The sequence below is a fragment of the Bifidobacterium sp. MSK.17.10 genome (assembly GCF_019129655.1).
Lineage (GTDB): Bacteria > Actinomycetota > Actinomycetes > Actinomycetales > Bifidobacteriaceae > Bifidobacterium > Bifidobacterium adolescentis.
In genome coordinates this window covers 1-57,535 of the sequence record NZ_JAHOJD010000004.1, presented here as the reverse complement: position 1 = coordinate 57,535, position 57,535 = coordinate 1, and the positions used below count along the sequence as shown (strand labels likewise).

The window sequence follows — 57,535 nt, the reverse complement described above, 5'->3', positions numbered from 1 at the left end:
ATTGCCTGTCTGCCGTCGTATTCGGATTGCTGGGACGGCGCATACCAAAACGTGCCTTCCGCATGATTTTCGGGAAGGCACGTTTCGATGATGGATGAAAAATCACGCTTCGCTGGAAGCCGTCGGCTTCTGCTCGTCCTCGGCGTGTTCGAGCTGCAGGTCGATGCTCGGGCAGTCCTTCCACAACCGTTCGAGACGGTAGTATTCGCGGGATTCCTGGTGCATGACGTGGATGACGAAATCACCGTAGTCGAGCAGCACCCACTGGCCTTCGGTCAGGCCTTCGCGGGAGCGCGGCTGGCGTTTGCCGGCCTTGAGGTACAGGTCCTTCTCGATTTCCTCGGCGACGGCGAGCACCTGGCGTTCGTTCGAGGCGCTGGCGATGAGCATCGCGTCGGTGATGGCCAATGGTTCGGTAACGTCGAACGCCACGATGTCGGTGGCCTTCATGCGGTCGGCCGCGGCTGCGGCGATGCGGATGGCGTCGATGGAATCTTGCAATGCAGGCATGTTCAGCGCTCCCATTCGGGCTTCCAGCCCTCTACTATGTGTTGCGTGTTTTCGGAATAGACCATGGAGTCGGACGGGACGTCGTGGCGGACCACGGAGCCGGCTCCGGTGGTGACGCCGTCGCCGACGGTGACGGGGGCGACGAACAGGTTGCCCGCGCCGACGTGCACGTTCGATCCGATGGTGGTGTGGTGCTTGTGCACGCCGTCATAGTTGGCGGTGATGGTGCCGCCGCCGATGTTGGTGTGCTCGCCCAGGTCGGCGTCGCCGACATAGCTCAGGTGCGGCACCTTCGTGCCGTTGCCGATGTGCGCCTTCTTCATTTCCACGAACGCGCCGGCCTTGCTTCCCTCGCCGAGCTCGTTGCCCGGACGCAGATACGTCCACGGGCCGATGTTGGCGGCGCGGCCGATGTGCGTCTCCTGCACGCGGGAGCGTTCCACATGCGCTTCGGCGTCGATGGTGGCGCCGATCAGCGTGGTGTACGGGCCGACTTCGGCGGCTTCGCCGATCACCGTATGGCCTTGGAGGAAGCAGCCGGGCAGGATCACCGCGTCGCGTGCGATCTGCACGTCGTCCTCGATCCACGTGGTGTCCGGGTCGAGGATGGTGACGCCTTCGCGCATCCAATGCTCGCACACGCGCTTGTTGTGCGCCTTGGCGAGCGCGGCGAGCTGCACGCGGTCGTTGACGCCTTCCACGCTTAGCGGGTCGGGGGCGGCGAAAGCGCCGACGGCTCCGTTGGCTTTGGCGGCTTCGAGCGCGTCGGTCAGGTAGAATTCGCCCTGCGCGTTGTTGGATTTGAGGTTGGCGATGGCTTCGGCGAGCAGTTTGGCGTCGAACACGTATACGGAGGTGTTCACTTCGCGTACGGCGAGTTCGCTGCTGTTGGCGTCCTTTTGTTCGACGATGCGCAGCACGTTGCCTTCGCTGTCGCGGATGATGCGGCCGTAGCCGGTCGGATCGTCGAGGATGGTGGTGAGCACGGTCGCGCCGTTGCCGCTTTTCTCGTGGAAGGCGAGCAGCTGGTCGAGCGTGTCGGTGTTGAGCAGCGGCATGTCGGATGCGGCGATCAGCACGGCGCCGTCCAGATCGTCCTTCTGCGTGAGCTGCGCCATCGCGCATTGCACGGCGCGGCCGGTTCCGGGGATGTCGTCCTGTTCGACGATGGTGACGTGCTCGTTGTAGGAGCGTGCGGCTTCGGCGACGCGTTCGGCCTGGTAGTGGACCACCACGGCGAGCGTATCGGGGTCAAGGGCCGCCACGGAGTCCATGACACGGTTCAGGAACGTTTTGCCGGCCAAGGTGTGCAGCACCTTCGGTTTGTTGGAACGCATGCGGGTGCCTTCGCCCGCGGCAAGGATGATTGCGGCGCTCAGTGCCATCTTTCGCCTTCCGTTTTGCTGGTTTTCGCGGGAAACGTCCATTCCAGACGGATTAGTGGAGGACGCTTCGGATTTCAACGCAACCGTGATTGTATAAATAGGGTTCGGACAATGCCGCAGCCGTCGGAAACGCCTTACGACGCCTGCGAAACGGAGCGTGCGACGCATCCGTACGCTTCGACGAGTCCGGGCAGGTCGGCTTTGGCGTTCGCCGGACTGGTGGATGGCAGCTGCGTCATCGGCATGCCGTCCAATCCATGCGCCCGAAGCAGCGGAACGCAGAGCTTACGGTACAGTTGCGCGGCTTTCGCGCCAGTGGTGAAGACATGGGCGATTTTCGATCGCATGATTATCGGGGAAAGATCATTGGGCACCGCATTACGGATACTGGCATCGCTCGCTCCATCGATGTCGTACGACTCAATCACATCCCATAACGCCATATGGTGACGCAAAGCGAAATCCCTACGCAACCCCACAATCTGGTCCGGGTCCCGGCACTCGCGCAGACAACCATCATCATGGAAAACAGCCGCCATGACCGGCCAGAAACGATTGCGCGGATGACCATAATAAAACCGCATCTCACGCGACTTCGGACTTGGCACGGAACCCAACACCAACACGCGCGATCCGGCATCCCAAACCGGACCGAATCCATGTTCCACACGCATGGGCCACTCTCCTACCACCGCATCGAATACCGCGATGCGCCTTATTGTATTGCGCAATGTTGCGGCACGACAAACGGACGTGTATGTTGATTGCGGATACGACATGAGCAGCATATTCAAAGGAGAAAACATGCTCGAACCGACCACCGTCTATACGCCATCGCCAAACCGATACGACAGCATGACCTACAACCATGCCGGCGAAAGCGGCCTCAAACTGCCGGCCATATCCCTCGGCTTCTGGCACAACTTCGGCGACACCACCCCATACGACACCATGCGCCGCATCGTGTTCACCGCATTCGACAACGGCATCACCCACTTCGACCTGGCCAACAACTACGGCCCCGAACCCGGATCGGCCGAAAAAAACTGCGGACGACTCCTGCACGAATACTTCCACCACCACCGCGACGAACTCATCATCAGCACCAAAGCCGGCTACGAAATGTGGACCGGCCCCTACGGCGACCTCGGCAGCCGCAAATACCTGCTCGCCTCACTCGACCAAAGCCTCAAACGCCTCAACCTCGACTACGTGGACATCTTCTACCACCACCACATGGATCCATCCACACCACTCGAAGAGACCATGGGCGCGCTCGCCACGGCCGTGAACAGCGGCAAGGCGCTGTATGTGGGCCTGTCCAATTATGATGGCCCCACACTCGAGAAGGCCACCGCCATTTTGGATGAGATGCATGTGCCGTTCATCATCAACCAGAACCGTTACAACATCTTCGACCGCACCGTGGAACGCAATGGGCTCAAGGAGACCGCGCACCGTCTTGGCAAAGGCCTTATCACTTTCTCCCCGCTCGCCCAGGGACTGTTGACCAACCGGTATCTGAACGGCGTTCCGGCGGACAGCAGAATCGCACATGACGGACGATTCCTGCAGCAGAGCGCGTTGACGCCGGAACGGCTTCAGCAGATTCGCGACCTGAACGATCTGGCCGCCGAGCGTGGACAGACGCTCGCCGAAATGTCACTGGCTTGGCTGCTGCACGACGGCATGGTGGCTTCGGTGCTGGTCGGAGCGTCCCGTCCACAGCAGCTGATCGACAATATCGGTGCGCTTAGGAACACTTCGTTCAGCGACGAGGAGCTCCGCCGCATCGACGGGATCTCGCTGTAGACGGGCCGCCCTCGCGCGGCAGCCGCGCACGAGGAAATCGGGCTCCGGACGGAACCGCAACAAATGAGCCTGGCGTGTACGACATCGATCGTACGCGCCAGGCTCATGGCTTATGCGGTCGTGGATCGCAGGCTCACTCCTGCGGGTAGGAGTCGTCGAAGAAGCGGCGCTCCAGATGCACGATGGTGCGGAACACTTCGGCTTCCGGACCATCGATGGAGCAGTATTCGTTGACCAGGGAGATGAGGTCGCCGACCCACTTGCGGAAGTGCGCGCCTTCATGCAGGTCGACCCAGCCCTTGTGCACCGGCACCTGCTGGATGACGTCGGCATCGACGGTGCGCTTGGCCCATGCGAGGTACAGCCATTCCATGCAGCAGATCGCGGTGATCAGTTCCGGCCAGCTCTTGTCGGACAGGCTGTCGAGGTATGCGCCGTACTCCTTGTTGGCCGGGGTCGGTTCGGTCGCGTCGTATTCCTCCTGGCCGACGTGATAGGCCTCGAGGAAGTGCTCGAAGTAGGTGGCCTCGTTGTCGGCGAACCACTGCGATTGCGCCGCGAGCATGTCCTTGGTCTCCTGACGTGGAGCGAGTTTGATGAGACGTGCCATCATGCCGTTGTTATAGAACTTGAAGTCCTGAATCAGATACGCCTTGAGGATGGATTCCGGCAAGGTGTCGTCAAGCAGCTCGCTGACGAAACGCGAGTTGATGGCGTCGTACCAGTCCTCGGTGTTGAGCATGTACATGAGGTCGGCGACGGAGCCGGCTTCCGCGCCCAGCCAAGCGTAGTCTCCGCTGGCGGGTTTCGTTGCTTCTGGAACGTGGTTGGTCATGATTTTCTCTTTTCTTGGATACGCCGGCGGACGGCCGGCATGTTTTCTATGTTTGTTGTTGGATTGTGAGTTGCGTGGTTCAGGCCACGACGTCGGCCTTGCCGGATTCGAAGCGGTCGAGCACGCCGGTTTTGGCGAGCGCCTTTTGTACGAACCACATGAGCGCTCCGCCGAATACGGCTCCGGAGATGACGCAGCAGACGGTGAACACGACGCCTTGCAGTGTCGACCAGCCGGCGGTGACGACCCATTCGTACAGGCCATTGGATAGGCCGGTCAACGCGCCGGCCAGGGTCACGGTGAGCAGGTTCCACTTGCGGTATACGAAGACCGCGAAGCCGATTTCGGCGCCGAGTCCTTGGGCCATGCCGATCAGCAGTGCGTGCGCCACGCCGAATGGATTGCCCAGCAGCGTTTCGATGACCGCGGCGATGGTTTCGCCGAAGAAGGCCGCGCCGGGCTTGCGGATGATGATGGCCACGAGCGGGCCGGCGAACAGCCACATGAAATGGAAGAGTCCGCCCAGTCCCGGGGTGAGGCTGTCGAACAGGGCGGTCGGGACGGCGTAGATGAAGTCCCAGGCCCAGAAGATCACGCCGGATGCGACGGCAACGATCGCGGCCACGACGATGTCGACCACACGCCATTTGACGTTGGGTTTGCGAACTGCGGAAGACTGGTTTTCTTCAGTCATAAAGGTATGTGCCTTTCTCTTATGCAAAGGCACGGGAAGTAGAGAGACGTCCGTGCGCCGGCATTATCCGGTATACGTTCATACGGTTGAAGCGGTCGCTTCCTCTCAGCCATAATGGCCCCCGTGTCCGCAAGCGATATTACATGGTTCGGCGCGTTTCCAGGCTGGTATTCCACATGTCGGCCAAAAGTCTCGTGAAATGGAAAAATGGGTTCCGTGTTTTTCCGAAAGTCCTGAGCCTTCGGAAAAACACGGAACCCATCGATATGCGGGAAAGCCGCTGTCGGGATTGTATTTGTCCACTGTTGCTTTGATGTGGACGTTCTGTCCTTCGCGCACGAAGGCGGGAATGCCGACCGAACCGTCGTGGAAATCGCTCCAGACGATTCCTTCGAATCTGAAACTAAGGGAATCATAATTCAATTGACATGCCACGAATACCGTCTGCGTCGGATCAGAGTCCATGCCTGTTGCGGCGTCCATCGTTCTCGGCTATGCGGGCGTCGGCGAGGCAAGCATCGAACTTATCCTCAAGACGGTCGAAGAGATTCTGATAGCTGTTGATACTCATAAACATGTAGGATGTCCTGTTCCGTTTGATGATGACGGGCGCACGGTCGCTTTGGGCAGCACCGCGGCGGTGCGTCCGTTGCTGAGCTCGCTGAGTGAACTACGTACCAACTCCATCTCCCTGATGGTATTTGACGGGCCACGACAGGACACCGGGCAGGTACGCGCTTCCGTGGATGCCATGTTCCAAAGTGATGGCGACTGACTTGCCGTGGCCGGACATGTTTCCGCGGATCAGTTTCCGAATGCACGCCTTGCCGCGGAACATGCCGAACATGTCCTCGCAGGAAGCGTATACCGGTCGCTCAATCGCCATTCATGCAAACCGGCGATTCCGCCTAAAGCACCATGCGCAAGCGGAATACATCAGGCTTCCCTTTTCGCCTTTCCCAGCCTCCTTGACAGTCTGGTAGCAGGCCGTTCCACGGCAAGATAGAACGCCTCCGCCACCAGAAGGCACAATGCAAACAAAACCATCGGGCGCAATAGACCCTGTACGGGAATGTACGGCACAATCCAGTCGCGGACGGGAAGATGGGTCAGATACAGGCTGAATGAAATGCGCCCCAGCCAACGGACAGGTGGCGTGGAAAGCAGGTCGGATACCACGTTGCAGGTAAGTGCGAACACCACCAATATCAGGCATCCGCACACGGCCAAAGGTTGGGCGACAATACCAGGCAGCAAACCGAAACCGCTTTGGCAAACCAAGACGATGCCACACAGGGCGAGCGGTACGGCAACGACGTCGCGCATCGTCTCGCGCCCGTTGTCCGTAAGCCGTTTCGCCAACGCGACGCCAAGCGCGAACATGGCCATGTGACGCAACGGCGGCCACTGCGTCCACTCCGACAACAGCACGCATACGAGCGCAATGGGTGCCACGAATCGCATGTCGGTGGCGATGATGACGTATACGGGCAGGGCGAGGCTGAAAAGCAATTCCCAGCACATGCTCCATGATGGCAGGTCGACCATTGCCAATGTGGAACCGTCCACTCTGGTGCCGGCGGTGGTCATTGAAAGCATGTCGAGTTGGGTGAGCAGATTGTGTAGCCAGACTGATGGCGAGGATGTGCTGAACGCGTTTGCGTATTCTTCCGCTTTCCACCCCATGTGCATGGCGATTGTGGAGACGATACAGCAGATCCCGATTGCCGTGCAGGTGGGGATGGCGAGTCTGGCGATGCGACGCAGCTGGTAGCGAGGCCAGTTGTATGTGTCGATTCCGACGCGTAGCGGAACGATGGAAAGTACAAGTCCGCTGAGAATGAAGAATAGGGTGACGAATTGGGCGCCTGGCAATAGTTGGCGGAGGGTGCCTCCCGTGTAATGGTATGCGACCACTGCCAGGGCCGCGAGTCCTCTGAGCCCGTCCAAAGCGTATATGCGTGTGTCGGAGTCCTTCTCTTTTTCGTTCACGGGTGTACCCTATCACGTGCGCTGGCTGTCATACATCCGCCTACGTGCGTTTGGCGTGCGTTGTTCGGCGTGCGTTCGACAACAGTGCCATCGTCGAACACGACGCCACATAACTTCCATTCATCTCTCTTCCCCGCCCGACTGTAGTGTCGGATCATATGGAGATCCGCGAATACGACATGATGACGGACGAGGCGCGCGGCATCCGCACGGCGGTGTTCGTCGTGGAGAAGGATTATCGTCCGGAATTCGACGAATGGGATGAGCCGGGCCGAGCCACGCATCTGCTGGCTTTTGGAAACGGCCGCGCCGTGGCGACATGCCGTCTCTACCCTGATCTCGACCATGCCGATCAACCCGGACGTTGGGTGATTGGTCGTTTGGCCGTGGTCGCCGACGAACGTGGCCATGGTATCGGCAAGACGGTGCTGGCCGAGGCGGAACGTCTCATCCGGAAGGCCGGTGGACATGTTGCCGCCGTACACTCCGAAGATAAGAATTTCGCGATGTATGAACATCTTGGCTACCGCATCACCAGCGAGCTTTTCGACAACGGTACGCATGGTTGGCTGGTCAAGGCATTGAACTGAATCCGGAGGAAGCGGCCATCACCTGCGAAAGCGTCCGACACGCGGTATCAGGTGATGGCCGCATATGGCATAATAGACACTTGGCGGAAAACCTCGGGTTTTATCGCCGTTCCCCCATGGTGTAATGGCAGCACACGGGTCTTTGGAACCCTTTGTCTTGGTTCGAGTCCAGGTGGGGGAGCAAAAGGACTATGTCTAGGGGGCTATTCCGACCCCCTAGACATGACCGGTCCGAGTCCACCTATTCGTACTGGCACCCTCTCGGATACGGCTCGTCCGAATCCATCGCCTACGACCGAAATCTTGCCGTGCGGACGGCCTTTTCTTCGTGATTTGCTTGATCCCACGGTGCAAGGCGGCAATAGGTTGTGTTGAGCCAATGGATTAGCGATTATTCACAGATTGTGCATTGATTGCGCCTACCGTATGATTCGCAGTGTTGCAGATGACGGGGATTAGCCTACCGTTTCGGACAATCTCCGTGCGAACAGCGGAAGGCGCAAGACGCGCAAATGCTCGATTTCCTCGCTCATGGTACGCGGCGGATGGCGTTTGGAGCTGACCAGTCTGCGCATGGCGTCCATCGCTTCTTCTGGATGTGCATCGAACACGGAGGTAAGGAAAACATCCGGCGATTGAGCGTGCAGTCCGTACCTGGAAAGTTCGTCTGCGGGGAAATCCTTGAGGTTGAATGTAACGATGGTTTCCGCACCGGCCCGACGGGCGGCCGCGACCACATGCCCGTCGTTGGGGTCCGACAAATTCACGTCCGGTTCAAACCGCTCCCAATCCTCCGCCATGGCCATCGGAAAGGCCCTGCAGATCGCGTCAAGAAAACCGCGGGCCCGGACGTCGGGCACATGCCGCACTTCCATGATGGCCAAGCGTGCCTCGTCCATGACCCTCGCAGACCATGCTGGCTCGCACAGACCAGCCTCGGCCAAGCTAAGCAGTGGGTCGATGATCCACGTAGGTACGAACAGGTTGGCGTCAAGCAGCGCAATCATAAGGGCACTCTACTTATCGAACCGGGACAGGTAATCCGAATAGTCGATGTCGTACGCGCCGTCCTCATCGGCGATGGAACGCATCTCATCCAACGCCTTGGATGTGGCCTCGTCGCGCCTGCGCTTGTAGTCGGTCACATCCGAAAGCCTCAGGAAACGGTAACTGCGCTCCCCCATGCGGGTGTACGGAATCATGCCCGCGTCCAGCATGCGTGTGAGCGTGCGTTGGGAGACCCCAAGAATACGCGCCGCCTCGCCAGTCGTGATACGCTCGTCATCCGCCACCGCCCGTTCCGGCTCCGCAAGCAGAAACTCCCTAACGCGCCTGTAGTCGTCCGGCGTCAACGGGATACGCGTGCCGTCCACCCCTTGCAGGAACGCTCCGGGAACTCCGCCAGCAGAGCGCCGTGCCTTAGACCTCGTCCTATGGACTTTGCCACCCATCATCATGGTCATCGCAACCACCTCCATCCGTTTTCATCATGCGGCAAATGGACACAATGGACAATATGTGGATCGGGATAATCTAGACTGCTTTCAGGTTCACCGCGGCCACCTTGACCGATACTTCTCCTTCTTCGGCGAATCCTCGTCGCCGTCGGCAATCGCGGTTTCGAAGGTCTTGCCGTTTCAGTAGCTCCAGTTGTTCCAATGCAGGCTCGCTCGGTCCGCGTTGTAGCCGAACGGAATCATGACGAACCGTTTTCGCGAGCGGCGAGAACGGCATTGCGAAGATCCCTCGACCCTGCCACCCCATGGATCGTCCCTCGCTTGGCATGCGCAGGTATCGAAGACTCGCCAGATCCGTGCAGCATCATTGCCTTGCGATTCCGGCGAAACGTCAAATCGGCCATGAGCGGCCAAAACCTCTTGACGCAAAAAACAACGCCGCCTTATAATCAGCCCATACTGCCGATAGATCGAATCGTCTGCAACCGAATCGAGAGGAGGCGAAATCATGTATGACGAGATTCCGAGTCTGCTGTATGTCGCCGGAGCTTTAATCGCCGTGCTTTCATGGACTCTTTTCGCATTCTCGAAAACCATCCGTCCAGAAGGTCGAAGAGCCTTCATCCTGTGCCTCTCCGTTATCTGGATATTGTTCTTTGCGAGTTCGACACTGGCACTCGTGCCATATCCGCTTTTCGAGGCGTACTCAGGATTCATGGATCCCGATGTCCTCGATTTCTATGACCAGCCGGTCATACGGCTATTGCCGGCGGTGACCTGCGGAGTGAACCTGTGCGTGTCGGCAGGCTGTTCCATGGTTCTTGTAGGCAAGCGTTCGAAGCGATAGGCCTTCGCTCCGGATGCCGACGGAAGGTCAATCCCCACTGGTGCAGAAAAAGGCCGAGTCCGTCCACGTCGAGACCGACAGAAATCCATTGGTCTTTCCATTCAAAACGACGCAAAGTCTGCCGTTCGCGTTGAGACCGGCAGACGAGCCGCACTTCTTCTGCTTGAAACGACGCAAACCGGGCTGCCAGCGTTGAAATCAACAGAAAACCGTTGACTTTTCTGCTCGAAACGACGATAAAGCTACCATTTGCATCGAAACCAGCAGAACAATCGCAATTCATCCGCCCATTCCGACGCAAACATGAACTTTTCCGTCGGAATGGGCAGAACAATCGCACTTCATCTACCCAAAACTACGCTGCGGCAGGCTGCGCAACAGAATATATGACCGTTTTTTATTCTTTCTTTAAGATGAACCGATGAGTCTACAATAGAAATGGCGATTGCGGCATGACGTACGCATACTTTCCTGCCTATAGTGAAGGCACAACAGAAAAACAACAGAAGATACAGAGACAAGAAAACAACGAAGCGACGAGCCGCGCGACGCAGAAGAAGACAAGAGCAAGAAGACAGGCGGCCGTCCGAAAGGAAACACCATGAAGAACGACACCTTCAACCAGATCATCAACGCCAACCTCGCCTCCATCGACCCGGGCTTCGGCCAGTTCGCACTCGCCAAGGCCTCCTCCGACCTGATGAAGAAGGTCCTCAACAAGTAAGGCTTTCCGATTCCAACGAATCACATGGCGGGCTGCCGCGGTTCCCAGCGGACCACGGCAGCCCGTTTTTCGTATGAGGGTTCCAGTCCGGATTGCCACCGGGCCCGACGCCCGCATCCGGGAATCCTACGGCCATTGAGTTTTCCGGTCGAACGGCCCCCTCAGCCTCCGGCCGGTGCGGCATGGGTTTGCCCAACGCGCCGACCGCATACACCGACGTATGCCGACGATGGCGGGTTCCAGTCCGTCATTCCGGCCGCTTCAGCGGCGTGGCGGCGGCCGCGTCTACCGCAGTGGTCGTGGGCGGCCGCCTGGGCTATCGGGCATATGAGGACCACAGGACGGCCATGGCGCGCGGAACGTGCGTGTCGGCGGCCGCCGATCTGGACAGGGCCGCCAAAGAGTGTAGGAATCCGCTCGGCGCGGACGCGACAAAGTCGGCAAGACCCTCGAGCATCATACAGATCGACCGGAACCTGCTCGAGACCAAGCTCGACCGCCTGGTCGCCGAGAAGGTCACCGAACCATTGAACGCGATGCCCGGCGCTTCAGGCCGACGAGATCGCCAACGCCGCCAGATACGAGCGCGCCGGGGAGCGGAAGGTGTACCGCGCCGGCCACTACGACCGGAGCCTGACCGCCAAGGCCGGCAGGCTCGGCCTGAAGGTGCCCAAGCTCAAGGGCGAGGTCTTCGAATCCGCGGTCATCGAGCGCCACAGACGGCGCGAGGAAAGCGTCGACCCGCCGCTATCTCGACAGGTCCCGGCTCGATGACAAACTCGCGGAAGCGAACTGATCATCGTGCCATGGACGGCCATGGTCCAAAGTGCACATCTTTTCGGGCACTACCGAGAAGGTCCCAGCTTTACAGGGGGTATTAATGACCTTTATCTCACGGGCGGCGCGCTATGTGCTCAGAAAACGAGTGCGCACCGCGGTGCTGTTCATTGTGCTGACCATCATAACGGCGAGTATGCTGTCCGCAACCGCGGTTTCTCAGGCAGCTCAACATGAGGCCGGACAGATTGAAAAACAGGCGGTCAGCGGATTCGTGCTGGCCAGTAACCTGCAAGGCAGCATGCTGACGCCTCGCGGAGGCGGAATGGTTCGTCCCGCTGATGTGCAACGAATCTCGAAGCTGTCCGGGGTTGGCTCGTGCATGGTCAGGCAGAACGCCACCGCCGATCTCGTGGGAGCCAGCGTGGTGAAGGTCCCCGGCGGCGATGATTACGATGCGGAGAAAGAACAGCAGTTCGGCAATACGGCCAACGTCATAGGCACAAACGATTCGTCAAAACTCAATGTGTTCACGTCCCACACGCTCGGCATGGTCGAAGGACGTCATCTAAAGGCGTCCGATAAGCATATGTCGATGGTCCATGAGGATCTCGCCAAAACCAATGGGCTTAAAGTCGGCGATACCCTCACGCTCAAGGCCAATCCATATGATGCCGACAATGAGTCGCATTCGACGGCAACTGTCAAAACCACCATCGTCGGAATATTCAAAGGGGACAGCGACAGAAAGGTATCCAGCCGCGCGGAACTCACCTCCAACACTGTGTACACCGATTTGGACACTACAAGTACTCTGTACCAGTACAAGGCCGGCAAGGAAATATACCAGGATGCCACTTTCGTTCTGGACAGGGGTGTCGACGTGGAGAAAACCATGGAAGCGGCGAAGAAGCTTCCGGTGGATTGGAACAACTACCAGATCACGCGCAATGACCAATATACGTCGAGCATGCTGAATGCCGCCCGAAGTGTGCGCTCCATGATGCGCGGCGCTTTGATCGGCGTGACCATCTCGGCAGTGATAGTCCTCAGCCTCATGCTCTTGCTGTGGATGAACGACCGACGTCAGGAGATGGGCGTATTGGTGTCCCTCGGCATCGGCAAGCCATCCCTGATCGCCCAATATCTAACCGAGATGATTCTGATCGGCCTGCCGTCCCTGGTCCTCGGATGGCTGTGCGCACGGGGAGCGGCCCAATGGCTTGGCACCTCGGCCCTCCGTTCCGTGAACGCCTCCGCGGCGAAGGAACTGAGCAGCATGGGACAGGTCGGCGGCGATCTTGAGTCCAATATGTCGGTTCGTACCTTGGATTCGCTCACGGTATCGATCGACACAACCGCCGTACTGTATGTATCGCTCGGCCTGCTGGCGGTGATGCTGGTATGCGTCGCCATATCGTGCATACCGATGCTGCGCAAGTCGCCACGAAGCCTGTCGGAGCTCCGATGACGGGCATGAACGTGTGGAAGCGTGCCACGCTGGCAATCGTACGTAAACCGGTACGCAGCGGAATCATCGGACTGTTGATGCTGATGGTTTTCACCAGTCTCGTGGCTCAGGTCGGAGCGTCAACGGCGCTTCAGAAAATGTCCGACGATATCGGCGGAAGCCTGGGAATAGGTTTTACCGTCGACACCGGCGAGAATCCCGTCAGCCCAAAGGAAGCGAGCCGGTTCTCACGCATCCCCGGCGTAGGGAAAACCGTTTACGAACGTAAGACCCTGGCGCAGGTGGATGGCGCGCATCCGGTTGTCCCCGAACATGGTCCTCGACTGGATTCCGGCCTATCCACGCAGGTCAGCGTGCTGGGCACCACTGACTCCTCGTTGTCCGAAGAGTTCCAAAGCGGCCTGTACCGGTTGGAACAAGGACACCACATTTCAGGTAATGGCCGGAACGTACTGATTCACCGGGATTTCGCACGTGAGAATGGACTATCGGTGGGATCGACCTTCCGACTCAGTCAGGAAGGCCGCGATTCCACCGTTCGCGTGGCCGGAATCTTCTCTGGCAATGTACAGGCACAGAGCCCTATGCCATCGGACGCATCGGAGAATCTCATCTATTCGGGCGCTCAAGTGGTTTCCGCGCTGACTGGAGAGGAACGGGTCGGCACGATCCGGTGCCTCTCGGATAATCCGCGGGATCTTTCCGCAGCAATGGCCCAAGCAAAAAAAATCGCCGGAAGCGAGTATGGCGTCACCGATGACTCGGCGCAGCTTTCCGGCGTGCTGCAGTCGGTGGAAACGGTACGCGATCTGGTCCGCATGGTGCTGTTGTCCGTCTGCCTGGCCGATGTGCTGGTATTGGGCATGGCGCTTGTCTTCTGGATTCGCTCACGCATCCATGAGATAGGCACCCTTCTGGCCCTCGGCATCGGCAAGATGCAGATTATCGCCCAGTTCGCGATCGAAACCGGTCTCATGGCTGTGGTCGCCGCCCTGTGCTCGCTGGGAACGGGCTCCCTATTGTCCGGTTACGTGTCCTCGCTCCTGCTGCACGATTCGGGAGTCGCACCTCTTGAATCATTGCAGGTGGAGGCTCTGCCGCCAGAACAGACGCTGCTCATCCTGCTGCTCGGATGCGCGGTCATCGCAATCGCGCTTGCCGTGTCGTGCGCCGCAGTGCTGGCCAAATCCCCGGAATCCATTCTTTCCTCTATGCGTTAGGAGATACTAATCATGACTATCTGTCTGCAATTGGACCATGTCAATTACTCATATGGCGCGGCGAAGATTCGCGTTCTTTCGGACGTGAACGCAGATTTCGAATCCGGAAAGATGTATGCGATAACCGGTCCATCGGGAGCGGGAAAGAGCACTTTGCTGTCTCTGTTGGCCGGTCTGGATGCCCCCTCTGATGGAGTGGTTCGTTTTGAGGGCGAGGATATAGCTACGACGGGTTATTCAAAGCACCGTCGCGAGCACGTGTCCTTGGTGTTCCAGGACCATAATCTGATCGACTATCTCACCCCCGAAGAGAATCTGCGCCTGGTCAATCCCAAGGCCGATATGAAGATCCTCGAGGATCTGGGGCTGAGCCGTGAGGAATCGAAGCGCAACATCATGCACTTGTCGGGTGGCCAACGTCAGCGGGTGGCGGTCGGCCGCGCCCTAGTGGCGCCCGGCCGCGCGATTCTGGCGGATGAACCGACTGGCAGCCTGGATCCGGAAATGACTGATGAGGTGATTGATCTTTTGCGGCATGCCGCTCATCAACTCGGTAAATGTGTCATTGTGGTGACGCATTCCAAACGTGTCGCCGATTCCGCCGATGCCGTTTACACCCTCAGACATAAGAAGCTAGCCAAGGCATAGCACTCTCGCACAGACCACGTCTTCCGTCGTGGCCGGCAAGAACCGCGCCAATGCCCCTTCCGCCATCGTCCTCGGCTGCGAAACGGGTGTCGGGATTGCGTCGTGGATCGGTGACGTTTTTGGGACTCGTCGCCGATCCACGACGCCCATGCCGACCCCCGTCCTGATTCGCACTCGCCCCGATCGGACCACACGCCCGTCCGGCATCGACAGAAGTAAGAACGGCCGGGACATGCCCCGGAAAGAAACGAACCCGCCTCATCGAAAAGGAACCAAAAATGACCGCACGACACATCGACGCCACGGACAAGACGGACGGAAGCCATGTCGTCAAGATCCTATGGAACGAAAACGACGGCGAACGGGAACTGACCGTCCGCATGCCGGCAGCCGGAACGGACGCCACGGACCGCGTGGACGTGGACCTCCTGCCCGTCCCGGGAGAGGATCCCGCCACGACGATGGACGATGCCGTCGCGGCGTTGGAGGGATTCCTCGGCAACAACAAGTACATCCACATCGATGGGGACGACGTCAGAAGCGTCTGCGCCGGCGCCCTGACCACGGTCATCCGCGTGGAAAGCGGGTCGTCGACGGGCATCGTGGAGGCGCTCGACGGACGGTTCCATGATTCGAGCGTCGCGTCCGACGAGGTCACGGGAGCGATAATCGCCATCGAAGGTCCGAAGAGCCTCCAACTGTCCGACGCCACGGCGATCGTCGGCGGCGTGCAGAAGCGCCTCACCGACAAGGTCGAGATCATATGGGGCCTGAATTTCACCGACGAGGACGTCCTGCGCGCCACCGTACTGCTCGCAATACAACAGAAATAAAGAACACGACGGGTTTGCATGCAGGAAAATCAAACATCATCGGAATGCCTGTTGCACTTACAAGTACGAGTCCCATGCTAACCGCTGGTTTCCATGTCACCGGGGCGTCTTTTATCCGTTTATCCGCGTCAACACGACCCGCACGGTCAGGCAATTCGGGTCGGACTCCCCTGTGGTTTCGCTGAAGAAAACCGGGGGTGCTACCCAATCAGCTGTTGTGGGATTTGCGCCAGATGAGATACGAGTAAACATACATGGCTGCGACCGAGCCAATCGCAAGCACCATAATCACTGCCAGAATCCAGGTTTCAGGCAATATACCTCCTAAAAATCCCAGCACAATCAGGCTAACGCCCACCACCATGAAACAGGCTCCGCCGAAACGGTGGGTGCGGCGCCAGTTGTCGGGGTCGTCGAGCGCCCATGGCGTTTTGATGCCGAGCGTGTAGTTTTGCCGCACACGAGGTAGATAATTACCCATGCCGATGAAGAACGCGCCGATCGCCCCGGACACGATGACGTTGACCGCGCCCTTGCCAGGAAGGAGGTTCCAGACGGTGAGTTCCCCAAGCCAGCTGATGGCGCACATGAATACCGTGAACGAGATCACGAATCCTTGGTAGAATCCGCCGAACTTGGCATATGCGGCACCTTTCGGATCAATGCGCGGCGCCACATAGAACAGTGCGAGAAACGTCAATGGAAGCGCACCCAGAACGGATGCCATCCAACGTGGCCCCCATCCGTTCACACCGCCGTCAGCACCCCAATGCATGGGAATGCGCTCAGGTAGCCCCGGCATGGCGGCAAGATGCGCCACGACGTTCAGCACGCAAAGCAGCATGAGGACGACCCATACACGGGCCGGAATACCGGTCGAGGCTTTGGTTGTCTCGGGTTTTTCCTGCTTTTGCATTGTCAGACCTTTCATTGCCTGTCTTCCGGATCGTCCGCGAAGCCCATGAACCATCCGACCAAGTCCTGCATAACTGTGGTATTGAGGCTGTACACGATGTTCTGCCCATGTCGTTCGTCCGTTACGAGACCAGCGTTCCTAAGAGTCGCCAGATGGTGACTGAGCGATGGCTTGCTGATGTCGAAATGCTCCGCGAGCTCCCCCGCGGTCATATCCCCCGCACGCAGCAGCTCGAGGATACGACGCCGCGTGGGGTCGGCGAGCGCCTTGAATCCTTCTCCTGCCATCATCGCTCTCTTTCCAGTATCGGATTGCGATATTCATCCTACCAGATATTTAGACGTTTGTCTAAATATCTAAAATACGGAAGTCTGAAAACGTCATGGAAACCGGAATCTCGTTTTTTCGGAGCAACGCTGATGTCAAGGAACGGCGCCTTCCAGCAGACTCGGCAATAATCCCACGCCATAGGCGGCAACATGGGCGGAACCGCGCAAGACAAGGAGGTCCCGAATGGAATACATTCGAATTACCAGGGACAACATCGATGCAGAGCACGTCTGCTGCGCCATGTCCGGCAAACAGGCCCTTGCGAAAAAGGAGTGGCTCAAACGTCGATTCGACGAAGGATTGATCTTCTACCGCAGCGTAGAACGCGGAAAATGCTTCATCGAATATGTCCCCGCGGAGAACGCGTGGGTTCCTATCCAAGCGGATGGGTATCTTTACATCGACTGTCTATGGGTCGCCGACTCCATGAAAGGGCACGGATATTCCAACGACCTGTTACGGGGGTGCGTGAGGGATGCGAAGGAGCAGGGGCGGAAGGGGTTGTGTATTTTGTCTGCCGAAGGACGCAAGCGCGAATTCCTCTCCGACGCGAAATACCTTGCGCACAAGGGTTTCATGGTTGCGGACACGTCATCATGCGGAATCATGCTCATGTACCTGCCGTTCGGTTCGGACACGGAGCCTCCGCAATTCAAAGAATGCGCCAAATATCCCACGGCGGATGGTGATGGATTCGTTCTCTACTACACGGACCAGTGTCCGTTCACCCACTACTGGGTGCCACGCGTGGAAGCGGTGGCGGAAGAGCACAACATTCCATTAAAAACCATTCACATCATCAGCCGTGAGCAGGCCCAGAATATGCCAGCTCCGGTCACGACCTACGCGCTGTTCAAGGACGGCGAGTTCCTGACTCAAGGCATCCAGTCCGACAAGAAGTTCCTGAAGCTCGCAGGCGTACAGGTCTGATGCCGGCCTGACGTTTTTTTAAGATGCGGGGGCATCATGACGTTCCGCACGCATTACCATTCGAACAAGTCGGATCGGCCTGTACGGCATGGCGGAAACACTCCCATCCGCGCAACCGTCAGCGTGCAATGCAGCGAAAAGCATAAAGAAAACGGGTTCCGAATGAACCGGAACCCATATAACGTAAAACCTCGAAATATCTGAAGTGTCAGAAGTATCCGAGTTTCCTAGAAAATCAGGCGAACAGGAAGCCCTGGCCGTGATGTTCCGGATACGTGTCGAACAGTTCGGCGACGGAACCGTCTTCGAACACGGCGCGGATGGCACTTGCCAGCAACGGCGCGATCGACAGAACAGTCAGACCGTCCCAACGCTTTTCTTCCGGAATCGGCACGGTATCGGTGAGCACGACCTCGCGTGCCCCGCAGTTCTTCAGTCGGTCCACGGCCGGGCCGGACAGCACGCCATGCGTGGCGACGACGGTCACCGACTTGGCTCCGGCATCCTTAAGCACGTTGCATGCGCCGGCGATGGTGCCCGCGGTGTCAATCAGGTCGTCGACAAGCACGCAGTCCTTGCCTGCGACGTCGCCGACCACACGGTTGGCGACCGCCTGGTTCGGGCGGGTGATGTCGCGGGTCTTGTGCACGAAGGCGAGCGGACCGCCGCCGAGGCGCTGCGCCCACTGTTCGGCAACACGGATACGACCGGCGTCCGGGGAGACGACGGCGACGTTGTCAAGTTGGTTGGAGAAACGGTCACGGATGTAATCGACCAGCACCGGCATGGCGATGAGATGATCGACCGGGCCGTCAAAGAAGCCTTGCGACTGCGCCGCATGCAGATCGACGCTCATGATGCGGTCGGCGCCTGCGGTCTTGAGCAGGTCAAACACCAGACGGCAGGAGATGGGCTCGCGGCCGCGGTGCTTCTTATCCTGGCGGGAATAGCCCAGCAGCGGGCAGACCGCGGTGATGGAACGCGCGGAAGCACGCTTCAACGCATCAATCATGATGAGCTGTTCCATGATGGCCTGGTTGACCGGATTGGAATGGCTCTGCAGTACGAACACGTCCGCGCCACGCACGGACTCGGTGTAGCGCACGTACATTTCGCCGTTCGCAAAATCGTATGCTGTGGTTTCCAGAACATCAATGCCGAGCTGTTCGGCGACTTCCGCCGCCAGCTTCGGGTGTGCTCTGCCTGTGACAAGGATAAGGTTCTTATCCGGCTTTCCTTCAAGGATTGCGCTCACCGTGTCTCCAAACGTCTGTTCTAGCGAAGTGGATGTGACCCATACTAACCGGCCGCGCAGACCTCACCGACCCCGTGTGTTCGGGGGGGCCATGCGGACGGCCCCATCCATCTTCTATCGGTATAGGCCGTGTTTGCCGATGTATTGCACCACGCCGTCGGGTACGAGATACCAGACGGGTTCGCCATGTTCGGCGCGGCGACGCACATCCGTGGAAGAAATCGCCAATGCGGGAATCTCCAGCGTATCCACCTTGCCTTCAGGTAATTTCACGCCGTCCGGCGAGGAATAACCGGGACGTGTCACGGCCACGAAATGCGCCAGCTCCCACATCTTGTTGGCGTCCTTCCATTGCATGATCTCCGCCACGGCGTCGGCACCGGTGATGAAGAACAGTTCCGCATCGGGATACTGGGCGCGGATGTCACGCAGGGTGTCGATGGTGTAGGTGACGCCGGGACGGTCGATGTCCACGCGCGACACGGTGAATTTCGGGTTCGACGCGGTGGCGATGACCGTCATAAGGTACCGGTCCTCCGCATTGGTGACCTTCTTGTCCAACTTGAACACCGGCCGTCCGGTCGGCACGAAGATCACCTCGTCGAGGTCGTACACCCAGGACACTTCGGAGGCTGCGACCAAATGGCCGTTATGGATCGGATCGAAAGTGCCGCCCATGATGCCGATGCGCAACCGGTTGTGCCAGTTGCCTCGTGCGGACCTGCGTCCGGTGGTCACGGCTGATTGCGGCCGATCTACGGATAGTTCCGACATGCGTCGTTCCGGCTCGACCACGTAGCTGACGGTCAGTTCGGGATCGGCCTCCGCAGATTCCGGCCGCATGCGTTTTGGTCCGGTCATGCGGACGCTCCGCTCTTTTGCGCGCCATCGGCCTGTTTCTCGGCCTGCTGCTCTTTGTCCGCGTCGGCGGTTTCCTGCTCGATGCTGTCCGCGGTCGGTGAGGCGTTGTCGGGATCGATCTTGTCCATATCCTCATCCCACTCGTCCTGCACCACACGTCGAATCTCGGCGAATGTCGGCAGCGGGAAATCCGGCTGGTATATACTGCGGATTCCGGCAACGCGCTCGGTGACACGAATCAGCGTGTCGGTCATGCCGACGATGTCATGGTCTCGTTCCATCGCGCTGAACTTGGCGATGTGCTGTTCCATGACCCGCATCTGCTCGTCGATATCGTCAAGCTGGGCGGCATCGGGAGTGATGACGTCCGAAGCGTCGGTTTCGGGCCAGCCGATCAACACCGCGTCGGCGTATTCGAGCGAGGCGCGTTCGTCCGCGGACGCGATACCGTCTTCGACCTGCACAAGGAACACATACCGCACGATGCTCAATCGTTCGGATGCCAATCGCAATCTGAGCATTGGGTCGGTCAAGTCCGCGTTCCATGGGTTCTTGTTGTCCTGCATGGTGTGCTGCATATTGTCCTGCATGACTTCGTCGCTCATTCTCTCACCTGTCCTGTTCCGTAGCCAATCCATTTGGTCGTGGTCATCTCGCGCAGCCCCATCGGACCGCGCGCATGCATCTTCTGTGTGGAGATGCCAAGTTCCGCGCCGAATCCGAACACGCCGCCATCGGTGAAACGTGTGGAGGCGTTGACCATCACCACCGCCGAGTCGATGCGGGCGGTGAATTCCTCGATGGCCGAATAGTCTTCGGCGATGATGGATTCGGTGTGCCCGGTGGAGTGACGGTTGATATGCGCGATGGCCTCGTCAAGCGAGTCGACCACCTTGATGCCGATTTTGAGTGCCAGATATTCGGTGTCCCAATCCTCGTCGGTGGCATGCACGAGTTGCGCATTTGCGATTCCGGCATGTTCGATGATGCCATACGCGCGTTCGTCGGCATGCATTTCGACTCCCGCTGCGGCGAGCGCTGCCGCGGCTTTCGGCAGGAAGCTTTCGGCGATGTCTTTGTGGACGAGGAGTTTTTCGGTGGCGTTGCATACGCCGACGCGTTGGGTTTTGGCGTTGATGAGGATGGGGATGGCTTTGTCGGGGTTGCCGGTGCGGTCGACGTAGATGTGCACGTTGCCGGCTCCGGTTTCGATGACGGGGACTTTGGAGTTGCGTACCACGGCTTGGATGAGTCCTGCTCCCCCGCGTGGGATGAGCACGTCGATGTGGCCGCGTGCTTCCATCATGGCGGTGGCGCCGTCGCGTCCGTATTGGTCTACGGTGGCGATCATGTTGTGGTCGTATCCGTGTTTGGTGAGTACGTCGGCGATGACGGCGAGTGTTGCCGCGTTGGTGTGTTCGGCCGCGTGTCCGCCGCGCAGCAGGACGGCGTTGCCGGATTTGATGCATAGGGAGGCAACGTCAACGGTGACGTTGGGACGTGCTTCGTAGATCATGCCGAGCACGCCGATGGGGACGCGTACCTGCTGCAGTCGTAGGCCGTTTTCCAGATGGTATCCGCGTACGATTTCGCCGATGGGGTCTGGTAGGGATGCCACGTGGCGTACGCCTTGCGCGGCGGCGGTGATGCGCTGCTGGTCGAATCTGAGTCGGTCGAGTTTGCCGGCGTCCATGCCGTCGGTTTCGGCTTGGTTCATATCGAGCGCGTTGGCTGCGGCGATGTCGTCCGCATGCTGGTCGAGTGCGTCGGCGATGGCGTTGAGCAGTTGGTTTTTGGCTTCGGTGTTTGCCTGGGCAAGTTGCGATTGCACGGTGCGGGCTGCGTCGCCCATGGCGCATACTGCTTCGAACACGTCGGTGTTCATGGCGGTGCCTTGGTTCTGTGGATTCGTCATAGTCTCTTAGAATAGCGCGAAATCACGCCTCGCTGGGCAATGACGGCCATTTTCGGGTCGTTGGTTGCGCGGCGGGACGCGATTTCGTCAGTCGAGGCTGGTGATCAGTGGATTTGGTCGAGTCCCGGGTAAAGCGGGAAGTCTTCGGCAAGCTTGTCGACGCGCGCCTTGAGCGCGTCGACGTCGGCGTCCTGTCCTGCGGCGAGAGCGGTGCCGATGATGTCGGCGACTTCCTCGTATTCCTTGGGTCCGAAGCCGCGGGTGGCGAGTGCGCTGGTGCCGATGCGCAGGCCGGAGGCCACGGATGCGGGGCGTGGGTCGAACGGGACGGTGTTGCGGTTGATGGTGATGCCGCATTGTGCGAGCAGGTCTTCGCCTTGTTTGCCGTCCATTTCGCTGTTGCGTAGGTCGACCATGACCAGGTGCACGTCGGTACCGCCGGTCAGGACGCTGATGCCGTTGTTTTTGACGTCGTCGGCCATGAGGCGTTCGGCAAGGATCTTGGCGCCGTCGAGGGTGCGTTGCATGCGGTCTTTGAATTCCGGGGTGGCGGCGACTTTGAAGGCGACGGCCTTGCCGGCGATGACGTGCATGAGCGGGCCGCCTTGCTGGCCGGGGAATACGGCGGAGTTGAGTTTCTTGGCGTATTCCTGCTTGGCGAGGATGAAGCCGGAGCGTGGGCCGCCGAGGGTTTTGTGCGCGGTGGAGGATACGACGTCGGCGTATGGGACGGGGCTTGGATGCAGTCCGGCGGCTACGAGGCCGGCGAAGTGGGCCATGTCCACCCAGAATTTGGCGCCGACCTCGTCGGCGATCTCCTTCATGGCTTTGAAGTCTTCGATGCGCGGGTAGGCGCTCCATCCGCCGATGATCATGGCGGGATGGGTCTCGAGCGCACGCTGGCGGATGATTTCCGGGTCGATGCGGAAGGTTTCGGGATTCACGCCGTAGGCTTCGGCGTGGTAGAAGCGGCCGGAGAAGTTGATTTTCATGCCATGGGTGAGGTGGCCGCCGTGGTCGAGGGCGAGGCCGAGAACCGTGTCGCCGGGTTTGACGAGCGCCTGGTAGACGGCTGCGTTGGCCTGTGCGCCGGAGTGCGGCTGTACGTTGGCGTATTCGGCGCCGAATAGGCTTTTGGCGCGTTCGCGGGCGATGGTTTCGATTTTGTCCACCTGCTCGCAGCCGCCGTAGTAGCGGCGTCCCGGATAGCCTTCGGCGTATTTGTTGGTCAGTACGGAGCCTTGTGCCTGTAGGACGGCGCGTGGCACGAAATTCTCGGATGCGATCATTTCGAGTCCGTTTTGCTGCCTGGATAGTTCGGCGTCGAGGATTTCGGCGATTTCCGGATCTGCTTCGGCGATGGGCGCGTTGAACATGTCGTTCGGTGTTTGCGCAAGAGGTGATGCAGTCATGAAGCCCTCCTTGACTTCGGAATGATCATCCGCTGTACCGCGGGTTACAGAGCAGTGTACGTGTGAAAACGATCGGAGGAAAACCGGGTTTCGAAACATGTGGGAAATATGGCACCGCCTGCGCGCGAAGACATGGACGGCACGATCGCGGGCCACGTGGAAAAGCAGGACCTTCCGTCGGCAATCGTATGGGGTCGGCGTCCCATTCCACGGACGCGAGGCGACGTTCTTCCCACCTGTGCCGGTACACTGAGAAGCACGTTTGACGTAATCTGTCCGTTCTATTGCTAAGGAAATCAAGTGACCACGTTCCACAGCACACGCAGCACCACCGATTCGCTTACCTCCAAGCAGGCCATCCGCAAGGGCATCGCCGATGATGGCGGCCTGTTCGTGACCGACTCCTTGGGTGAGACCCATGTGGATATCGCTTCCTTGGCCGGCAAGTCCTACCAGCAGATCGCGTTCGATGTGCTGTCCGTGCTGCTGCCGGACTACACCGAGGCCGAGCTCAAGGAGTGCATCGACGAAGCGTACGGCCCGCAGTGGTCCGACGAGAAGATCACTCCGGTCAAGCCGCTCGGCGATGACTATGTGATGGAACTGTTCAACGGTCCGACTTCCGCGTTCAAGGATGTGGCGCTGCAGATTCTGCCGCGTTTCATGGCGCGCACCACTCCGGCGGATGGCGACGCGGATGAGAAGATCATGATCGTCACCGCCACGTCCGGCGACACCGGCAAGGCCGCGTTGGCTGGTTTCGCGGACGCCGCGGGCACCGGCATCACCGTGTTCTATCCGGAAGGCAAGGTCAGCCAGGTGCAGGAGCTGCAGATGACCACGCAGTCCGGCTCCAATGTGAACGTGTGCGCGGTCAAGGGCAATTTCGATGACGCGCAGTCCGCCGTCAAGCGCATCTTCGGCGACAAGGAGCTTGCCGAACGTCTCGCCGATGATTCGCATGTGGTGCTTTCCTCCGCGAATTCCATCAATGTGGGCCGTCTGGTGCCGCAGGTCGTCTATTACTTCTCCGCGTACGCGCAGCTGCTGGAACGCCAGGTCATCAATGTGGGCGACGAGGTCGAGTTCGTTGTGCCGACGGGTAATTTCGGCGACATCCTCGCCGGCTATTACGCGAAGCTGCTGGGCCTGCCGGTCAAGCATCTTGTGGTGGCGTCCGACAAGAACAACGTGCTGTTCGACTTCCTGACTTCCGGCACGTACAACCGTCAGCGTCCGTTCTTCCAGACCATTTCCCCGTCGATGGATATCCTCATCTCATCGAACCTGGAGCGCATGCTGTATTACATGTCCGACAAGGACACGCGCCTGATCTCCATGCTGATGAACGATCTGAGCCAGTGGGGCGCCTACGAGGTTCCCGAGCCGATGATGAAGAAGATTCGTTCCATCTTCGGCACCGGTTGGGCCGATGAGAACCAGGTGCGCGAGATGATCGCGGACTGCTGGAACAAGAACCATTACGTGATCGACCCGCACACCGCATGCGGCTACTACGTCATGCAGCAGATGCCGCGCGATCCGCTCACGCCGCGCGTGCTGCTGTCCACCGCCAGCCCGTACAAGTTCCCGCGCGTAGTCAACGAATCTCTGGGTCTTGACGCGTCCGGCACCGATTTCGAATGCATGGACGTGCTTGCCAAGGCCACCGGCACCACCGCTCCGGCCGCGCTGCGCGGTCTTGAGACCGCCGACGTGCGTTTCGACCATGTCGTTGACATCGACGGTATGGAAGGTTTTGTCGAGCAGGCCGCCAAAGCTCTGTAAAAACTCTGTAAGCGAAGCATACTTTCACATCGTTAAAGCCATCTCCATCGGCCGTCCGCAATATGTGGACGGCCGTTTTTCGTCAAGGCTGCTACAGTTGCATGCTCGGAGGCGAACGAGCATGACAGCACCAACGATACCCGCATCTGAATCGGTACGACAGAAGCAACCGGCACAACAATCGAACCAGCCCGAACAGCCCCGGCGTAAGCATGATCGTCTCATCACCCGTGATATGGCGTTGGTCATGCTTGCGACGTTCTGTTTCATGTCGAGCAATATGCTTGCCAATCCGATCGTTGCCGGATATGCGGAATCGTTGGGCGCGGACGGCATGCTGATGGGTGCGGTGGCCGGTTCGATGAGTTTCATCTCACTGTTCTGCCGCCCTATCGCAGGCAATCTTTCCGACAAAACCAGCAAGCGCACGCTTGTGGCGGTTGGCACGGTGCTCTATTTCGCCGCCGGACTGCTGTACTATTTCGCAAACTCCCCCATCATGCTCATCATGGCTCGCGTGATCAACGGCGTTGGTTTCGCATGCTGCTCGGTCTGCCTGGCCACGTGGATGTCGCTTTTGCTGCCGATCCGGCATATGGGTGCCGGCATGGGATTGTATGGCACGATGAACGCGCTGGCTATGGCGGTCGGACCGGCATTGGGTATTCGCGCGCAAAAATACATCGGTTATCGTCTGACGTTTTTGAGTTCGCTGGTGCTGGCGGTGATCATGCTGATCGCCACACTGATGGTGAAGAATGGCGGACAACCGGTACGCAAAAAGCAGACTTCCATAACGGAGAATCCCTCCACTGCCGTAGACATTGACGGTTCTGCTAGCGCAACCAAAAAGCATCGTTTTTCGATCCGTTCGATTCTGGAACCGCGTGTGGTGCCGTTGTCGCTGACGTTCATGATGTTTGCGATAGCGTATTTCGCAAATCAGTCCTTCATCGTGAATTATGTTCAGTCTCGTCATCTGCCGGTATCGTCCGACCTGTTTTTCATGTTTTACGCGGTCGCGTTATTGGTGTTGCGACTGGGCTTGCGCGACCTGTTCGACAGCAAGGGCTTCCGTTTCTGGCTGACGGTCTGCTCGTTGGGCATGCTGGCGATGCTCGCATGCATGACGTTCCTGTTCAATGATTGGATGCTGTTGTTGGCTGCGATTTTCACCGCTGTCGGCTACGGTCTGATGAGTTCAGTCACGCAGGCGCAGGCCGTGGTAATCGCAGGCCGCGAGCGCAGTGGTATTGCGAATAGTACGTATTATGCGGGTATTGATTTGGGTATGTCGGTTGGTCCGTTTGTGGGTGGTTTGGTGTATGGGCGTTTGTCTGCTGTGTGGTTTTATCCGGTGTTTATGTTGGCGATGCCTGTTGCTTGGTTGATTTATTTGTTGTGTGTGAAGCGTGTTTCGAGGTAGTTGTTGGCATCGTGTGCGAGGTTTCTGCCGTAAACCATTCCAAGCGCGTGTCGTTCTAACTGTTTTTGCGGTCGGTCGTATTTTCCATATACGGCAATATGACCGACCGACGCCCATCCTGGCTCGTGCAAGGCGTCCATGCCGAAGGGGAGATGTCAAGATCGGCCCTTGCCGCCGTATTCCGTTCCAGCCTTTCCGGCTATTTGACTTGGTGGATTTTGTTGCCTTTGACCATGTAGGCACGTCGGGCCATGTCGATCATGGGCTGGTCGAATCGGCTGTCTGTGTAGAATTCGTCCACTCGAACGTTGTCTCCGTAGAGTTCGCGGAATCGTTTGGGCTTGTTGGTGTTGAAGTTGAGGTAGTTTACGTTCAACGTGTTGCCGTCGATGGTGGACGAGACCAAATGTTGCACGCCAAGCCTGCGGCAGGCCTCGCCCACGGTGATGTCGAACGAGGCGGTGAGGATCACATCGTCTTCGCGTGGCTCATACCAGGGTTTGATGCGCTTCATGTTCTGATCCCAGAAGGCGTTGACCAATTCTTCGAATTCCAATGATTCGGCCAGTTCGCTTAAATATCCGTGGCATAGCTTGCCCACACCGTATTCCATTTGATCGAACGTGGCTCGTCCGAGCTTGTATTTGATGGCATAGCGCAGTACCGGGGCGATGTACCGCAATACCTTCGGATTGTATTTGGCCGAAAACAGGTACAGGTCGAACAGGCTTTCTCCGTCATAGATGGTTCCATCGAAGTCGAATACACGCATGTATGCAGCTCTCACTTCCTCGTATGCGCGCATTCAATACGCGCCATTGCATCTCATGCTAAAGTCCGAAGGCTGATTCCTTTTTACACCAAGGTGAACGGCCGGCGACCGCAATGTGCACAAATTGCACATCTCAATGCACATTCGGTTCATGTCACGTTTGGAAGGAGGAACCACCACAACAACACAGTCGGACCGCTATTCGCCCCATAGGAGCCGTTCGCGCTGCTGATACTCCTCATCGAACAACGGCTGGGCCTTCGTGTCGATGAGCTTGGCGAATTCCAGATCCTCATCTCGTTCCACCCGATGCTCAGCCATATTCCATTGGTCATGGTACGTGTAACGCAATGCCTCGGCATCCGTTTTCAGAACATGCGACCGGTAAAGGTCCCGTTCGAATAGAAGCGTATCAACCAGCCATCCTGGCTCGTCCGGAAACTTGCTGATGCCATTGACGTACTCCGCACGATACGCGTCATGGACAAGGACAGGCAACGCATCGATACGCAAAAGCTCCTTGAACATGATAAGCCGTCCGATTCGACCGTTGCCGTCCGAAAATGGGTGAATCTTCTCAAACGTCCAATGGACACGGGCGATCTGATACGGTTCATCCTCAAGTTTCGTGCACATATCAAACAGCCTGTCCATAAATTCGGGAACATCCTGCGGCAGCGCAGTCCTTGTCGGAGTGACAGGATTGCCAATAAAGTTCGGCCGAGTCTTGTAGCCGCCCACGTTGAAAAGCGAGTCGGAGACCTGTCTGGTGCCCTGCTTGAGAATGGCATGCAGATGACAGACCATATCCCGGTCCACCGGCTCATCAGCATGGTCGAGAATCCAACGGAACGCAGCGAAATGATTACGGGTTTCCAACGCATCGTCAGGATTGACCTGTTCGCTGCCATCCGTGGTATAGGTACCGGTGGCAAATAGCTGCGCGGTCTGTTTGGCAGTAAGGGTGGAACCTTCCATATGATTGGAATTCCATGCGAACTGGATTTGTGTAGTCGTGTAAATGCCGTCACCATATCGAGTATCACGCTCTCGGATAAGACGCTCCACGATACGTTCCGCCATAACCCCATCCTTCCTTCATTCCGCTCGACTATCCTCCCATGGTAATTCATTTAGGCTAGAAACCGTGGTGGATGTCGTATATCCTGCAGGTTGGTTCCATGTCGAACGTGACCGTGTCGAACTGTTCGGGATGGTGCACGAACGTATCGATCAGTTTCCATTGGCGACGGCTGATGCCGATACGATAGTCCGGACGGACCATAAGCACCGGCGCTTTCGGCTGGAGTTCCTCCAAGAGCTGCGCGCGCTGTTCGAAGCATTCATCATCGTCGATCCATACGATCGGCGCGGGTTCATTCTCTTCGCATTCGATGCGTACGCGTCGTTGGATGGTCTGCCATTTGCCTGTCTCACGTCCCCATTTGGTGACAGGATCGTACCAAGTGATGACATCGACCAGCATGGGATCCCAGCCGAGCATCGGGTCGAGAATCTGACTGCAGTATGGCTGCCAGGTGGACAGCCACCACAATTCCACAATGCCGTCAACTGCCAACGCGTACATGGCGTCGGACAGTTCGCTGGACCAGTGGATGCGCCATGAGCCTACGGGCGTGTGGGCTTTTTCGTTGCCGTCCAAGTGGAACGCTTTTTCAGGATTGTACATTTTCGCGTAGGGACTGTCGGGCTTCGCCCAGGTCATAACTTTGTTCACGTCACTCCTGCGCAAAAGCTTGTCATCCGGAAAGGCGTTGAGCACCCCATCGAAATCCGTGAACACCACAGGCTTGGAAAACATTTTCAACTCCGTCATCACTCCCCTTTCAATCATCAACTATCTTCTTATATTGACCTTACGGTTTCCTCACTACGCTTTACCTGACAAATACTGACAGCACCGCCATCGTTTTATTTGCTACACTCGGATTAGTTCGGCACGGACGCCGAACGACCGCAGGCACGAGCATAGGCAACCGCAAACATGGTCCATAGATGCGCAAAACATGATGCGCGAACGCATCTAAAAGCGGTCATCATAACGCAAAGGAGCGAAACATGGCAGTTGAATCATCGCAGATTCCAGAGAAAACCGTCGAACAAATCTTCGACGAACGTTATCCCCTCGACAAATGGAAGGATTCAAACTACTCGATACTCGACAAATTCTCAATGCGCGGCCGCAAAGGCTTCGTCACCGGAGCCGCAGGCGGTCTAGGACGCAACGCCGCAGCCGCACTCGCCCAAGCCGGAGCAGACGTCGCACTAGTCGACCTGCCCAGCCAAGAAGACAAGCTCACCGAACTGGCGAAAGACATGAGCGAACGTTTCGGCACCAACGTCATCGCGCTCACCTGCGACGTCACCGATACGGTACAAGTCGCGGAACTCAAAACGCAATTGGTGGAACAGCTGGGCACCGTCGACTTCGCATTCCTCAACGCCGGAGTCAACGTACCGGGCGACGATCAAGACGCCACCGAAGAAGTATGGACACGCACCATCAACATCAACCTCAACGGCACCTACCGTACCGGCCGCATCGCGCATGAAATCATGCGCGAACACGGTCATGGCGGCTCACTGATCTTCACAGCCTCCCTGTCCGGACACAACGCGAACTACATGATGGGAAGTCCGACGCCGGTGAACGCGTATGGCGCCACCAAAGCGGCCATCATGGAACACTCACGTTACCTTGCCGCAGCGCTCGCCAAGGACGGCATCCGTTCCAACACCATCTCCCCCGGATACGTGTGGTCTGGAATTTTCAATGGCCGTATCGACATGCCTGGCCACGACGCTATGCTCGAAGTCGTGCCAATGCACCGTTTCGGCACGAATGACGAGATTGCCAGCACGGTACTCTTCCTCGCCAGCGACGCCTCCTCGTACGTTACTGGCACTGATATTCGCGTAGATGGCGGCTACAGCGTCTTCTAACCTCTAACAACCATCTAGCACGTTGAGGCCGGCCGTGGCTCACAGCCCTCCGACCGACCTCAACAGGCGCCTATTCGCGCTTTATATCGGCACGAAGTCCGAAGAACCGTAAGAAGCAATCACGTCGGCATCAATTCGCCAGTAGCCCGACAGCATTTGACGTTTCCGTTGTTGTCGGATGCCGATCTGACTGTGCATCGTTTGTATGGTGCGTATGGTGAGAAGAAATTATACGGCAAGGTCTATGAGGGTGTGATTCGTTCGACTTTCGTGATCGATGGTGATGGAGTGATTCGTGTGGCCCGAATCCATCCTCGCTACAGCAATCACGAACGCTTCTTGGGAATCCTTGTACAAGCCGGTTCCCACGGCGGAGCACATCGCGCCGCCAAGGCCGCCGAACTCGTTTACTGCGACGTTTTCGACAGGGATGCCCAGCACGTCGGCAAAGACAAAACATCATCACCTCGATGTGCATTGTCCTCATCTCGCTTATGCATGGCAGATTCGCGGACTTGTACGGAGGCATCTCAGCTATGCCACAAGTCATCGCTCAACCTCTTTCCAACCATGATTGCGGCCAAGAGAACGCCCACTTGGCCGCAATCACAAAACCTACACATCGAGAAAACCCGAAGAATGATACGAGCTGTCATCCGCAACCGGAACATCATCCTGTTCTTATCCTGCAACAACAATCACTGCTATGTTGCCGAAGCCTACGACTACAGACCAAGCAAACGGTTTCCGGAATCACTCCCATCTTGCTGATACGACGCTTCTCACACGCGTACCCCGCCTGTGGATGCTCTCGGAAAGAACACTCTCATTCACAAGAGATGCAGGAATGTAATCACCCGTCCGCTCATCTTTCTTGTTCACCTGTTCCGACAAGCCCAACGCCACCGCTCATCACCAGCAAATAAAATCAAGCCACTTTTCGCAGATTCCACCACATAGGCAGCACTCGCCACATGGTTGAAGGCCTCACCTGCTATATCCAGTTTTGATTTTGCATGACTCCGCCGCTTTTCGTATGACGTGTTCCTGTCGCTATGTCTATGGGTGTAGTCCACGCGCTTCGCCGTAAAATTCCTTCGTATGATGTCGTCATAGAAATCCGACTGCCGGGCACGACGTCCCTTATGGAAGTCCATGTAGTATTCAAACCCACATAGATGGGCAAAACGCCTTTAGTAAACCTGATGGCAACTTCGCTACCGTCATCACATTGAAGAATCAACCGTCCCGAGGAAAGCAACCGGGCATATGCGGGACGGATTTCGTCCCTTACTTTCCGAAGCCACTCCGCCTTCTCTTTGCTGTGGTCAGCCATCATTGCCCTCCGAATAAAAAGAAGGGAACAGATCTTTTCGGATCTGTTCCCTTGACGGGTCTGACGCCCACTGCTTGGGCGGTTCGCCACGCTCTCGCGGGACGTTTCGCTCACCCTTCCGCTTTCCAACGGTTTCGCACGGGTGGTATGCTACGCCTCCCTTACGGTTTCCACGTCTCCGACGTGGCGGAGGTATCCGGCAGTAACCTCTCGCAAGCCTTCCGCCGCCCCGACCGACGGCAAGCCGGTTTGGGGAATGGCACAAAACTTGTCATCCCAATAATAGCCCATGCACAAACAAAACCGTTCCGCTCACATCGAAATATTCGATACCGCGCTTGCTTTGGAACGAGAAAAATAGATCGTCGCGCAACGAGTCAAGCAAGCCGCGCGCACGTAAGGCGGGTATGATGACGCCTGTTCGCGCTTTGTATCGGCACGAAGTCCGAAGAACGGTAAGGAGCAATCATGTCCGACATCAATTCGCCAGCGACCCCAACAGCGCAGGACTCCCCCGCATCCGCACGACTCGAAGCGGGATTAACGGCCCCGAACTTCACACTTCCCAGCGACAACGGCGATAGCATTACGCTCTCCGCATTGCGCGGTCAGAATATCGTCTTGTACTTCTACCCTGCCGCGATGACTCCTGGATGCACTACTGAGGCCTGTGACTTCCGGGACAACCTCGCGCGCCTGCGCTCCCGCGGATTCACTGTGCTCGGCATATCAAAGGATCCGATGGACAAGCTCGTCCGGTTCCGCGAGCGCGATCATTTGACGTTTCCTTTGTTGTCGGATGCCGATCTGACTGTGCATCGTTTGTACGGCGCGTATGGTGAGAAGAAGTTGTATGGCAAGGTCTATGAGGGTGTAATTCGTTCGACTTTTGTGATCGATGGTGATGGGGTGATTCGTATTGCCCGATATAACGTGCGTGCGAAGGGTCATGTTGATTCTTTGCTGCGTGCGCTTGACAAGCTAGATGGTTCAGTTTTCTAGTCTGGAATGCTTTGTTGTTTTGTTTGTGGATTAGCTTTTCTATGTGAAGGATGCAAGCTGACTCATGCGCAGAGCGAGAAGTGCTCAGATTGGAAATGCTCTATCTCGTAGAAGAACCGAAAATCTCGTCGCTCCCCTTGCGGAGGCGGTCATGAATTCTCCAAAAGGCGTAGCGTATTCCGGTAACGGTTTTCGATCAATGACACCATTACCAAGGTCGCGGGAACCGGTGTCACGATGATTATCGTGACACATGAAATTCGATTCGCCAAAAACGTATCCGATCGCGTCGTTTTCGTGGACAAAGGTGCAATCCTGGAGCAAGGTACGCCCCAGGAAGTGATTGACCATCCCCAGACGGCACGAGTCCAGGAATTCCCCAGCAAGATGGCGCTGAAATAACAGTTACCATCTATTCCACAACCTTGTCCGGTACGAAGAGCCGCCCTTTCGATGGACGGCTCTTCACATATAGCGTTTTTTATAAAATTCTTATTTGCTGAAATGCCCGAGAAGTAAAAAAGACGACTCAATCTAAAGATTATCCCCTCTGGCGCAGTAGACTTTTCCTATCAACATTCTACAAAGATGTCCGGGAGATTCGAAATGGTAGACTGCACACCTGATCCAAACCTTTTGGAATCGATGCGGTCCGTCGGATACAGCCTGAACACCGCGGTGGCGGATATCATAGACAACTCAATCGCCGCCCACGCCAAAACCATCAGCATCCGCTACTTCGACCACGGCGAAGATCCGTATGTGGCAATCATTGATGACGGTGACGGCATGGACTATGAGACGGCCGTGAACGCGATGAAACTCGCCGGAACCAACCCGAACGCCAAGCGCAATGCCAACGATCTAGGCCGTTTCGGACTCGGTTTGAAGACCGCATCCCTTTCACAGGCACGTTCCGTCATGCTTTCCACCGTTCAGCACGGACGTCAGAATACGCTCCGATGGGATCTGGACCACGTCGCACGAACACGCGAATGGGATCTCGAGACCTTGGATGAAGAGCAGACCAATCTTGAATTGCCTCGAAAGGTGCGGGATCTCATGCCCAGCACGCATGGCACATGCGTGCTATGGCGTAACCTGGATCGTCTGGGAAACGTCGCGGGCGATTCCCTGCAGGATATAGACCAAGCCATGCTCGAACTGTCCGGGTATCTGGGTCTCGTGTTCCACAGGTTCCTCCACCCATATCCTGAGGATGAAATCGAACGCATCTCGATAACCGTGAACGATGAGCCCGTGCCGGAACGCGATCCTTTTCTCGTGAACAACCTTGCCACGCAGCGGCAACGGATGCAGCGCATCCCCGGCACCGACGCCACGTTGTGCGGATATACGCTCCCCTATCAGAACAAACTGACCATGGAAGACAGAGGTCTTCTTGATCTGAAACAGGAAAAAGGACACACGCTGTTCGATACCCAAGGTTTCTATATCTACCGCGCGTACCGGCTAATCACCTGGGGCAGCTGGTTCCGCCTTCTCACCCGCAAGGAAGCAACGAAACTATCCCGCGTGCAAGTCGATATCCCGAACAACATGGATGACGAGTGGACGCTTGACATCAAAAAGTCGCAGGCCACACCTCCGAAGACCATACGAGACGCGATGAAACGCTACGTGGAGAAATTAGCCGCTCCCAGCCGCCGCACGCAGCAGTTCCGTGGACGCAAGACGTCGAACGATCCGGAAGCCCGCATCTGGGACGTCATCAGTGACAGGGACGGCTCTTTTCGATATGAGATCAACACGGACAATCCATATGTGAAAGGATTCATCGACAACCTTTCCAGGGAGCAGCGCCGCGATTTCAGCGGGATGATAAAAGTATTCGCAGCAGCGTTCCCGTACAACGACGTACAATCACGACTCTCAGTGGACGAGCATGGAGCGGAGAACGGTCTGACCGATGATGAGATACGCGAATGCGCCCAAGACATGTGGATGCTTGCAAACCAGTTAAAGCACATGAGCGCTTCAGCTTTTGTCGAGAAATACAAATCCAAAGAGCCGTTTTCCTTATGCCAGAACGCCGAAGAAATCCTAATGGAGGTATCACATGCGTAATAAATGGGAAAAAGTCAAGGCTAAGGTGAAGCTTGTTCTGATGGTGGATGACGATGATGACCAAGCTCCTTCCGAACAGGATATTGAGGATGCATTAAAAATACTCGTCTCTCGAAAACCTGAACTACTAGAAGATTCCGAGGGATACAACCGCACTTTCCGCGAATTACGTAACGAGTTAGTTCCGAAAATAGACGAAGGTATAACTCTCACTGACCAAAACTCGGCATGGAAACCATGGCTGTCAGATATGCAGTCATCTGATACTTGGGAAACCCCTCGATCAGATTCGTACTATCAGTACCTCGTCATGGATAAGAATTCCAGCTATTCGACTCTCGACTATACCGCCAATGAGATAGTCAAACTGTTGGCAGATCCACGTCGCGATCAACCGGCAGTTTCCAGAAAAGGTTTGATTCTAGGAGACGTGCAGTCCGGAAAGACCCGTACCTATATCGCTCTGATGAACAAGGCCGCTGACTGTGGATACCGTCTCATCATCGTATTGACCAGTGATAATGAGAATCTGAGACAGCAAACACAGGAACGTATCGATACTGATTTCATCGGCTGGCAGGATGGAATACGAGTGGGCATCGGAAAGTACCAGCAGAACATTGCGCACCCCAGCCAGCTCACTAACGAAAATGACTTCGTGGCAGCCTACGATAAGGCATTCCATAGCTTTCCACGCCCAACATGGAACAGCGCCGCCCCCTGCGTGGCGGTGATAAAGAAAAACGCGTCAATTCTCTCCAAGTTCAATAAGTGGTTCGACAGTCCCGAATTCGACAAGGATCTGCCCGTGCTCATCATTGATGATGAAAGCGACTACGCATCTGTCAATTCCGCCAAACTGGATGATTCTCCCACACGAATCAATTCGCTGATTCGCGACCTGTGTCAAATCAGTTCCCGAACTTCTTACGTTGCCGTTACGGCAACGCCTTTTGCGAATATCTTCATCGACGATGCGGATGAAAGTGATCTGTTCCCACAGGATTTCATTCACATACTTAAATCCCCCGACGCGTACATCGGAGCAAAGAAGTTGTTCGGCGACATGGATAGCGTTCCCGAAGATTCGAGTTGCGTGAGAGAGATTGATGAGGGTGAACTAGAAAGTTGGCTACCCGTATCGCACGGAAAGAACTACGACATCGTAGATCCCGAATTGGATGACCAAGTCAAGCATGCCGTCTGCACCTTCATTAATGCGTGCGCTCTCCGTCCCAACGCGGAAGACGAACAGCAATCCATGCTCATCCATATGTCACGATTCACCGATGTCCAGCGTCAGATTGCTGATCGGGTCAGTGGTTATTTAAGGCAGGTTGAGAATGCCGTACGATTCCATGCTGATGGAGATCCGAGAATCGATGACCTGCAAGAGGCCTTTGAAAGCGAGTATTACACGAGCACGGACATTTCCTGGGGAATGATGTTCCTACGGATAAGGCGTCTTGTCCAATCCAGCAGACTTCGTGTCAGACTGGTCAACTCTGATTCCGATGACTGGAGCCTCAGAAACGATGTCCCGCCCGATCTGACTTCCAACGAATGCACCATATTCATCGGAGGAAACCAGCTTTCCCGAGGTATGACGCTCAGTGGTCTGATTTGCAGTGTGTTCTACCGGAGAGTGACAGCTTCCGATACTCTCCTGCAGATGGGCCGGTGGTTTGGATATCGTCCGAATTACGCGAATCTGCAACGTATCTGGTTACTGCCGGAATCCGTACTTGATTACCGCTACTCATGTTCCATCGTGGAAGAACTCAAGGAATCCGCAAGCAGGATGAAGCATCTTGGCATGACGCCCAAACAGTTCGGACTTGCCATCAGAAAGAACCCGAACAAGGGTGTACGCATCACCAATGCCAGCAAGATGCGCAACGCTGTGGAAGGGATCGGCTACCAAGAATTTGACATGGCCGGTGAAATCATCGAGTCAATCAAACTCGACGTTGATATGAAACGTCGAAATCAGAATGATGAAGCATTCATGAAGCTGCTCGGCGTCTGCAACGCACCGCAAGTCATCTCATCTGTATCACCCTTGGTTGAGACACAAGTCTTTCAGAATGTTCCCGCCAAGGCCGTCGTGGATTTCCTTTCCCAATACCGATCGGGCTATAGAGATACATTCTTCGGTCCCACTCTCATGACCTATCGCGATCAGGAAATCGAGATGAACACAAGCATGGCCGAACAGTACGCATGCACCCAGCTGTCAGAAAATCCCGATATGACTTGGAATATTGGTTTCATCAACGGTAACGGAAACGAAGTGGAAGGCGTCAATTTTCATTGGACCCAGGTCAAGCGTAAATGCACATTCAGGGACAATAGACAGTTCCAAATCAATGGCGATAAAATGCGACTTGGCTCCAAGAACGATGCGCTCAAGATTGCAGCCTGTACATATCAGCTTCCCATTGACCAGAAAAATAGTTCGGAGCGTCAATACTATCTGACCAAGTACTTCGGCGATCATCCGAGCCTTCTCTTCTATCGCATATGTGTGAAGAATTTTGATGGACATCAAGGATTGTCCCCACAAGAAGGTCCCGGCATGCTGTGCGGAAGGCAGATGCTTGCCCTCCATCACGGGTTCCAAGCTCGGCCCCAATGCGGATCCCTCCGGAGTGAGCATGAGTTTTTCCGCAGCCTTGCGGACGTATTCCTTCCAGTCAAGCTTGTCATGAACTCTGGAGGAGAATCCAGAACGGATGCGCGGCATCTCCCCTAATACTTGGTCGACCGTAATAACTGGGCGTGGAGTCATCACTCCGGGAGCGCCCTGGCCGCACCCGCTCCTGGTACCGAACAGGATGACCCTATGACGGGCCTGGGGGACGCCGAATTCGTCGGCGCGAACAATGAAATCATGAGGCCGCTCTGGATCTTTCACGACCATAGAATGCAGCTCGTATCCCAACGCCTCCATATCAGCACGGATATGTCCGAACACGCCTTCGCCGTAATTGCGCGCGGACAGCAGTCCTTTCACGTTCTCCATGACAAACGCCGTAGGCCTGAGCACTTCGATGAACCGCAGATAGCACTTGTAGAGCGTCTGCTTGACGTCCTTTTCGAGCCTGTCCTTATCATGGGTACGACGAGCGCGCCCGACGAGCGAATACGCTTGGCATGGCGGACCACCGATCAGCACGAGAGGACCGTCATACCCTTGCAAACGTTTCTTTGCCATCTCGACGAACTCATCATCACCCTCTTTGAGGGTTCCTTGGATTGCCTCGGCTTCGGCTGCAGCCCACTCTTCTGGATGAGAATCCTTCAATCTTTCGAGATTCTCACTGGAAGGAGTTCCGAGATAGTCGATGTAATCTTGGGGCAGCCGTCCATCCGCATCCATAAGACGGCGAGCGAACGCGCGCAACCTCAATGTGGCATGCGCAGTACGCTCCATCTCTATAGACATGATGGAGCGGAACACCGGCTCATCGTTTTCATCACGCAGGGAAGAGAATCCTTCGCTCATACCGCCTGGTCCCGCAAACAGGTCTATGACCGGTATTGGATCCATGGGCATAGTGAAAACTCCTTGAATTGAATGTCAACGGCTGCTCAAACCCAGGATACCAGGTAAATCGAAGTAAACTCGCGAGCATCGCAGGATACATACAAAAAGTCGCCCATACCGTATTTGGCGTACGTCACCACAACGCACACGATTTTCTACCCCGTATGGGGCGCACAATAGCGGATACACCATTCGAAAAAGAACAGAGGGATGTCATGGGCGACAGTAACATCCCCGAAGACTGCGGCTAAAACACAGCTCTACATAGGCGCGCTACCTCGCGCCGAACAGCCGCTTAATCCTCGCAAACAGACCACCTTTCGAGGTCTTTTTCTTTTCAACCTCCTCATTGAGAGATTTGAATCTTTCCTGAGTGACACCTGGCTTGGGCGCTTCTTCCACGTCCCAAGGATCCTCAGCTTCCCATGGATCCATGGCCGCCCAAGGATCGCTTGCAGGCTTCGAAACAGGCATCGCCGTCTCACCCTTGATGAAGGCAAGCACCTGCGGCAGGTCCTGAGGCTGCACCAACACCTCACGGGCCTTGCACCCTTCGGAAGGCCCCACAACGCCACGCGACTCCAGCAAATCCATAAGACGACCAGCCTTGGCGAATCCGACACACAGCTTGCGCTGCAGCATGGATGTCGAACCGAACTGCGAGGTGACGATCAGTTCCGCCGACTGCAGAAGCAAGTCCATATCATCGCCAATGTCTTCCAGCTCAACATCGTCCGGAACGGTACCCCAGCGGATATCGAAATCATCCATATTGCCGTCGATGTTTTTATCCGGTGTAATATCCTTCTTGTTAGATACTCGGCGTGTAGCATGTCGAGTCTGAACAGTCTTCGCCCTCCGACCATCATCCGTTTTTCTTTTTCCGTTGAGGAAATCAAGCACTTCTTTGGAAGTAACCAAGAAGTTATCGTTTATGTGATGAGCAAGATACAGTCCGTGAATACCCGTCAGTCGCGATAGAGCCGTGTACAACTGGCCGAAATCCCAGCAATCCGGATAGATAATCGCCCTATCGAATGTTTGCCCCTGCGACTTATGAATGGTAATTGCCCAAGCCAATTTAAGAGGTATCTGTTCGAATGTTCCCACAACCTCTTTTTCAATGCGTCCATTAATGAGAACAGGCTTCGTGATTTTCCACTCAAAGCTCTGCACAAAAGTAGCCTCTATTCCGTCAAACCGAACTAGGGCACCTGGACCGTCACAGTTTATGACCGTTCCCAATGCGCCGTTCATGAATGTATCTTCGGAGTTGTTGACAAGAGCCATGACTCGCGCGCCAGGTTTCAGCGAAAGCTCCTCATCAGTCGGCATATCCGACTTAAGAACCTCACCGGTCACATGCGCCACGAATGTCATTTCCTCATCTTTTAAAGCATTGAGCCTCTGCATGTTTTCATCCCGCGCCTGCGCATTGGTACTGCAAAGAATGATGGAGTCAGGCAGCGGATTGACGAGAGCATGCTGCTCTATCCAACGCGCACCATTCTTGTCGCCGAATCTGCAAGCATTAAGAGCCGCAACAAAGTGCGCATCCCTTTGCCTGATCGCCTCGCAGAGTTCCACTTCCTCGAAGTTCCAGAACGCCCATTCGCTGCTTTGAAACGCAAACGCCTCTCCAACGTCGTAGCCATATTTTTCTTCCAAAAACCGCCTCTCTTCATTAGTGATGACGGGCGGAAGCTGGCAAAAATCACCAACGACCAATAATTGGCAAAGACCCTTGCCCTTCTGTTTACGTATTTTGCCGGCAATCTTCAACACTGCGGAAAGATAATCGAATAAATCCATACGGCACATGGACACTTCATCAAGAATCAACAGATCACAGTCCGGAAGCGGAGAATCCGTAGGCACAAAAGGATGCGGGTCTTTCTCCAAGGTCCGTCCCGGACGAATGCAAAGGACGCGGTGCACCGTCGAACCACCCACGTTAAGCGCGGCTATACCTGTCGGAGCACATGTAATGACGTTCAAACCCGACGTTTGAGCCCATTCAATAATCCGCTCGACAATATAGGACTTGCCTGTACCAGCGAGACCCGTAAGATAAACGTTCTTGCCTTCTTTGACTAGATCAAAAGCTTTTTTCTGACCATCAGTCAAACCATGGAAATCTCTGCCAACGCTCCTTGCCGTGGACCAAATCCGCTTATATTCTTCTTGCTTCTCGGAAAGTGTTTCAAGCGCATCCGCATTGGTCTTCTCAAGCGCATCCAGAAAGGCCTTCTCCGAAACAATCTCGATGGTGGGATTATCCGCAAGTTTTAATTCCATGGCATGCTCTTGACCTTCGTTCCATAACTGCCGAAAGCCCAAGCTGCGTTACCTCTATCGCCAACGATCACATAATTGATCCTTTTTGAAGGTCCGGTCTTCGTAACACTGCCGCCAGCCTCCTCAATCATTTCAGCGGCGGTCGATTTACCGCCATACATTTCAAAATCTCCAGAAAGCACAAATCTTTTACCACTAAAAACCGGAGTCATGCAGTTCGATACCGGGTTTTTGAGCATCCTGGCGGCCCACAGGAATCTTGCCCCTTTCTCTTCGCCAACAACAGCATCATCGGAAATCCCACCAAGGAGCTTTGCAATCTGATTTACTAGAGTGTCTCCCAAGTAAGCGTACTGCTCCTCATAAAGTTTAAGCAACTGTTTAGCATCCGCCACCGCAAAGCGAGGATTATCGCCAGCGTCGGAGATGAGCTTAATGAATTCTCCCACTTGAGCGGTCTTCTCACTTACCTGCCCGTATTCGTAAGATATCGCATATCACCTCGCCAAGCATCAACCATGCAACAGAAGCTGAAAAGCCACCCTCCTATGGACGACCTCCCCATCATCCTACCAGTTTCACACTAGCGAACACATCCCCAGAAAACCGACATCCGCGAACGCGTGCTGCGCGTCGGCGGGTGGTTTTACATGTTGGGCCTACGAATTCTGGTAAGACTCATGATGCGTTGCAGACGTTGGAGCGTGCTCATTCTGATGTGCATTGCGCTCCGTTGCGGTGGTTGATGAGGCGCAGATGTTGGCGGTGCGTTGGCTGAGGAGCGTGAACGTTTGGAGTTGAAGGCGATTGAAATGCTGAAGGGACCGAAGCGTCTTGTGCAGCCGGAGCCGGTGGATCATGCTTGGTGGGATGATGGTTCCGGCGTATACAGCATCGGCTGAGGGAGCCGGTAGGCTGGGTGTGTAAATCCAGCAGAGAGGAACGTGCCATGGTGACGCGTCGTAATGATGAGCGGACGGTTGCGGGAAGGCATCGCATGATGAGGCGTGCCGACCGTGAGGTAACCGAACCGCAGCAGGTCGAGGCGATTATCGCAACATGCAAGATCGTGAGTCTTGCATACACCGATGCGGAAGGCATCACCATCGTGCCGTTGAATTTCGGATACGTGTTCGACACGGAATCCAATCATCTCACCTTGTATTTCCATGGTTCTGCGACCGGACGTAAGATGGACGCTGTCAAGGCCGCGGGCAACGCGCTTCCTGTAGCATTCGAAATGGCGACTGACTGCGAGGTGGTCGAGGGACGCACGCTGTGCAATTGGGGCGAGGCGTTCAAGTCGATCGTTGGCAATGGTACCGCGTCCATCATCGACAATCTTGACGAAGCGCGCCAGGGGCTCGCACTGCTGATGAAGCAGCAGGCCGGCATGGAACATGTGGAGTTCACCGACCAGCAGGTACACGCCGTCACCGTATGGAAGGTGGAAGCGGACTACCTCACCGCCAAAGTGCGCGAAAAGCCCCAGCCGCATATGCACTGAACCCCGAGGCGGTGGTGCTATCATCCCCGGCAAAAGGGCTAATCTGGTAATGGTAAATCCCAACCGTCAGGTTGTTGTCGATGCGAATGCGTTGTTGGGACGCAATCCCATTAGTGCGTTCGATGGTACCAAACTGGATGGCGTGATTTCCCGCACGATCATTGGCGGCAGACCGTAGATTTCGACATGCCCGGCAATCCGGAGAATTTGATCAGTCACACATGATTGCTCATAGATGGTCGCGCCGCAAACGACGTGTTGAACGACGGCATCGCCATAGCACGAGAATGTCACCATAATCCCGATACAGATGGCCCGCATGTGGTCACCAGTCCGATTGCCGTACCGGAAGCCCACCCAGGTGATCTGCTGGCAATCACTCCGACCACGTTGGCGCCGCGCTTCCCTACGGTGTGATCTCCACCCGCCACGCGCGTGGAGTGCTGGCAGGATCCGAGGATTTCGACGGCAACTACGGCCAGTTCTGCCGAGCGGATGTTGAAACCGAAACGGCATGGTTTCCAGTTCAAACGACACACACCACAAACACAAGCAGTGAGACGGTATCGACGATACGTTTCCCGATGCATCCATTTCTGGGAATCATGGACGTGACCACCGCCAGTAATCAGCGTCCAAGCTCCATTCCACCTGCAGATTATGGTGGCAATATCGATTTACGCAATCTCACCGTTGAATCCACGCTATTTCTGCCAGTACAGATTGAAGGCGCAGGATTATACATCGGCAATCCGCATTTTACCCAAGGCAATGGCGAAGTGTCGCTCACCGCATTGGAAGCGTCGCTCAGAGCTACACTTCGCGTGCAGGTAGTGCCAACAGCCGAAGCCAAACGACTGTTCGGACGCACGGATCTGCCATTTGCGATCAGTCATGGCACACTGATTCCAATGGGTTTCAGCAGTACGCTGGATGACGCATTATCGCAAAGCGTCGAACACGCCATCGATATGATTACCGCCATGTTCGAGATGCCACGTCAACAAGTGTACCTGCTGCTGTCGGCCGCCATCGACTTCGACGCGACGCAAGCCGTTGACATCACCAAAGGCGTTCACGGTCTGATTGATCTGTCGATGTTTCAACAACTGCCCGATTATGAACGGACGATACGCGACATTGGAAACAGCAGATGGACTGCCATGCGGCGCATGCCTTATTGGCCCAGCAGGCTCAGACAAGTCACTGATTGGTCTAGCCAAAGAACTCTATAAGGGAATGAAATAACAGATGGTTTCCTCAACAAACAATCATGCAGCAAGATAGCAACACCACCCAGGCGACGGATCGCACCAAAAGGGACGCTCTCTCCTTTGGCGCGAAGCAAATCGCAATCATGACTGAAGTGGAACTCATCGCCGGTTCCCTACATTGCCTATGTTGACGATCATGTCGTTGGCATGGCTGATCTACCTGTGTTTCCGCCGTATCATCCATCCGACTCGCATATAACCGTCCATACGGGAATCCGCGAACGCAAGTAAATGTCGATTCCGTCAATCGACGACCGCAAGAGGCGTTCATGGAGCGGCGGATTTCCTTATATTCCAACAGAACCCGTACTGTTATGCGACACGCAATAACAGTACGGGTTTTCTGTGTTACTATTATATATAACAGCTAAACAGCTTGCATCTAACTGTTCGGCTGGGAGATATATCACCTACGAAACATACAGAAAAAGAGGCACAGATTGAAGCTAATCATCTCATCCGTGTCCGGAGAACCGATTTACGAACAGATCAAGAACCAAATCAGGTCCGCGATCATGTCGGGTGAGCTTATGGCAGGCGAGGCGCTTCCCTCACTGCGCAAGCTCGCCAAGGAACTGCGCGTCAGCGTGCTCACCGTGACCAGAGCGTATAACGAACTGGCTGACGAGGGGCTCGTGGAGAACGTGCAGGGCAAAGGCACGTTCGTGATGGAACGAGGCAACGAACTCATGAAGGAACGTGCTCGCGAACGCATCATGGACAAGCTCCGTGAAGTTTCCATCGAGGCCAAAGCCGCCGACATCAGCCTGCTTGATCTGCTTGGCATGTTCGAGAAAGCATACAGGGAACAATCATGAACGATTCCTCGCTCCCCAAGGGACACGGCCAACCTTGGCCTTGAGCGTAACCGGATTGACGAAGCATTATGATTCCGGCTTCACATTGGATGACGTGACCTTCGACCTGCCGTCCGGCTACATCATGGGTCTGGTCGGTCCGAACGGCGCCGGCATCACCATGCACGAGCCAGTTAAAGTGACGGATGCGATCGGTTTCGCCGCGATGACCGTGCTGACCCTCGTGCTACTCAACACCATCGTGCAGCCGTTCCTGTACCGGTTCTCCCCTTATCGTGCCATGGCCGCCATTATTCTGAGCATCGGCGTGATCGTGGGCACGGTCATCGGACTGCGCAAGGCATTGCCGGAATTCGAAAAGACCGTCGAACAGCTGGCCAGGCGATCAGCCGGCACCAAGCCATTGCATTAGCGGCATTCTTGATCATCGACGTACTCGCCTTAGCGTTCTCCAGCAAGATATCACTGCATATTTACGGTAGCAAGGACATCTGAACCGAGCCAACCGGTAGACTCTTATGGAGAACGGATTTGGGGTCTTCCGAATCAACGGAAAGCCCCAAATGCATATATCCCGTACGACAACGGTTCCTACAATGCGGCAGGCGCGTCGTGGAAGTCGAACATGACGCCGTCGGCCAGATCGCAGATCTCAGGCCAGTCGGCGTCGGAGGAATCGTCGTGCATGGCCCACACATGCATGCCGACCGACTTGGCCGAGCGCATGCCGACCAGCAGATCCTCGAATACGGTGCAGTCGCTTGGTTTGATGCCGAGACGCGACGCGGCCAGCAGATATACGTCCGGCTCAGTTTTGCCGACGTCGCCAGCATCGTCGACGCTGACCACGTCATCGAAATAGTCGAAAATGCCGACGTGCTTCATGGCCGGTTCGCGCAGCATCGGCGGCAATGACGTGGCCACGGCCAGTTTCGCGCCGCTCGCCTTCAACGATTCCAGATATTCGCGCGCATACGGTTTGGCTTCAACCACCGTGGCGTACATGACACGTGCCATATGGTCCCACTCCTCCATCAACGCTTCGGGAGTGTCCGACAGGCCGAATCGTGCGATTGTGTATTCGGCGATCTGGCGGAATTGCATGGCCGCGACCTTCTGCATGTAGTCGTCCGGCACCTCGATGCCGCGTTTGGCAAGGAAGTCGACGTCCACCTGATCCCACACGCCCATGGAGTCGAGTAGCGTGCCGTCAAGGTCGAAGATGGCGCCTTTGCCTTGGTTCGCCTTGGTTTCCTGTGTCATATCGGCTCCTTTGTTTTGCAATTACCGCTTTTGCGATTTGCGATTACTTTTTACGATTGAATCCGCCGTCAGTCAAGCACCGACGATTTGAGCAGTTCCTCGGCATGTTCCAGAGATGTTTCGCTTTCGCTGCCGGACAGCATGCGGGCGATTTCGTGCACGCGCTCATCCCCGCGCACCTGGCTGATGGTGGTGGCGATGGAACCATCCTTGGTTTCGCCTTTGGCAACCACATACTGTTCGTCCGCCCAGGAGGCGACCTGCGGCAGGTGCGTGACGACCAGAACCTGCGCGGATTGGGCGAGTTTGGCCAAGCGGGCACCCAGCTCCACAGCGGCCTTGCCACCCACGCCGGCGTCGACCTCATCGAAGATGAACGTCATCGGCGGCACGGTTCCGCCGGCCACGACATGCTTTTCAGCGGCCACCAATTCGAGCGCGAGCATCAGACGGCTCAGCTCGCCGCCGGATGCGCTTTTGCCCATCGGCAGTTGCGGGGAGCCGGGGAACGGGGTGAAGAGGAATTCGATGTCGTCCGCTCCGGTGGCGTCCAACTGTTCGCGTTCCGCCACGCGGATCTCAAGTTTCGAAGTGCCCATGGCCAGCGAATCAAGTTCCGCGGTGACTTTGGACGCGAGTTCCTTCGCCGCGGCTCTACGCCGTTTGCTCACAGTCTGCGCGGCTTTTTTCGCAGCCTCAAGCAGTTGGGCGCGTTCGGCTTCCAGCCGTTCGACCTTTTCCGGCGAGGCGTCCAAATCCTCCAAATCGTATACGGCCTTGTCCCTCCACGTGATCACGTCGGACAATTCCGGCCCCCACCGGCGGGTCAGCTCGTCCAACTCGTGGATGCGCCCGTTGATGGCATCCAGATCCTCCACGCTCGCCTCATTGTCCACTTCGCCGGACAGGCTGAACACCACGTCGGACAAATCGGTGCTGATGGAGTCGAGCCGGTCGGCGAGTTCGGAGAACACGCCTTCCACGTGAATGGCGCGCAATGCCTGCGAGGCACGGTCGATCAAATCGGCGGCGCTGGCCGATTCAACGTCATCCGCCACCTGCGAGGCGTCCAACGCACCCAATGCGCGGGTCACGCCTTCGGCGATTTCGGCGGCGTTTTCGATGCGGTCGCGGCGTGCGCGCAATTCGTCCATCTCCCCCGGCTGCGGGTCGACCCGGTTGATGCGTTCGATTGACTCACGCAGGTAATCCGCCTGCTGGCGCATGGACGATTCCTGGCTGCTGAGCCTTTCCAAACGCTCATCCATTGCGCGCAGCGCGTTCCACGTCTTGCCGTAGGCGGCCAACGCCACTTCATCCCCCGCGTAGCGGTCCAGGAATTCACGCTGCCGCGAAACGGTCGCGATACGTAACTGGTCGGCCTGGCCGTGGATCGTCACCAATTCGGCGGCGACGGAGGCGAGTACGGAACGCGGTACGCTACGTCCCGACAGCATGCTGCGGGATCGCCCGGAAGCGGGCACTTTACGCGACAGAAACAGCTCGCCATCCTCCGGTTCGAAGCCGGCTTCCCGTGCCGCGGCCACCGCGGCCGGCGACGAGGCGACTTCGAACACACCCTGCGCCCACGCCTCCTGAGCGCCCACCGAAACGCGGCCTCCATCGGACGGACCGCCGGAAATCAGTCGGATCGCACTGAGCAGCATCGATTTGCCGGCTCCCGTCTCACCGGTGATCGCCGTCATACCACCTGCCGGGGCGATCAGAGCGGAACGAATCGGACCGAGATTGTGAATCTCAAGCTCTTCCAGCATGCCCGGTCACTTCCCGCTTTCCGGTTTGCCGGTTCTAGGGAACGATTGCCCATGATGTATGCCACCGGTTTTGCGCGCCTGCTCGCGCCAGCCGACGACAGGCAAATCAAATTTGGTGACGAGCCGGTTCGTGAACGGCACGCCAGACAAACGAGCCAATCGCAAAGTGCATTTCGATTCACGCACTTCGACACGTGTGCCTTTGGGCAGTGCGCGTTGACGACGGCCGTCGCAGCAGATCCAGCCATCCGACGTGGAATCCTCGAGAATGTCGATGGCGAACGTGGAGCCGGAACCGATGATGAGCGGACGTGCGAACAACGCATGCGCCGCCAACGGCACCAATTGCAAGGCTTTCACATTCGGCCACATGATCGGCCCGCCCGCGGAAAACGCGTAGGCGGTGGAACCGGTCGGCGTGGATACGATCACGCCATCGCAACCGAATGAGCTCATCTCCACGTCGTCGACACGGATGGACAATTCCACCATCTTGCCACGGTCCGCACGTTCCAAAGTGATGTCGTTCAACGCCCAGTCCTCGATGGGTTCCGTCGCGCCCGGCAGCCATACGTCGACGTGGGCGATCATACGTTCGTCGATGGAATAGTCGTGGTCGGCGATCCGACGGATCGCCTCGCTCATCTGGAAGCTTTCAAATTCGGCAAGAAAGCCGACATGCCCTAGGTTCACGCCGAGGATGGGCACTTCAGTGCAATGAACCAGTTCGGCCGCGCGCAGAATGGTACCGTCCCCGCCAAGCACGACCACGATTTCCGTGTTTTTCGGCACTACTGGCGTCTTGCTGCCGAAATCGGGCGCTTCGATATTGTCGATGATCGTCACTTCGAAATCGGCGCGCCGCAGCTGTTCGACGGCTTCTTCGACCACCGTGCCGCTTTCACGCAGACGTGTATGCGTCACTACCACCGCATGCCGGGTACCGTGCATCGCAAGCCCTTTCCGAGAACTCTCGTACATACCACGTCCTCGACGGACGCCGATGCCTACCATTGTAATCGAACAAATGAACGAATGGCGGTAGCGGGTGTCCGGACACGCCGCAGACGTTTCCGTTCGTTCACGAGCCACGTACATCCCACCCGCAAAACCTGTTCGTCGTTTTCCCACGAATCCGCCGAACAGGCCGAATGGTATGTCTCTGCACCGTTCGTCACACTACCGTCTACAATAGCTCAAGGAAACGAAGACCGTTTATACAGACAAGGAGCGAGGAACAGCATGTCCAACCTCGTCTTCGACGAGTCCTCCTCCAATCGCGAGGCCTCACATGGCTATGCCTGGTGGTTCTCCGGGGACACGTTCGAGAAGGCCATGGCGGAGGAGCGCAAGCCGCGCAAGCGCAGCCTAATGCACAGACTCACCACACATCCCGGACGTCTGACCATCCTGTACTTCATGATGTTGGGCGCATTGTCCACGCTGCTCCTGCTCACGCCCACCGCCACGCCGAAAGGCGAGCAAACGACATTCACCACCGCGTTCTTCACCGCGATCTCCGCGATTTCGACGTGTGGCATCTCCATCGTCAATTCGACGACGCATTGGTCCGCTTTCGGCCAGGCCGTGCTCATCTTCTCCGTGCAGATGGGCGGCTTGGGTGTCATGACGTTCGCTTCACTCATCGCCTTGGCCGTGAACCACCATCTCAAGGCCACGCAAAAGCTGCTGACGGCCAACGAGCTGGGCACCACGAAACTCGGCGAGATCAAGGGCGTGCTCACCGTGGTCATCGCCACCGCGTTCACCATCGAAGGCATCACGTTCGTGGCGCTGTTCCCCGGCCTGTACAAAGTCAATCATGGCAATGTGCGGCACACGCTGTGGGAATCGTTGTTCTTCGCGGTCATGGCATACAACAACGCCGGCTTCACCCCTGACGGCGCCGGCCTGCATGTCAACAATTGGGCTGTTGGCCTGCCTATCCTCGTCAGCGCGTTCTGCGGCACGCTCGGCTTTCCCGTCCTGCTTAACCTCATGCGCTCATGGCGCAACCATCGTCCGCCGAAGCGTTGGAGCCTGCATACCAAGCTCACGCTGACCACCACGTTCTGCATCGTGCTCGCCTCGTTCACCTGGTTCCTCCTCATGGAATGGAACAACAAACTGCTGTTCGCCACCGAAGGCGTGGAACCGCGGTTGTGGCATGCGATGGTGGCGGCCGTCATGCCCCGCAGCTCCGGCTTCGACCTGTCATGGATGCCGGGCGTGAGCGATGCGACGAAGGTGTTCCTGTCCATCGTCATGTTCATCGGCGGCGGCAGCACTTCGACCGCAGGCGGCATCCGCGTCACCACATTCGCCGTGATTCTGTTGACCTGCCGCGCCGCGTTCACCGGACGCCATGACGTCAACGCATTCCATCGTCGCATCCATTCGCAAGCCGTCATGACGGCCGTGGCCGTCACCACCTCATGTCTGGCACTCGTCACCATAGTGTCCATGACATTGATGGCCATCACCGGATGCTCGCTGAGCAACGCGCTGTTCGACACCTGCTCGGCGTTCGGTCTGGGAGGCTATTCGGTCGGCGTGGCCAGCGCTTCTAGTCCAGCGGTCCTGTACATTCTCGCCGCGACCATGTTCATCGGCAGGCTCGGTCCGCTCACCATCGCCTACGCGATCTCCAGGCCGCGCAATGTGGAGCCGGTCCGCTACCCCACCGAGCAGATCGTGGTCGGCTGAGCGGATTCGTCGATACGGTTTCTATACCCGCAACTTCCTATACTTGAATCCGGAACAGAACATCGAAAGGTACGCGAACAATCATGGCTAACAACACCAGAAGCGTTCTTGTGGTAGGACTCGGCCGTTTCGGCAGTTCCGTAGCCACCACATTGGATACGATGGGACAGGATGTGCTCGCCGTCGACAAGGACGGCGAACTGGTGAACCGCTGGTCGTCGCAGATCCCCACCGTGCAGGCCGACATGACCGACGTGATGGCGTTGGAGCAGATCAACGCCTCCGATTTCGACACGGCGGTCGTAGCCATCGGCGACAGCGTCGAAGCGTCCGTCATCACCGCCGGCAATCTGCTGGACGCGGGCATCTCCGACATTTGGGCGAAGTCGGTGTCCAAGGAGCATGCGCGCATTCTGCAGCGTATCGGCGCACGGCACATCATCAACGCGGAGACCGATGCCGGCAAACGCGTAGGGCACTTGGTGTCCGGCAACTATCTGGACTACATCGAGCTTGAAGGCGCGTACAGCGTGGTGAAGATCCACACTCCCCCGCATGTCGTCGGTTACTCCATCGAGGATGCGCGCGTACATGAACGGTTCGGCATCACCGTGGTCGGTGTCAAATCGCCGGGCAAGGAATTCGAATACGGTTCGAAAGAGCTGATTATGCACCGTAACGACGAGCTCATCATCATGGGCAAGCAGGATCAGATCGACAAGTTTTTGAGGGGCTAGGCCCACGGAACATGCAAAAGGCCGGCGGTCCATATGGGATTTTTCATATGGGCCGCCGGCCTTTCATTTTTACGCTATCGATTGGCGGAGAACGGTTTACGCCACTGCATACAGCAGATACTCGATGTTGCCGTGCGTGCCTTCGATCGGTGAGACCGCCGTGGCGCGTACATCCAGTCCGTTGGCTTTCGCGCAGGCGGTGACGGTGTCGAGCGCCTGTTTGCGTAAGGTTTCGCTTTCCACGATGCCGTTTTTGCCGAGGTTGCCTTTGCCGACTTCGAACTGCGGTTTGACCAGCAGCACGACGTGTGCGCCGGGCGCGGCGATGCGCGCGATGACGGGAATCACGTATGTCAACGAGATGAATGACACGTCGGATACGATCATGCTTGGCCGGTACGGCAGATCATCCGCTTCGACGTCGCGGATGTTGACGCCGCTCATTTCGATGATGCGCTCGTTGCCTGCGATGCGCGGGTCAAGCTGGCCGTGCCCCACGTCGAGCGCGATCACATGCGCGGCACCGCGTCGCAGAAGCACGTCGCAGAAACCGCCGGTGGACGCGCCGATGTCGAGGCAATCGAATCCTTCCGCGGAACGCAGGCCCGTCTGGGAGAACATGTCGAACGCGCCGACCAACTTGTAGGCTCCACGGGAGACGTAATCGTCTCCCAGATCGGCATCAAGCGTGTCGGCGGCCGTGACTTTGAGCGACGCTTTGGATGCGACGATGCCGTTCACCCGGACCTTGCCGGATTCGATCAGCCGTTGTGCTTTGGAGCGGCTGTCCGTGACGCCACGCTCCACCAGCGCGATGTCGAGTCGGACGACGGCACCGGAATCGTCATTCATGTTGCGCATACGCACGTGCGGCAATCAGGCGATTCGGAATTCCGGCACGATCATGCCGTCGACGCTGTGTCCGCGATCCGCCGCATCCCACATGGCGGCGCAGGCCGCACGAAGACCGTCGACGCTGGTGATGTCGGTGACGTAAAGACGATCGCCGTCGACGCACGCCTGCACGTCGCGGCAGCTCCAAGCGCCAGCCTCATGCACGACTTCGGGGGCCGGCTCGTTAAGTCCGGTCAGGTCCTTGGCGATGTAGGTCGGACGCAGATGCTCCGGAGCGAACATCAGCTCATGCGGATTGGTGACGCCGGTCAGCACGGCCAGGGAATCATAGCCGCCACGATTGCCGGCTTCGATATCGGTATCGAGACGGTCACCGATGGCGAGGCATGCTTCCTTGGCCACTGGTTCGGCACCATCATGCGCGGCAAGCAGTCGGGCTTCGTCATACATGGCGGATTCCGGCTTGCCTGCGGACGAAACCGGTTCCACACCAGTGGCGTTGATGACGGCCATGATCATGGAACCGCAACCGGGGGCGATGCCCAGCTCACGCGGAATGGTCAGGTCGCGGTTGGTCACGAAATACGTGGCGCCCTGTTCTACGGCGTAGGCGATTTGCGCCATCTGGTTCCAAGACATGTCCGGGTACCAGCCTTGGATGGCCGCGACCGGCTTGTCTTCGGCGGAATCAACCACTTCAAGACCCTGCTTGGCGACTTCCTCACGCAGATGCTGTGCTCCGAGCACAAACACTTTCGCACCTTGCGGCACCGCACGGGCCACCATACGGGCAGCCACCACGGACGAGGTGATGACCTGCCATGGTTCGACGTCAAGGTCGAAGCCCTTAAGCTGGTCGGCCACCACGGATTGCAGTCGGGAGGAATTGTTGGTGGTGTATTCCACCGTCATGCCGAGGCCTTCGGCCTTGCGGATGCTCTCTGCAGCATGTTCCACCGGATTCTTGCCACGGTAGACCACGCCGTCAAGATCAAGCAGCGCCAGCTGGTAGGCTTCGCTCAGCGGACGGGTTGTGGATTTCAGCATTGTTTTGCCGCACCTCACTCGTTGTCGGAATCGGCTGCGGATTCGACCTCATCCTCAGTCTGGTCGTCTTCGGAGTCGCCCGCGTTTTCGCCGTCACCGGCAGGCTCGTCGTCGGACTCGGCGCCTTCCTTGGCCGCTTCGGCATCAAGCTGGGTCTCATCGTTGGTCTCGCCGTTCTCGTCGACGGCCTCGGAATCGTCCTCATCCTCGTCTTCCGGCGCATACTGGGCGTCATCTTCGGAAATGCCGAGCTTGTCCATAAGCTCGTCGTTCAATTCCTGCATGTCGTATTCGATGACCAGATCGTCGGAGGTCTCGTCCTCTTCGGCATCGGCGTACTGCAGCTCAAGCTTGTCAAGCAGCTGGTCGAGGGCCACGGCCTCATCGGAGCGTCCGGCCTGCTCGAGGAAGTACTGTTCGGCCTGCACCGCACGCATGCGGTATTCGCCGGCCAGACCCTTGGAACGGCCCAGCGTATGCACGATCTCAATGGCCTTATCCCACAGCTCGAGGTCGCCCAGCGCGCCCGCGTACACGAGGAACATCTCGGCCTTGGATTCGCCGCGCAGATACTTCGCGTCATCGCTCATGGCGGTTTCGATGGCCTTCTTCGGCTCGCCCATACCACGCTCGCAGTCGGCGATGAACGGCAGATAGTCAAGGAAACCGTTCATGCGGAACGCGGTGCGGAACTCACGCAGGGCCAGTTTGTAATCGCCCTGACGGTAGGCCACGAACGCAAGGGTCTCACGCGCGAAATCAATACGGGAAGCCTGATGCGCCACCCACTTGGCGTGTTCGAGCGCCAGCTCCGGATCCCTTTCCTCAAGCGTGTAGGCGGCGAGGATGTGCAGGCCGATGTTCTCCGCATGTTCCTTGGACAGGCCACGCAGACGCTCACGGTCATCGGTGGACAGCATGCTCCACTCGATGCCCTTCGGCATCTTCGGCTCGCCCGGGCGACGATGCGTGTACGGGTTTTGCGACGGGAAGCTCATCGTGCCGTCGGAATTGCGACGTGGCTTCGACAGGTATTCACCACGCTTCGCCTCGCGGTACTCCATCTTCTCTTCACGAGTGAATTCGCGGCGCTCCTCGCCTTCCGGACGCTGGTCGCGATCCTTGTGGAAGTCACGACGCTGGTTGTCACGGCGGAAATCCCTGCGATCGCCGTCACGACGATCATCACGACGGAAATTACGACGCTCGCCATCACGGCGCTCCCCGCGGCGGTCATCGCGGCGGAAGTCCCTGCGATCGCCGTCCTTGTGGAAATTGCGGCCGCCACGACGCTCACCATCGTCACGGCGGAAGTCACGACGGTCACCGTCATGACGGAAATTGCGACGCTCGCCATCACCATGGCGGTCGTCACGATGGAAATCCCTGCGATCGCCGTCACGACGGTCATTATGACGGAAGCCGGAACGCTCGCCATCACGCTGGTAGCGCGGATTGTCGCCGCGATTGCCACGATAGCCGCCGCGGCGGTCGTCACGACGCTCGCCATCGCGGTTGAACTTGCGCGGACCGTTGTGGAAACGACGCTCCTGACCTTCGCCTTCGCCATCGCGATGGAAATCGCGGTCGCCACGACGGTATCCGCCGCCATTGCCCTTGCGATATCCGCCCTTACGGTCATCGTTGTGGAAGCCGCCGGACTTGTGTCCGTAGGACTTGCCGCCGTTGCCGCGCGGCTTGAATCCCTTGCCACCGCGGTTACCCGGCCTGCCCGAGCCGTAGGACTTGTGGTTGCCGTAGGACTTGCCGCGCGATCCGCGCTGTTCTTCTGCCATGCTGTTCCTTATTGGTCTTGAGATACTTGCGATTATTTACTTACGATTGCCTATGCGTCTCACGCCTGTTCGACGACGCCGAGCGCCTTCTTGCCGCGGCGGATGAGCACGAAACGACCATGCAGGAAGTCACCTTCCTGCAACGTCTGTTCCTCATCCTCCACGCGCGTGTTGTTGAGGTACACGCCACCGGACTTGATGGTCTTGCGCGCCTCGGAAATCGACTTGAACAGGCCTGCCTTCATACCAGCCTCGGCCACACGGTCGCCGGCTGCGACCTTGGCGAATTCCCCATCGACCTTCATGCCGTCGATAGCGGCCTCAAGCGTGGACTCATCGATGTCCGCCAGATCGCCGCCACGTCCGAACAACGCGCCGGCAGCTTCGATGGCCTGGCGAGTGGCTTCCTCGCCATGCACGAAGCTGGTGACCTCCCATGCGAGGGTGCGCTGCGCCTCACGCGCGCCCGGATTGGTCTTGCTTCCCTCGATAAGCCGTTCGATTTCGGCCTTTGGCAGGAAGGTGAACGCCTTGAGCAGGTTCTCCATCTCGCTGTCGGGACGGTTGAACCAGAACTGGTAGAACTTGTAGGGGCTGAGCATCGTGCCATCCAACCAGACGGCGTTGCCTTCGGACTTGCCGAACTTCTTGCCCTGCGCGTCGGTGATGATCGGGCTGGTGAACACGTTCACGTCCACGCCGCGCACCTTGTGGATCAGATCCAGACCGGAGGTGAGGTTGCCCCACTGGTCGGAGCCGCCGATCTCCAGCACGCAATGGTACTCGTCGAACAGGTGCAGGAAGTCGTTGCCCTGCAGCACCTGATAGCTGAACTCAGTGAAGGAGATGCCTTCCTCGGAGTTGAGGCGACGGGCCACGGTGTCCTTGGCGAGCATGGTGCCCATACGGAAATTCTTGCCGACGTCACGCAGGAAGTCGATGACGTTCATCGAAGCGGTCCAATCGTAGTTGGACACGAAACGTACCGGATTGCTGCCTTCGGTCTCGAGGATGCCGCCGATCTGCTTCTTCAGACGATCGGCCCAGCCGGCCACGACGTCCTTCGGGTTGAGCGTACGTTCGCCCGACTGGCGCGGATCTCCGATCAGGCCGGTGGCGCCGCCGACCAACGCGATCGGATGGTGTCCTGCGGCCTGCAGGTGGCGCATGTTGATGAGCTGAACGAGGTTGCCGATGTGCAGGGAGGCGGCGGTCGGATCGAAGCCGCAATAATAGGTGATGGGCTCTCCGTTCAACGCTTCGGCGAGTCGATCCCTGTCAGTGGACTGGGAAATCAACCCGCGCCATTCCAGTTCATCGAGGACGGAATCGAAACCGGCCTCCTTGAAATCGATGACGTGAGCCATAACTGTGCTTTCTCCCTATCGAATTGTGGACATTACCGCGTTTTACGCACCCTACAGTTTCGCAGAAGACACAGACAGCCGCGTGTGCCGTTTTCCATGTTTTTATCAAAGCGATCACGGAACATGCCGGTTAAAATCGAAAACGGAATCTCATTGACGAGAAGAAGGGAGGCCTGCATGGATCGCAAAGGCATGAAGGCCAATGCAAGGAAAGCCTATAAGAGACACTATTGGATGATAGTCGTCATCTGCCTGTTCGCTTCGGTGTTCGGTGTCGCCTACAGTTCGTCGACATGGTCGGTGAACGCCAGTTCCCCGTCCGCAACCGTGCAGGAGGATGGCACAGCGCAATCCGACAACGTGTCGAAAGTGTTGGAGAACCTGCTTGTCGGCGATGAAAGCCAGGCACGCAGGCAAGTGGAGCACAATCAGGAGCAGATCGTGCAAAACGACACCAATGCCATGATGGGGCGTAAACGCGGCGTGTTCGCGTCTCTGCTCAACTCGTTCTCATCGGGTTCGGTCATTCTGTCGATGGCCGATGCGGCCAATTCCATCGTGCATAATGACGGCGTCGCCGTGGCCGTACCAATCGTCGTATCCCTGGCCGTTTACCTTTTCGTATGGCTGTTCGTCCAGCAGACATACCGGGTGGTCATGATGCGCATGCTGCTTGAGGGGCGGACCTACGACAAACTTCCCGTGAGCCGTTTTCTCTACCCGATCACCACGCGCAAATGGTTGTCGATGGCGAAGGTGATGCTGCTCGAGAACGTGTTCCTGTTCCTGTGGACGTTCACCATCATCGGCGCGTTCATCAAACCGTATTCCTACCGTATGATGCCGTTGTAGATGACTTTGTTTTAGCTTGTCGCTAGAGCGAAGTCATCTGCATGGCCTCGTTGCCAAGGCCAGCTCCAAGCCTCACGCGACTCTCGCCGCCGCTTGGTTCGCGTTTCGCCGGATGCCGCGTTGTCCCGCCTTTGGGGCGGGCATGTCTTACGCTTCCTCCACGCGCGTTTAACGTCTCCGGGGCACTCCCGGCGACTTGGATGTTGATGGCCGCGTTCAGGTCGCGGTCGATGACAAGTCCGCACTCCTCGCAATGGTAGACGCGCTCGGACAGGGGCAGTTTGGCTTTCACCGTCCCGCAGTTCGAGCAGGTCTTCGAGCTTGGATACCAGCGGTCGATGACATGGAGCCTCGTGCCGGTGCGTGCGGTCTTGTATTCCAGTTGGCGGCGGAACTCGTGGAAGTCCGCGTCCAGTATGTGTTTGGCAAGCCTCCTGTTATGGCTCATGCCTTGCACGTTGAGGTCTTCGATGCTGATGTCGGAATAATTGTCGGCAAGCCACGTGGTGAGCTTGCTGATGTTGTCGGCTCGTTGGGCGGCTATGCGAGCGTGGATTCGGCGCACACGCTCCAACGCCCTGTTGTACCGTTTCGACCCGCATCCATGGTTCATGCCCCTATCGCGGCGGCTTAACGACTGTTGGGTGTGGCGGAGTTTCCGTTGCGTGCGGACGTAGTTGCGTGGATTGGGGAACGTGGTGCCATCCGATAGGGTGGCGAGGGTCTTGACGCCCAAATCCACGCCGACCTGACGATTACGGTTCTTCCGTTTTCTGTTTTTCGCTGGAACGCTTTCGGTGGGACGCTCGACGGTGAGGGCCGCATACCAGAAGCCCGCATGGCGACTGACGGTCATGCGCACGATTCGTCTGCCGTGGACGCGTTCGGTGGCGTTCTCCA

The 57,535-nt window shown here is 57.2% G+C and carries 51 protein-coding genes, 1 tRNA gene, 6 pseudogenes and 1 riboswitch; of the genes and pseudogenes, 27 read left to right on the top strand and 31 right to left on the bottom strand.

Going from position 1 to position 57,535, the window contains the following annotated elements; genetic code table 11:
* Positions 1–102 precede the first annotated feature (102 nt).
* The 3 genes from rsfS to KSX58_RS04215 all read right to left on the bottom strand — a co-directional run bounded on the left by rsfS (position 103) and on the right by KSX58_RS04215 (position 2,569).
* Positions 103–510: a ribosome silencing factor gene (gene rsfS / locus KSX58_RS04225; RefSeq protein WP_107646620.1), complete on the bottom strand. Its 408-nt coding sequence runs from the start codon at positions 508–510 to the stop codon at positions 103–105.
* A gap of 2 nt (positions 511–512) precedes the next feature.
* Positions 513–1,895, bottom strand: a complete 1,383-nt coding sequence (gene glmU, locus KSX58_RS04220) for a bifunctional UDP-N-acetylglucosamine diphosphorylase/glucosamine-1-phosphate N-acetyltransferase GlmU (RefSeq protein WP_217735746.1) — start codon at positions 1,893–1,895, stop codon at positions 513–515.
* A gap of 134 nt (positions 1,896–2,029) precedes the next feature.
* Entirely contained in the window at positions 2,030–2,569 is a 540-nt protein-coding gene (locus tag KSX58_RS04215) for a DNA-deoxyinosine glycosylase (protein ID WP_217735747.1), read from the bottom strand.
* Positions 2,570–2,699: 130 nt separating this feature from the next.
* On the opposite strand from KSX58_RS04215, the gene KSX58_RS04210 reads away from it, so the two are divergent.
* On the top strand, positions 2,700–3,707 hold the full coding sequence (locus KSX58_RS04210; protein WP_034984259.1) for an aldo/keto reductase: 1,008 nt from the start codon (positions 2,700–2,702) through the stop codon (positions 3,705–3,707).
* Positions 3,708–3,840: 133 nt separating this feature from the next.
* Here the strand turns inward: KSX58_RS04210 and KSX58_RS04205 are convergent, their stop codons facing one another.
* From KSX58_RS04205 to KSX58_RS10590, 3 genes are all read right to left on the bottom strand, one after another.
* Complete coding sequence (locus KSX58_RS04205) at positions 3,841–4,542, bottom strand: TenA family protein (protein WP_085381901.1); 702 nt, start codon at positions 4,540–4,542, stop codon at positions 3,841–3,843.
* Between the two features lie 79 nt (positions 4,543–4,621).
* Positions 4,622–5,236 carry an ECF transporter S component gene (locus KSX58_RS04200; RefSeq protein WP_038444506.1) on the bottom strand — a complete coding sequence of 205 codons (615 nt, stop codon included), beginning with the start codon at positions 5,234–5,236 and terminating at the stop codon, positions 4,622–4,624.
* Between the two features lie 31 nt (positions 5,237–5,267).
* A riboswitch (TPP riboswitch) is annotated at positions 5,268–5,371 on the bottom strand.
* A complete protein-coding gene (locus KSX58_RS10590; RefSeq protein ID WP_160298770.1) occupies positions 5,342–5,701 on the bottom strand; it encodes a DUF4839 domain-containing protein in 360 nt (119 codons plus the stop codon). (Overlaps the previous riboswitch by 30 nt.)
* Between KSX58_RS10590 and KSX58_RS04190 the strand changes: the two genes are divergently transcribed.
* Entirely contained in the window at positions 5,700–6,011 is a 312-nt protein-coding gene (locus tag KSX58_RS04190; protein ID WP_085379614.1) for a hypothetical protein, read from the top strand. The two genes, KSX58_RS10590 and KSX58_RS04190, sit on opposite strands and share 2 nt — an antisense overlap.
* 161 nt (positions 6,012–6,172) lie before the next feature.
* Here KSX58_RS04190 and KSX58_RS04185 read toward each other — a convergent pair whose 3' ends face one another.
* Positions 6,173–7,228: an acyltransferase gene (locus tag KSX58_RS04185; RefSeq protein ID WP_195524764.1), complete on the bottom strand. Its 1,056-nt coding sequence runs from the start codon at positions 7,226–7,228 to the stop codon at positions 6,173–6,175.
* Positions 7,229–7,386: 158 nt separating this feature from the next.
* On the opposite strand from KSX58_RS04185, the gene KSX58_RS04180 reads away from it, so the two are divergent.
* Both KSX58_RS04180 and KSX58_RS04175 read left to right on the top strand, forming a co-directional pair.
* On the top strand, positions 7,387–7,818 hold the full coding sequence (locus KSX58_RS04180) for a GNAT family N-acetyltransferase (protein ID WP_041777318.1): 432 nt from the start codon (positions 7,387–7,389) through the stop codon (positions 7,816–7,818).
* A gap of 110 nt (positions 7,819–7,928) precedes the next feature.
* A tRNA-Gln gene (locus KSX58_RS04175) sits at positions 7,929–7,999 on the top strand.
* 274 nt (positions 8,000–8,273) lie between these two features.
* Here KSX58_RS04175 and KSX58_RS04170 read toward each other — a convergent pair.
* Together KSX58_RS04170 and KSX58_RS04165 are read right to left on the bottom strand one after the other, a co-directional pair.
* Positions 8,274–8,825: a PIN domain-containing protein gene (locus KSX58_RS04170; protein ID WP_003807074.1), complete on the bottom strand. Its 552-nt coding sequence runs from the start codon at positions 8,823–8,825 to the stop codon at positions 8,274–8,276.
* A gap of 9 nt (positions 8,826–8,834) precedes the next feature.
* Positions 8,835–9,281, bottom strand: coding sequence for a helix-turn-helix domain-containing protein (locus tag KSX58_RS04165; RefSeq protein ID WP_158001455.1), 447 nt, complete (start codon positions 9,279–9,281; stop codon positions 8,835–8,837).
* Positions 9,282–9,783: 502 nt separating this feature from the next.
* Here KSX58_RS04165 and KSX58_RS04160 point away from each other — a divergent pair.
* The 7 genes and pseudogenes from KSX58_RS04160 to KSX58_RS04135 all read left to right on the top strand — a co-directional run bounded on the left by KSX58_RS04160 (position 9,784) and on the right by KSX58_RS04135 (position 15,795).
* Positions 9,784–10,122 (top strand): hypothetical protein, encoded by a 339-nt coding sequence (locus KSX58_RS04160; RefSeq protein WP_038444512.1) that lies wholly within the window; start codon positions 9,784–9,786, stop codon positions 10,120–10,122.
* Positions 10,123–10,723: 601 nt separating this feature from the next.
* Positions 10,724–10,846, top strand: coding sequence for a hypothetical protein (locus KSX58_RS10530; protein WP_003807087.1), 123 nt, complete (start codon positions 10,724–10,726; stop codon positions 10,844–10,846).
* A 455-nt stretch (positions 10,847–11,301) separates the two neighbouring features.
* Positions 11,302–11,587 (top strand): annotated as a pseudogene (locus KSX58_RS04155) (transposase); the annotation flags it as partial.
* Between the two features lie 139 nt (positions 11,588–11,726).
* Entirely contained in the window at positions 11,727–13,094 is a 1,368-nt protein-coding gene (locus tag KSX58_RS04150; RefSeq protein ID WP_070122416.1) for an ABC transporter permease, read from the top strand.
* A complete protein-coding gene (locus KSX58_RS04145) occupies positions 13,091–14,314 on the top strand; it encodes an ABC transporter permease (protein ID WP_215641170.1) in 1,224 nt (407 codons plus the stop codon). Before KSX58_RS04150 ends, KSX58_RS04145 begins: the two co-directional genes overlap by 4 nt.
* A 12-nt stretch (positions 14,315–14,326) precedes the next feature.
* Entirely contained in the window at positions 14,327–14,962 is a 636-nt protein-coding gene (locus KSX58_RS04140) for an ABC transporter ATP-binding protein (protein ID WP_003807101.1), read from the top strand.
* Between the two features lie 278 nt (positions 14,963–15,240).
* On the top strand, positions 15,241–15,795 hold the full coding sequence (locus tag KSX58_RS04135; RefSeq protein WP_051633922.1) for a hypothetical protein: 555 nt from the start codon (positions 15,241–15,243) through the stop codon (positions 15,793–15,795).
* 208 nt (positions 15,796–16,003) lie between these two features.
* Here the strand turns inward: KSX58_RS04135 and KSX58_RS04130 are convergent, their stop codons facing one another.
* Together KSX58_RS04130 and KSX58_RS04125 are read right to left on the bottom strand one after the other, a co-directional pair.
* On the bottom strand, positions 16,004–16,711 hold the full coding sequence (locus KSX58_RS04130; RefSeq protein ID WP_035011261.1) for an SdpI family protein: 708 nt from the start codon (positions 16,709–16,711) through the stop codon (positions 16,004–16,006).
* Between the two features lie 11 nt (positions 16,712–16,722).
* On the bottom strand, positions 16,723–17,001 hold the full coding sequence (locus KSX58_RS04125) for an autorepressor SdpR family transcription factor (RefSeq protein ID WP_011743256.1): 279 nt from the start codon (positions 16,999–17,001) through the stop codon (positions 16,723–16,725).
* Positions 17,002–17,224: 223 nt separating this feature from the next.
* Here KSX58_RS04125 and KSX58_RS10410 point away from each other — a divergent pair, with 223 nt between their 5' ends.
* The gene (locus KSX58_RS10410) at positions 17,225–17,971 is read left to right on the top strand and encodes an N-acetyltransferase (protein ID WP_070122417.1); all 747 of its coding nucleotides are present in this window, start codon (positions 17,225–17,227) and stop codon (positions 17,969–17,971) included.
* A gap of 235 nt (positions 17,972–18,206) precedes the next feature.
* Here the strand turns inward: KSX58_RS10410 and KSX58_RS04115 are convergent, their stop codons facing one another.
* The 5 genes from KSX58_RS04115 to glyA all read right to left on the bottom strand — a co-directional run bounded on the left by KSX58_RS04115 (position 18,207) and on the right by glyA (position 23,414).
* Positions 18,207–19,226, bottom strand: a complete 1,020-nt coding sequence (locus KSX58_RS04115; protein WP_003810218.1) for a ribose-phosphate diphosphokinase — start codon at positions 19,224–19,226, stop codon at positions 18,207–18,209.
* A gap of 114 nt (positions 19,227–19,340) precedes the next feature.
* Entirely contained in the window at positions 19,341–20,069 is a 729-nt protein-coding gene (gene nadD / locus KSX58_RS04110; protein WP_003810221.1) for a nicotinate-nucleotide adenylyltransferase, read from the bottom strand.
* Positions 20,070–20,083: 14 nt separating this feature from the next.
* Entirely contained in the window at positions 20,084–20,692 is a 609-nt protein-coding gene (locus KSX58_RS04105) for a phosphoribosylglycinamide synthetase (protein ID WP_217735748.1), read from the bottom strand.
* Positions 20,689–22,002, bottom strand: a complete 1,314-nt coding sequence (locus tag KSX58_RS04100; RefSeq protein ID WP_188015871.1) for a glutamate-5-semialdehyde dehydrogenase — start codon at positions 22,000–22,002, stop codon at positions 20,689–20,691. Before KSX58_RS04100 ends, KSX58_RS04105 begins: the two co-directional genes overlap by 4 nt.
* A gap of 104 nt (positions 22,003–22,106) precedes the next feature.
* On the bottom strand, positions 22,107–23,414 hold the full coding sequence (gene glyA, locus KSX58_RS04095) for a serine hydroxymethyltransferase (RefSeq protein ID WP_021913080.1): 1,308 nt from the start codon (positions 23,412–23,414) through the stop codon (positions 22,107–22,109).
* Positions 23,415–23,714: 300 nt separating this feature from the next.
* Here glyA and thrC point away from each other — a divergent pair, with 300 nt between their 5' ends.
* Both thrC and KSX58_RS04085 read left to right on the top strand, forming a co-directional pair.
* Entirely contained in the window at positions 23,715–25,202 is a 1,488-nt protein-coding gene (thrC, locus tag KSX58_RS04090; RefSeq protein WP_021899011.1) for a threonine synthase, read from the top strand.
* 121 nt (positions 25,203–25,323) lie between these two features.
* Positions 25,324–26,628 carry an MFS transporter gene (locus tag KSX58_RS04085; protein ID WP_021913081.1) on the top strand — a complete coding sequence of 435 codons (1,305 nt, stop codon included), beginning with the start codon at positions 25,324–25,326 and terminating at the stop codon, positions 26,626–26,628.
* A 199-nt stretch (positions 26,629–26,827) separates the two neighbouring features.
* Here the strand turns inward: KSX58_RS04085 and KSX58_RS04080 are convergent, their stop codons facing one another.
* From KSX58_RS04080 to KSX58_RS04070, 3 genes are all read right to left on the bottom strand, one after another.
* Positions 26,828–27,400, bottom strand: coding sequence for a haloacid dehalogenase-like hydrolase (locus KSX58_RS04080; RefSeq protein ID WP_021913082.1), 573 nt, complete (start codon positions 27,398–27,400; stop codon positions 26,828–26,830).
* 198 nt (positions 27,401–27,598) lie between these two features.
* On the bottom strand, positions 27,599–28,483 hold the full coding sequence (locus tag KSX58_RS04075) for a Fic family protein (protein WP_003834689.1): 885 nt from the start codon (positions 28,481–28,483) through the stop codon (positions 27,599–27,601).
* Between the two features lie 55 nt (positions 28,484–28,538).
* The gene (locus KSX58_RS04070; RefSeq protein ID WP_217735749.1) at positions 28,539–29,237 is read right to left on the bottom strand and encodes a hypothetical protein; all 699 of its coding nucleotides are present in this window, start codon (positions 29,235–29,237) and stop codon (positions 28,539–28,541) included.
* 242 nt (positions 29,238–29,479) lie between these two features.
* Between KSX58_RS04070 and KSX58_RS04065 the strand changes: the two genes are divergently transcribed.
* From KSX58_RS04065 to KSX58_RS10405, 6 genes and pseudogenes are all read left to right on the top strand, one after another.
* The gene (locus KSX58_RS04065) at positions 29,480–30,364 is read left to right on the top strand and encodes an SDR family NAD(P)-dependent oxidoreductase (RefSeq protein ID WP_003810233.1); all 885 of its coding nucleotides are present in this window, start codon (positions 29,480–29,482) and stop codon (positions 30,362–30,364) included.
* A 147-nt stretch (positions 30,365–30,511) separates the two neighbouring features.
* A pseudogene (locus KSX58_RS04060) lies at positions 30,512–30,682 on the top strand (redoxin domain-containing protein); the annotation flags it as partial.
* A 1,486-nt stretch (positions 30,683–32,168) separates the two neighbouring features.
* Complete coding sequence (gene bcp, locus KSX58_RS04055; protein ID WP_038444532.1) at positions 32,169–32,702, top strand: thioredoxin-dependent thiol peroxidase; 534 nt, start codon at positions 32,169–32,171, stop codon at positions 32,700–32,702.
* 246 nt (positions 32,703–32,948) lie between these two features.
* Positions 32,949–33,104 carry an amino acid ABC transporter ATP-binding protein gene (locus KSX58_RS04050; RefSeq protein ID WP_141671849.1) on the top strand — a complete coding sequence of 52 codons (156 nt, stop codon included), beginning with the start codon at positions 32,949–32,951 and terminating at the stop codon, positions 33,102–33,104.
* A 243-nt stretch (positions 33,105–33,347) separates the two neighbouring features.
* Positions 33,348–34,790 (top strand): ATP-binding protein, encoded by a 1,443-nt coding sequence (locus KSX58_RS04045; RefSeq protein WP_038444533.1) that lies wholly within the window; start codon positions 33,348–33,350, stop codon positions 34,788–34,790.
* Positions 34,783–37,545, top strand: a complete 2,763-nt coding sequence (locus KSX58_RS10405; RefSeq protein ID WP_254882475.1) for a Z1 domain-containing protein — start codon at positions 34,783–34,785, stop codon at positions 37,543–37,545. The genes KSX58_RS04045 and KSX58_RS10405 overlap by 8 nt, the downstream gene beginning before the upstream one ends.
* Before the next feature lie 117 nt (positions 37,546–37,662).
* Here KSX58_RS10405 and KSX58_RS10400 read toward each other — a convergent pair.
* From KSX58_RS10400 to KSX58_RS10585, 4 genes and pseudogenes are all read right to left on the bottom strand, one after another.
* Positions 37,663–38,007: pseudogene (locus tag KSX58_RS10400) on the bottom strand (DNA cytosine methyltransferase); the annotation flags it as partial.
* Positions 38,008–38,814: 807 nt separating this feature from the next.
* A pseudogene (locus tag KSX58_RS10395) lies at positions 38,815–39,060 on the bottom strand (DNA translocase FtsK); the annotation flags it as partial.
* A gap of 957 nt (positions 39,061–40,017) precedes the next feature.
* Positions 40,018–40,638, bottom strand: a pseudogene (locus KSX58_RS10390) (AAA family ATPase); the annotation flags it as partial.
* Positions 40,629–41,087 (bottom strand): BRCT domain-containing protein, encoded by a 459-nt coding sequence (locus KSX58_RS10585; RefSeq protein ID WP_038444535.1) that lies wholly within the window; start codon positions 41,085–41,087, stop codon positions 40,629–40,631. The gene KSX58_RS10585 and the pseudogene KSX58_RS10390, both read right to left, overlap by 10 nt.
* A 500-nt stretch (positions 41,088–41,587) precedes the next feature.
* Between KSX58_RS10585 and KSX58_RS04025 the strand changes: the two genes are divergently transcribed.
* From KSX58_RS04025 to KSX58_RS04010, 4 genes and pseudogenes are all read left to right on the top strand, one after another.
* Positions 41,588–42,145: a pyridoxamine 5'-phosphate oxidase family protein gene (locus KSX58_RS04025; RefSeq protein ID WP_034984593.1), complete on the top strand. Its 558-nt coding sequence runs from the start codon at positions 41,588–41,590 to the stop codon at positions 42,143–42,145.
* A gap of 440 nt (positions 42,146–42,585) precedes the next feature.
* The gene (locus KSX58_RS04020) at positions 42,586–43,380 is read left to right on the top strand and encodes an acetamidase/formamidase family protein (protein WP_124917214.1); all 795 of its coding nucleotides are present in this window, start codon (positions 42,586–42,588) and stop codon (positions 43,378–43,380) included.
* A 479-nt stretch (positions 43,381–43,859) separates the two neighbouring features.
* Positions 43,860–44,237, top strand: coding sequence for a GntR family transcriptional regulator (locus KSX58_RS04015; protein WP_021913087.1), 378 nt, complete (start codon positions 43,860–43,862; stop codon positions 44,235–44,237).
* Positions 44,234–44,391: pseudogene (locus tag KSX58_RS04010) on the top strand (ABC transporter ATP-binding protein); the annotation flags it as partial. The gene KSX58_RS04015 and the pseudogene KSX58_RS04010, both read left to right, overlap by 4 nt.
* Positions 44,392–44,828: 437 nt before the next feature.
* Here the strand turns inward: KSX58_RS04010 and KSX58_RS04000 are convergent.
* The 3 genes from KSX58_RS04000 to KSX58_RS03990 form a co-directional block, all read right to left on the bottom strand.
* Positions 44,829–45,500 carry an HAD family phosphatase gene (locus KSX58_RS04000; RefSeq protein WP_124917215.1) on the bottom strand — a complete coding sequence of 224 codons (672 nt, stop codon included), beginning with the start codon at positions 45,498–45,500 and terminating at the stop codon, positions 44,829–44,831.
* A gap of 68 nt (positions 45,501–45,568) precedes the next feature.
* The gene (gene recN, locus KSX58_RS03995; RefSeq protein WP_117319987.1) at positions 45,569–47,275 is read right to left on the bottom strand and encodes a DNA repair protein RecN; all 1,707 of its coding nucleotides are present in this window, start codon (positions 47,273–47,275) and stop codon (positions 45,569–45,571) included.
* 6 nt (positions 47,276–47,281) lie between these two features.
* Positions 47,282–48,226 (bottom strand): NAD kinase, encoded by a 945-nt coding sequence (locus KSX58_RS03990; protein ID WP_033500282.1) that lies wholly within the window; start codon positions 48,224–48,226, stop codon positions 47,282–47,284.
* A 291-nt stretch (positions 48,227–48,517) separates the two neighbouring features.
* Here KSX58_RS03990 and KSX58_RS03985 point away from each other — a divergent pair, with 291 nt between their 5' ends.
* Positions 48,518–49,981: a potassium transporter TrkG gene (locus KSX58_RS03985; protein WP_033500281.1), complete on the top strand. Its 1,464-nt coding sequence runs from the start codon at positions 48,518–48,520 to the stop codon at positions 49,979–49,981.
* Between the two features lie 83 nt (positions 49,982–50,064).
* On the top strand, positions 50,065–50,718 hold the full coding sequence (locus KSX58_RS03980) for a TrkA family potassium uptake protein (RefSeq protein WP_021913094.1): 654 nt from the start codon (positions 50,065–50,067) through the stop codon (positions 50,716–50,718).
* Positions 50,719–50,814: 96 nt separating this feature from the next.
* Here KSX58_RS03980 and KSX58_RS03975 read toward each other — a convergent pair whose 3' ends face one another.
* The 4 genes from KSX58_RS03975 to tyrS are packed head-to-tail and all read right to left on the bottom strand — an operon-like array spanning position 50,815 to position 55,783.
* Positions 50,815–51,570, bottom strand: a complete 756-nt coding sequence (locus tag KSX58_RS03975; RefSeq protein ID WP_046999566.1) for a TlyA family RNA methyltransferase — start codon at positions 51,568–51,570, stop codon at positions 50,815–50,817.
* A 24-nt stretch (positions 51,571–51,594) separates the two neighbouring features.
* Positions 51,595–52,620, bottom strand: a complete 1,026-nt coding sequence (locus KSX58_RS03970; RefSeq protein WP_042990796.1) for an HAD-IIA family hydrolase — start codon at positions 52,618–52,620, stop codon at positions 51,595–51,597.
* A gap of 14 nt (positions 52,621–52,634) precedes the next feature.
* Complete coding sequence (locus tag KSX58_RS03965; RefSeq protein ID WP_046999553.1) at positions 52,635–54,416, bottom strand: lipopolysaccharide assembly protein LapB; 1,782 nt, start codon at positions 54,414–54,416, stop codon at positions 52,635–52,637.
* A gap of 59 nt (positions 54,417–54,475) precedes the next feature.
* Positions 54,476–55,783: a tyrosine--tRNA ligase gene (tyrS, locus tag KSX58_RS03960; protein WP_039775270.1), complete on the bottom strand. Its 1,308-nt coding sequence runs from the start codon at positions 55,781–55,783 to the stop codon at positions 54,476–54,478.
* Positions 55,784–55,960: 177 nt separating this feature from the next.
* Here tyrS and KSX58_RS03955 point away from each other — a divergent pair, with 177 nt between their 5' ends.
* Positions 55,961–56,635: a hypothetical protein gene (locus tag KSX58_RS03955; protein ID WP_217736155.1), complete on the top strand. Its 675-nt coding sequence runs from the start codon at positions 55,961–55,963 to the stop codon at positions 56,633–56,635.
* Positions 56,636–56,657: 22 nt separating this feature from the next.
* Here the strand turns inward: KSX58_RS03955 and KSX58_RS03950 are convergent.
* Positions 56,658–57,535: RNA-guided endonuclease TnpB family protein (locus tag KSX58_RS03950; RefSeq protein ID WP_217752045.1), on the bottom strand; the 878-nt coding region annotated here is incomplete at its 5' end.

Coding starts and splice junctions, on each gene's coding strand:
- KSX58_RS03955 (WP_217736155.1), top strand. CDS start 55,961: ATGGATCGCAAAGGCATGAAGGCCAATGCAAGGAAAGCCTATAAGAGA.
- KSX58_RS04145 (WP_215641170.1), top strand. CDS start 13,091: ATGACGGGCATGAACGTGTGGAAGCGTGCCACGCTGGCAATCGTACGT.
- tyrS (WP_039775270.1), bottom strand. CDS start 55,783: ATGGCTCACGTCATCGATTTCAAGGAGGCCGGTTTCGATTCCGTCCTC.
- glyA (WP_021913080.1), bottom strand. CDS start 23,414: ATGACTGCATCACCTCTTGCGCAAACACCGAACGACATGTTCAACGCG.
- KSX58_RS03965 (WP_046999553.1), bottom strand. CDS start 54,416: ATGGCAGAAGAACAGCGCGGATCGCGCGGCAAGTCCTACGGCAACCAC.
- KSX58_RS10530 (WP_003807087.1), top strand. CDS start 10,724: ATGAAGAACGACACCTTCAACCAGATCATCAACGCCAACCTCGCCTCC.
- KSX58_RS04205 (WP_085381901.1), bottom strand. CDS start 4,542: ATGACCAACCACGTTCCAGAAGCAACGAAACCCGCCAGCGGAGACTAC.
- KSX58_RS04190 (WP_085379614.1), top strand. CDS start 5,700: ATGCCTGTTGCGGCGTCCATCGTTCTCGGCTATGCGGGCGTCGGCGAG.
- KSX58_RS03975 (WP_046999566.1), bottom strand. CDS start 51,570: ATGAATGACGATTCCGGTGCCGTCGTCCGACTCGACATCGCGCTGGTG.
- rsfS (WP_107646620.1), bottom strand. CDS start 510: ATGCCTGCATTGCAAGATTCCATCGACGCCATCCGCATCGCCGCAGCC.
- KSX58_RS04125 (WP_011743256.1), bottom strand. CDS start 17,001: ATGATGGCAGGAGAAGGATTCAAGGCGCTCGCCGACCCCACGCGGCGT.
- KSX58_RS04210 (WP_034984259.1), top strand. CDS start 2,700: ATGCTCGAACCGACCACCGTCTATACGCCATCGCCAAACCGATACGAC.
- KSX58_RS04045 (WP_038444533.1), top strand. CDS start 33,348: ATGCGGTCCGTCGGATACAGCCTGAACACCGCGGTGGCGGATATCATA.
- KSX58_RS04135 (WP_051633922.1), top strand. CDS start 15,241: ATGACCGCACGACACATCGACGCCACGGACAAGACGGACGGAAGCCAT.
- KSX58_RS04070 (WP_217735749.1), bottom strand. CDS start 29,237: ATGACGGAGTTGAAAATGTTTTCCAAGCCTGTGGTGTTCACGGATTTC.
- KSX58_RS03970 (WP_042990796.1), bottom strand. CDS start 52,620: ATGCTGAAATCCACAACCCGTCCGCTGAGCGAAGCCTACCAGCTGGCG.
- KSX58_RS04085 (WP_021913081.1), top strand. CDS start 25,324: ATGACAGCACCAACGATACCCGCATCTGAATCGGTACGACAGAAGCAA.
- KSX58_RS04065 (WP_003810233.1), top strand. CDS start 29,480: ATGGCAGTTGAATCATCGCAGATTCCAGAGAAAACCGTCGAACAAATC.
- KSX58_RS04105 (WP_217735748.1), bottom strand. CDS start 20,692: ATGAGCGACGAAGTCATGCAGGACAATATGCAGCACACCATGCAGGAC.
- KSX58_RS10405 (WP_254882475.1), top strand. CDS start 34,783: ATGCGTAATAAATGGGAAAAAGTCAAGGCTAAGGTGAAGCTTGTTCTG.
- KSX58_RS04000 (WP_124917215.1), bottom strand. CDS start 45,500: ATGACACAGGAAACCAAGGCGAACCAAGGCAAAGGCGCCATCTTCGAC.
- KSX58_RS04160 (WP_038444512.1), top strand. CDS start 9,784: ATGTATGACGAGATTCCGAGTCTGCTGTATGTCGCCGGAGCTTTAATC.
- KSX58_RS04075 (WP_003834689.1), bottom strand. CDS start 28,483: ATGGCGGAACGTATCGTGGAGCGTCTTATCCGAGAGCGTGATACTCGA.
- KSX58_RS04200 (WP_038444506.1), bottom strand. CDS start 5,236: ATGACTGAAGAAAACCAGTCTTCCGCAGTTCGCAAACCCAACGTCAAA.
- glmU (WP_217735746.1), bottom strand. CDS start 1,895: ATGGCACTGAGCGCCGCAATCATCCTTGCCGCGGGCGAAGGCACCCGC.
- KSX58_RS04165 (WP_158001455.1), bottom strand. CDS start 9,281: ATGACCATGATGATGGGTGGCAAAGTCCATAGGACGAGGTCTAAGGCA.
- KSX58_RS04150 (WP_070122416.1), top strand. CDS start 11,727: ATGACCTTTATCTCACGGGCGGCGCGCTATGTGCTCAGAAAACGAGTG.
- KSX58_RS04100 (WP_188015871.1), bottom strand. CDS start 22,002: ATGACGAATCCACAGAACCAAGGCACCGCCATGAACACCGACGTGTTC.
- nadD (WP_003810221.1), bottom strand. CDS start 20,069: ATGCGGCCGGAATCTGCGGAGGCCGATCCCGAACTGACCGTCAGCTAC.
- KSX58_RS04130 (WP_035011261.1), bottom strand. CDS start 16,711: ATGCAAAAGCAGGAAAAACCCGAGACAACCAAAGCCTCGACCGGTATT.
- KSX58_RS03985 (WP_033500281.1), top strand. CDS start 48,518: ATGTCCAACCTCGTCTTCGACGAGTCCTCCTCCAATCGCGAGGCCTCA.
- KSX58_RS03990 (WP_033500282.1), bottom strand. CDS start 48,226: ATGCACGGTACCCGGCATGCGGTGGTAGTGACGCATACACGTCTGCGT.
- KSX58_RS03980 (WP_021913094.1), top strand. CDS start 50,065: ATGGCTAACAACACCAGAAGCGTTCTTGTGGTAGGACTCGGCCGTTTC.
- KSX58_RS10410 (WP_070122417.1), top strand. CDS start 17,225: ATGGAATACATTCGAATTACCAGGGACAACATCGATGCAGAGCACGTC.
- KSX58_RS04140 (WP_003807101.1), top strand. CDS start 14,327: ATGACTATCTGTCTGCAATTGGACCATGTCAATTACTCATATGGCGCG.
- KSX58_RS04170 (WP_003807074.1), bottom strand. CDS start 8,825: ATGATTGCGCTGCTTGACGCCAACCTGTTCGTACCTACGTGGATCATC.
- bcp (WP_038444532.1), top strand. CDS start 32,169: ATGTCCGACATCAATTCGCCAGCGACCCCAACAGCGCAGGACTCCCCC.
- KSX58_RS10590 (WP_160298770.1), bottom strand. CDS start 5,701: ATGGACTCTGATCCGACGCAGACGGTATTCGTGGCATGTCAATTGAAT.
- KSX58_RS04025 (WP_034984593.1), top strand. CDS start 41,588: ATGGTGACGCGTCGTAATGATGAGCGGACGGTTGCGGGAAGGCATCGC.
- KSX58_RS04080 (WP_021913082.1), bottom strand. CDS start 27,400: ATGCGTGTATTCGACTTCGATGGAACCATCTATGACGGAGAAAGCCTG.
- recN (WP_117319987.1), bottom strand. CDS start 47,275: ATGCTGGAAGAGCTTGAGATTCACAATCTCGGTCCGATTCGTTCCGCT.
- KSX58_RS04215 (WP_217735747.1), bottom strand. CDS start 2,569: ATGCGTGTGGAACATGGATTCGGTCCGGTTTGGGATGCCGGATCGCGC.
- KSX58_RS04180 (WP_041777318.1), top strand. CDS start 7,387: ATGGAGATCCGCGAATACGACATGATGACGGACGAGGCGCGCGGCATC.